This is a genomic window from Vibrio sp. S11_S32, assembly GCF_014694465.1.
Classification (GTDB): Bacteria; Pseudomonadota; Gammaproteobacteria; order Enterobacterales; family Vibrionaceae; genus Vibrio; species Vibrio algicola.
The window spans coordinates 1-48,745 of sequence record NZ_JAAUWS010000019.1; the positions used below are offsets into that span (position 1 = coordinate 1).

37 protein-coding genes, 1 other RNA gene and 1 pseudogene are annotated in these 48,745 nt (G+C 43.0%); 10 read left to right on the forward strand and 29 right to left on the reverse strand.

Annotated elements, in window-relative coordinates; all coding sequences use genetic code 11:
* Window positions 1-121 precede the first annotated feature (121 nt).
* The 7 genes and pseudogenes from HC723_RS17705 to nudF form a co-directional block, all read right to left on the reverse strand.
* A pseudogene (locus HC723_RS17705) lies at window positions 122-463 on the reverse strand (Na+ dependent nucleoside transporter N-terminal domain-containing protein).
* 244 nt (window positions 464-707) lie between these two features.
* A complete protein-coding gene (gene parC, locus HC723_RS10495; RefSeq protein WP_153446108.1) occupies window positions 708-2,975 on the reverse strand; it encodes a DNA topoisomerase IV subunit A in 2,268 nt (755 codons plus the stop codon).
* Between the two features lie 93 nt (window positions 2,976-3,068).
* Window positions 3,069-4,955 carry a DNA topoisomerase IV subunit B gene (gene parE, locus HC723_RS10500; RefSeq protein ID WP_190339028.1) on the reverse strand — a complete coding sequence of 629 codons (1,887 nt, stop codon included), beginning with the start codon at window positions 4,953-4,955 and terminating at the stop codon, window positions 3,069-3,071.
* 121 nt (window positions 4,956-5,076) lie between these two features.
* Window positions 5,077-5,646: an esterase YqiA gene (gene yqiA / locus HC723_RS10505; RefSeq protein ID WP_153448107.1), complete on the reverse strand. Its 570-nt coding sequence runs from the start codon at window positions 5,644-5,646 to the stop codon at window positions 5,077-5,079.
* A gap of 90 nt (window positions 5,647-5,736) precedes the next feature.
* Window positions 5,737-6,552 carry a 3',5'-cyclic-AMP phosphodiesterase gene (gene cpdA, locus HC723_RS10510; protein WP_190339048.1) on the reverse strand — a complete coding sequence of 272 codons (816 nt, stop codon included), beginning with the start codon at window positions 6,550-6,552 and terminating at the stop codon, window positions 5,737-5,739.
* 77 nt (window positions 6,553-6,629) lie between these two features.
* Window positions 6,630-7,052 carry a DUF1249 family protein gene (locus HC723_RS10515; RefSeq protein WP_190339029.1) on the reverse strand — a complete coding sequence of 141 codons (423 nt, stop codon included), beginning with the start codon at window positions 7,050-7,052 and terminating at the stop codon, window positions 6,630-6,632.
* Between the two features lie 80 nt (window positions 7,053-7,132).
* Window positions 7,133-7,756, reverse strand: a complete 624-nt coding sequence (nudF, locus tag HC723_RS10520; RefSeq protein WP_190339030.1) for an ADP-ribose diphosphatase — start codon at window positions 7,754-7,756, stop codon at window positions 7,133-7,135.
* Window positions 7,757-8,018: 262 nt separating this feature from the next.
* On the opposite strand from nudF, the gene tolC reads away from it, so the two are divergent.
* Complete coding sequence (gene tolC, locus HC723_RS10525; RefSeq protein WP_190339031.1) at window positions 8,019-9,374, forward strand: outer membrane channel protein TolC; 1,356 nt, start codon at window positions 8,019-8,021, stop codon at window positions 9,372-9,374.
* A 278-nt stretch (window positions 9,375-9,652) separates the two neighbouring features.
* Here tolC and hldE read toward each other — a convergent pair whose 3' ends face one another.
* Together hldE and glnE are read right to left on the reverse strand one after the other, a co-directional pair.
* On the reverse strand, window positions 9,653-11,083 hold the full coding sequence (hldE, locus tag HC723_RS10530; RefSeq protein ID WP_190339032.1) for a bifunctional D-glycero-beta-D-manno-heptose-7-phosphate kinase/D-glycero-beta-D-manno-heptose 1-phosphate adenylyltransferase HldE: 1,431 nt from the start codon (window positions 11,081-11,083) through the stop codon (window positions 9,653-9,655).
* Between the two features lie 417 nt (window positions 11,084-11,500).
* Window positions 11,501-14,401 carry a bifunctional [glutamate--ammonia ligase]-adenylyl-L-tyrosine phosphorylase/[glutamate--ammonia-ligase] adenylyltransferase gene (gene glnE, locus HC723_RS10535; RefSeq protein ID WP_190339033.1) on the reverse strand — a complete coding sequence of 967 codons (2,901 nt, stop codon included), beginning with the start codon at window positions 14,399-14,401 and terminating at the stop codon, window positions 11,501-11,503.
* Between the two features lie 172 nt (window positions 14,402-14,573).
* Between glnE and HC723_RS10540 the strand changes: the two genes are divergently transcribed.
* A complete protein-coding gene (locus HC723_RS10540; RefSeq protein WP_190339034.1) occupies window positions 14,574-15,359 on the forward strand; it encodes a potassium channel family protein in 786 nt (261 codons plus the stop codon).
* 37 nt (window positions 15,360-15,396) lie between these two features.
* Here the strand turns inward: HC723_RS10540 and HC723_RS10545 are convergent, their stop codons facing one another.
* Complete coding sequence (locus tag HC723_RS10545) at window positions 15,397-16,914, reverse strand: CYTH and CHAD domain-containing protein (protein ID WP_190339035.1); 1,518 nt, start codon at window positions 16,912-16,914, stop codon at window positions 15,397-15,399.
* A gap of 241 nt (window positions 16,915-17,155) precedes the next feature.
* On the opposite strand from HC723_RS10545, the gene HC723_RS10550 reads away from it, so the two are divergent.
* From HC723_RS10550 to HC723_RS10560, 3 genes are all read left to right on the forward strand, one after another.
* Window positions 17,156-17,836, forward strand: a complete 681-nt coding sequence (locus tag HC723_RS10550; protein ID WP_153446094.1) for a TIGR00153 family protein — start codon at window positions 17,156-17,158, stop codon at window positions 17,834-17,836.
* Window positions 17,837-17,948: 112 nt separating this feature from the next.
* A complete protein-coding gene (locus HC723_RS10555; protein ID WP_153446093.1) occupies window positions 17,949-19,211 on the forward strand; it encodes an inorganic phosphate transporter in 1,263 nt (420 codons plus the stop codon).
* Window positions 19,212-19,416: 205 nt separating this feature from the next.
* Window positions 19,417-20,028, forward strand: a complete 612-nt coding sequence (locus HC723_RS10560) for a TIGR04211 family SH3 domain-containing protein (RefSeq protein WP_153446092.1) — start codon at window positions 19,417-19,419, stop codon at window positions 20,026-20,028.
* A gap of 127 nt (window positions 20,029-20,155) precedes the next feature.
* On the opposite strand, the gene mutT is transcribed toward HC723_RS10560, so the two are convergent.
* A complete protein-coding gene (gene mutT, locus HC723_RS10565; protein WP_190339036.1) occupies window positions 20,156-20,569 on the reverse strand; it encodes an 8-oxo-dGTP diphosphatase MutT in 414 nt (137 codons plus the stop codon).
* Window positions 20,570-20,715: 146 nt separating this feature from the next.
* Complete coding sequence (secA, locus tag HC723_RS10570; RefSeq protein WP_190339037.1) at window positions 20,716-23,448, reverse strand: preprotein translocase subunit SecA; 2,733 nt, start codon at window positions 23,446-23,448, stop codon at window positions 20,716-20,718.
* A gap of 368 nt (window positions 23,449-23,816) precedes the next feature.
* On the opposite strand from secA, the gene HC723_RS10575 reads away from it, so the two are divergent.
* The gene (locus HC723_RS10575; protein WP_238925455.1) at window positions 23,817-24,221 is read left to right on the forward strand and encodes a DUF721 domain-containing protein; all 405 of its coding nucleotides are present in this window, start codon (window positions 23,817-23,819) and stop codon (window positions 24,219-24,221) included.
* An 84-nt stretch (window positions 24,222-24,305) separates the two neighbouring features.
* Here HC723_RS10575 and lpxC read toward each other — a convergent pair whose 3' ends face one another.
* From lpxC to rsmI, 16 genes are all read right to left on the reverse strand, one after another.
* Window positions 24,306-25,226 carry a UDP-3-O-acyl-N-acetylglucosamine deacetylase gene (gene lpxC / locus HC723_RS10580; RefSeq protein WP_153446084.1) on the reverse strand — a complete coding sequence of 307 codons (921 nt, stop codon included), beginning with the start codon at window positions 25,224-25,226 and terminating at the stop codon, window positions 24,306-24,308.
* 100 nt (window positions 25,227-25,326) lie between these two features.
* Window positions 25,327-26,538 carry a cell division protein FtsZ gene (gene ftsZ, locus HC723_RS10585; protein ID WP_153448105.1) on the reverse strand — a complete coding sequence of 404 codons (1,212 nt, stop codon included), beginning with the start codon at window positions 26,536-26,538 and terminating at the stop codon, window positions 25,327-25,329.
* A gap of 39 nt (window positions 26,539-26,577) precedes the next feature.
* Window positions 26,578-27,852 (reverse strand): cell division protein FtsA, encoded by a 1,275-nt coding sequence (gene ftsA / locus HC723_RS10590; RefSeq protein WP_194704536.1) that lies wholly within the window; start codon window positions 27,850-27,852, stop codon window positions 26,578-26,580.
* Window positions 27,852-28,625 (reverse strand): cell division protein FtsQ/DivIB, encoded by a 774-nt coding sequence (locus HC723_RS10595; protein WP_153446080.1) that lies wholly within the window; start codon window positions 28,623-28,625, stop codon window positions 27,852-27,854. Before HC723_RS10595 ends, ftsA begins: the two co-directional genes overlap by 1 nt.
* 166 nt (window positions 28,626-28,791) lie before the next feature.
* Entirely contained in the window at window positions 28,792-30,258 is a 1,467-nt protein-coding gene (murC, locus tag HC723_RS10600; protein WP_153446078.1) for a UDP-N-acetylmuramate--L-alanine ligase, read from the reverse strand.
* A 10-nt stretch (window positions 30,259-30,268) separates the two neighbouring features.
* Window positions 30,269-31,333: an undecaprenyldiphospho-muramoylpentapeptide beta-N-acetylglucosaminyltransferase gene (murG, locus tag HC723_RS10605; protein ID WP_190339039.1), complete on the reverse strand. Its 1,065-nt coding sequence runs from the start codon at window positions 31,331-31,333 to the stop codon at window positions 30,269-30,271.
* Entirely contained in the window at window positions 31,320-32,567 is a 1,248-nt protein-coding gene (gene ftsW / locus HC723_RS10610; RefSeq protein ID WP_153446074.1) for a cell division protein FtsW, read from the reverse strand. The genes murG and ftsW overlap by 14 nt, the downstream gene beginning before the upstream one ends.
* Window positions 32,568-32,626: 59 nt before the next feature.
* The gene (gene murD, locus HC723_RS10615) at window positions 32,627-33,994 is read right to left on the reverse strand and encodes a UDP-N-acetylmuramoyl-L-alanine--D-glutamate ligase (protein ID WP_190339040.1); all 1,368 of its coding nucleotides are present in this window, start codon (window positions 33,992-33,994) and stop codon (window positions 32,627-32,629) included.
* 40 nt (window positions 33,995-34,034) lie between these two features.
* Entirely contained in the window at window positions 34,035-35,117 is a 1,083-nt protein-coding gene (gene mraY / locus HC723_RS10620) for a phospho-N-acetylmuramoyl-pentapeptide-transferase (protein WP_153446071.1), read from the reverse strand.
* On the reverse strand, window positions 35,114-36,577 hold the full coding sequence (locus HC723_RS10625; protein ID WP_190339041.1) for a UDP-N-acetylmuramoyl-tripeptide--D-alanyl-D-alanine ligase: 1,464 nt from the start codon (window positions 36,575-36,577) through the stop codon (window positions 35,114-35,116). The genes mraY and HC723_RS10625 overlap by 4 nt, the downstream gene beginning before the upstream one ends.
* Window positions 36,574-38,100, reverse strand: a complete 1,527-nt coding sequence (murE, locus tag HC723_RS10630; RefSeq protein WP_190339042.1) for a UDP-N-acetylmuramoyl-L-alanyl-D-glutamate--2,6-diaminopimelate ligase — start codon at window positions 38,098-38,100, stop codon at window positions 36,574-36,576. Before murE ends, HC723_RS10625 begins: the two co-directional genes overlap by 4 nt.
* A 2-nt stretch (window positions 38,101-38,102) precedes the next feature.
* Window positions 38,103-39,854, reverse strand: coding sequence for a penicillin-binding transpeptidase domain-containing protein (locus HC723_RS10635; protein ID WP_190339043.1), 1,752 nt, complete (start codon window positions 39,852-39,854; stop codon window positions 38,103-38,105).
* Window positions 39,851-40,171, reverse strand: a complete 321-nt coding sequence (ftsL, locus tag HC723_RS10640) for a cell division protein FtsL (protein WP_153446064.1) — start codon at window positions 40,169-40,171, stop codon at window positions 39,851-39,853. The genes HC723_RS10635 and ftsL overlap by 4 nt, the downstream gene beginning before the upstream one ends.
* Window positions 40,172-40,173: 2 nt before the next feature.
* Window positions 40,174-41,163 carry a 16S rRNA (cytosine(1402)-N(4))-methyltransferase RsmH gene (gene rsmH / locus HC723_RS10645; protein WP_153446062.1) on the reverse strand — a complete coding sequence of 330 codons (990 nt, stop codon included), beginning with the start codon at window positions 41,161-41,163 and terminating at the stop codon, window positions 40,174-40,176.
* A gap of 437 nt (window positions 41,164-41,600) precedes the next feature.
* Window positions 41,601-42,037, reverse strand: an RNA gene (gene rnpB / locus HC723_RS10650) — RNase P RNA component class A.
* A 65-nt stretch (window positions 42,038-42,102) separates the two neighbouring features.
* Window positions 42,103-42,969 (reverse strand): 16S rRNA (cytidine(1402)-2'-O)-methyltransferase, encoded by an 867-nt coding sequence (gene rsmI / locus HC723_RS10655; protein WP_153446060.1) that lies wholly within the window; start codon window positions 42,967-42,969, stop codon window positions 42,103-42,105.
* Window positions 42,970-43,046: 77 nt separating this feature from the next.
* Here rsmI and HC723_RS10660 point away from each other — a divergent pair, with 77 nt between their 5' ends.
* The 4 genes from HC723_RS10660 to HC723_RS10675 all read left to right on the forward strand — a co-directional run bounded on the left by HC723_RS10660 (window position 43,047) and on the right by HC723_RS10675 (window position 46,935).
* Complete coding sequence (locus HC723_RS10660) at window positions 43,047-44,894, forward strand: penicillin-binding protein activator (protein ID WP_190339044.1); 1,848 nt, start codon at window positions 43,047-43,049, stop codon at window positions 44,892-44,894.
* A complete protein-coding gene (locus tag HC723_RS10665; protein WP_190339045.1) occupies window positions 44,851-45,246 on the forward strand; it encodes a YraN family protein in 396 nt (131 codons plus the stop codon). Before HC723_RS10660 ends, HC723_RS10665 begins: the two co-directional genes overlap by 44 nt.
* Before the next feature lie 3 nt (window positions 45,247-45,249).
* Window positions 45,250-45,840, forward strand: a complete 591-nt coding sequence (locus HC723_RS10670) for a phosphoheptose isomerase (protein ID WP_153448104.1) — start codon at window positions 45,250-45,252, stop codon at window positions 45,838-45,840.
* 144 nt (window positions 45,841-45,984) lie between these two features.
* The gene (locus HC723_RS10675; RefSeq protein WP_190339046.1) at window positions 45,985-46,935 is read left to right on the forward strand and encodes a GGDEF domain-containing protein; all 951 of its coding nucleotides are present in this window, start codon (window positions 45,985-45,987) and stop codon (window positions 46,933-46,935) included.
* A 58-nt stretch (window positions 46,936-46,993) separates the two neighbouring features.
* On the opposite strand, the gene HC723_RS10680 is transcribed toward HC723_RS10675, so the two are convergent.
* On the reverse strand, window positions 46,994-48,499 hold the full coding sequence (locus HC723_RS10680; protein WP_190339047.1) for an EAL domain-containing protein: 1,506 nt from the start codon (window positions 48,497-48,499) through the stop codon (window positions 46,994-46,996).
* Between the last annotated feature and the right edge of the window lie 246 nt (window positions 48,500-48,745).

Genomic DNA, 48,745 nt, shown 5'->3' on the forward strand with positions numbered 1-48,745 from the left:
TTTAGGTTCTTTTTTTCTGCTCATGTGAAGATAATGAAGCATAAAAAGGATCGTTCAATAGGCAATTGTAGATCAAGTGATGATCGTCACATTCGCCTGTCAATAGGGTGCTGGTGAACGCTTACAATACTTTGATGTGTTGTAAAATACCAATTAAGGCTGAAATCAACACAATCGGCATTAATACCGCGAGGAAGAAATCAAACTCCCCTTTATTGACTAAACCACCGAAAACAAAATTGGTCCCTTCTGCCGCAAAGCCCATCAAAGCTTCAAAGGCTGCCGAGATTTCACGAATGATGGTAGTACCTATAGTTTAATTAAGAAGAAATGCGCCCAGCGCCAATTCAACAATTAATAGTTGGATAATGTAGCGAATTTTAACACCCGACTTATTACGACTAGCAAAAAATGCCATGCCGCATACCACAATTAAACCAAACAAAAAGTGTAAATAAGCCATGAGTTCAACCTTAATGAGAGAATACTCTCTCTGTTAGCAATGAATTTGGCTGCATATTGTCCTATTGGGCAATATAGTTTCGTCATCAAGATCTCCTATTGCTCTAGTTACAAACATTACTTACATTGAAAAACGCTAACTTGAGAACGCAAACGAATACATCTTTATGCAACTCAGTTAACAAGCATAAAAAAACCAGCAACAAATGCTGGTTTTTAAAATGCTCGATAATGAAAGTGAAATATTACTCTTCACTGCCTTTATCATTATTCTCGACTTCAATCCGAGTAACACGTTGTAATCCACGTGGCAGTTTCGCCCCACGACGACCCCGTTCTCCGCGGAAATTATCCAAATCAATCGGTTTCAAACCTAGTTTACGTTTACCCGCATACAAGGTTACCGTCACGCCATAAGGGATCGAGATAAGCTGAGTGACAAACTCTTCACGCGCCTTGGCTTTGGCCGAAGGAATATTGATGATCTTATTGCCTTTACCTTTACCCAATTGCGGTAAATCTTTAATTGGGAATAATAACATTCGACCTTCATTGGTGATCACTAAGATCTCATCTTGCTCAAGGTTGGAAACCTGACTCGGTGGTAATACTTCAGCCGCTTGAGGTAGATTAATCAAGGCTTTACCGCTACGGTTTTTCGACAGTAAATCCCCGCCTTTACACACAAAACCATAACCGGCATCCGAGGCAACTAACCACAGTTGCTCTTCTTCACCCATGATCACTTGGCTAACACTGGTGCCCGCATTTATATTTAAACGCCCAGTAATAGGTTCACCTTGGCTGCGCGCCGAAGGCAATGAATGCGATTCGAGCGAATAACTGCGCCCATCGGTTCCTAGGAATACCGCCGGTTGATTACTCTTACCATGCGCTTGGGCTAAATAGCCATCGCCAGATTTGTAGTTTAACGTTGAAGCATCAACATCGTGCCCTTTGGCATGACGGATCCAACCTTTCTCCGACAACACTACCGTGATCGGCTCACTTGGGATCAAATCACGCTCGGTTAATGCTTTAGCTTCGGCGCGTTCAATCAATGGAGAGCGACGATCATCTCCGTATTTTTCAGCATCGGCTTGAATCTCTTTTTTGATCAAGGTATTTAAACGACGATCAGAGCCCAGCAATAACTCAAGTTTTTGACGTTCTTTTTCAAGCTCATCTTGCTCGCCGCGTAATTTCATTTCTTCTAACTTAGCAAGATTACGTAAACGAGTATCTAAAATCGCATTAGCTTGAATTTCACTAATGCCAAAGCGCGCCATTAATACTTCTTTAGGCTCATCTTCACGACGAATGATTTCAATCACTTCATCGAGATTAAGATACGCAACCAACAAACCTTCTAAGATATGCAAGCGATCTAAGATTTTATCTAAACGGTATTGCAAACGACGGCGCACCGTCATACGACGAAAATCAATCCACTCTTGCAAGATCTTAATCAAGCCTTTGACTTCAGGGCGATTATCGGTACCAATCATATTAAGATTGACGCGGAAGTTCTTCTCAAGATCGGTCGAAGCAAACAAGTGGTTCATCAACTGATCGCAATCAACGCGATTAGAACGCGGCACGATCACAATACGAGTTGGGTTTTCGTGATCCGATTCATCGCGTAAATCGTCCACCATTGGCAGCTTTTTAGCGCGCATTTGGTTGGCAATTTGTTCTAGTAATTTCGCGCCTGAGACTTGATGAGGCAGTGAAGTAATCACAATATCACTGGCTTCTTTGTGCCACACCGCGCGCATTTTAATGCTGCCACGACCGGTGCGATACATTTTTTCGATATCACTTGGCGGCGAAATAATTTCCGCTTCAGTTGGGTAATCAGGACCTTTTACAAACTCCATGACTTCCGATAATTCGGCTTTAGGATTATCGAGTAAATGTACCGTTGCGCCAGCTATTTCACGTACGTTATGCGGCGGAATATCGGTTGCCATCCCCACCGCAATACCGGTAATACCATTAAGCAAAATATGAGGAAGGCGCGCCGGTAACATTTTTGGCTCTTTCATAGTGCCATCAAAGTTTGGCGACCATTCCACCGTGCCTTGGCCTAATTCACCTAATAATACTTCGGCAAATTTAGACAGTTTTGCTTCGGTATAACGCATCGCTGCAAATGATTTAGGATCATCTGGCGCACCCCAGTTTCCTTGACCATCCACTAATGGGTAACGGTAAGAGAAAGGTTGCGCCATTAACACCATCGCTTCGTAACAAGCGGAGTCACCATGTGGATGGTATTTACCTAATACATCACCGACAGTACGAGCCGATTTTTTGTATTTTGAGGCAGCCGATAAACCTAACTCAGACATCGCATAAATAATACGACGTTGCACCGGTTTTAAACCATCCCCGACATACGGCAGGGCACGATCCATGATCACGTACATTGAATAGTTTAAGTACGCATCTTCGGTGAATTTACGTAACGTTAACTGTTCAACGCCGTCAAATGTGATTTCAGAACTCATTAATTAACCTTGTTTATTCTAACCGCTTATTTATTCTAGCGACTTATCTGTTTTAGCGAGTTATCTATTCTAAAAGCTGTTTTTTTGAAAAGCTTAAAGCTCAACGTCAGCTTTATCGCCATACGCTTGCAACCAAGCACGGCGGTCTTCAGCGCGTTTTTTACCTAATAACATGTCCATCATTTCCATCGTTTGTTGATCATCATCGATGGTCAGTTGCACTAAGCGACGAGTATTAGGATCCATAGTGGTTTCACGCAATTGAAGTGGGTTCATTTCGCCCAGTCCTTTAAATCGTTGCACGTTAATTTTTGCTTTTTTGCTGCTTAAGCGATCTAAGATGCCATCTTTTTCACTTTCATCCAGTGCGTAAAAGACTTCTTTACCGCAATCAATACGAAACAGTGGCGGCATCGCTACATAGACATGGCCTGCGCGGACTAAAGATTCAAAATGACGCATAAACAATGCACACAATAAGGTGGCAATATGCAGACCATCAGAGTCGGCATCGGCAAGGATACAAATTTTACCGTAGCGTAAACCATCAAGATTATCGGTATCCGGATCAATGCCAAGAGCTATCGAAATATTATGCACTTCATCGGAAGCCAACACTTGATCGGAAGAGACTTCCCAAGTGTTTAGAATCTTACCACGCAAAGGCATGATAGCTTGGAACTCTCGATCACGCGCTTGCTTAGCAGAGCCGCCTGCCGAGTCCCCTTCCACTAAGAAAAGTTCGGTGCGGCTAAGATCTTGCACCGTACAATCGGTTAATTTCCCTGGTAGCGCGGGGCCGGATGCTATTTTCTTACGCACTACTTTTTTGCTGGCTCGCATGCGGCGGTGAGCACTGGCAATACAAGCTTCAGCTAATAATTCAGCAATTTGTGGTTTTTCATTGAGCCACAAACTAAAGGCATCTTTAACCACGCCAGACACAAAAGCGGCGCATTGACGAGACGATAAACGTTCTTTGGTTTGCCCTGCAAATTGTGGGTCTTGCATCTTAACCGACAGTACATAAGCACAACGGTCAAACACATCATCACCGGTTAGCTTAACGCCACGCGGCAATAAATTACGGAATTCACAAAACTCACGCATCGCATCCAGCAAACCTTGGCGTAAACCATTAACGTGCGTTCCGCCTTGCGCGGTTGGGATCAAGTTAACGTAACTTTCAGTGATCAGTTCGCCACCTTCTGGCAGCCAAATGATCGCCCAATCCGCCGCTTCCGTTTGGGCGCTAAATACACCAGTAAATGGTTGTTCAGGCAGTAGGGTATACCCCTTAACCCCTTCCATAAGATAATCTTTTAGACCATCTTCATAATGCCATTGATGCGTTTTATCATTCACTTTATCGATAAATTCGACATCAAGTCCTGGACATAATACCGCTTTGGCGCGCAGATTATTGATTAAGCGACTGACCGAAAATTTGCCCGAATCAAAGTAAGAGGCGTCTGGCCAAAAATGAACGCTGGTGCCGGTATTACGACGACCACAAGTTCCGGTGACTTCAAGCTCTGACACTTTATTGCCATGCTCGAACGCAATCTCATACACTTGACCATCGCGCTTAATCGTGACTTCAACGCGTTTTGATAAGGCGTTAACCACCGAAATACCCACCCCGTGCAAACCGCCAGAGAATTGATAGTTCTTATTAGAAAATTTACCACCCGCATGCAGCTTACAAAAAATCAGCTCAACACCCGAGATTTTCTCTTCTGGGTGAATATCCACTGGCATGCCGCGACCATCATCCATCACTTCAATAGATTGATCGGGGTGTAAAATCACTTGAACTTTAGAAGCATGACCCGCTAAGGCTTCATCGACACTGTTATCGATCACTTCTTGCGCTAAATGGTTTGGGCGTACGGTATCAGTGTACATTCCAGGGCGGCGGCGTACCGGCTCAAGCCCATTAAGTACTTCTATCGCACCTGCATTATATTGTTCAGTCATAATAAAAAAGCATTACTCTAGATAAATAGTGGCAATTCAACATTGCGGAATGGTTAGCTTACAACGAGTTCAATCAGAAGACTACACTCGTCTTACTGGCGGAGGCTCTTACCAAGGTAACTTAAAGCTGTAAGAATTTGATTATTTGCTCAGGGTAGCGTTCAAAATCAACAAAACTGTGATCGCCTCCCTCTTCAACGGTAACTTTACTGCTAACGTATTTAGTAACTGCTTGCTGGTAATCTAACACTTCATCTTGGGTTTGCAGTAACACCCAAAAATCTTGCGCTGATGATAACACCTCAATCTCTAAGGCTTTCAATTCTTGAATATGCTTTGCTTCCAACACATAGTTTTGTTGGGTGTAAGGGTTCACTTGCGGCCCTAAAAATCCGCTCAACAATTCATAAGGACGCACTGCAGGGTTGACCACAACCGCGCGAAAACCGTAGTGATGGTTTAACCACGTCGATAAATATCCACCCAGTGAACTACCCACTAAACCTATTTGATATTCGCTTGAATATTGCTGTACCAAATTTGATAGGTATTCTGCCGCTTGGGCTGGAAAATTAGGTAACTGTGGGATCACAAGCTTGATATCAGGTCGATGCTGCTGACAGTAGCTTTGCATGATATTGGCTTTTAAGGACAGAGGGGAACTATTAAAACCATGGAGATACAAAAGCATGGAAGGTTTAGACACGGACAACTCCTCGAAATAGATACTAGTCAAACTTGAATATATAATCCGCGTTTATTCTAGCTGATAAATTCGAGCTCAATACCCTTCTGCATCAAAGTCTGGTAGGAAATCGGTTCCGGATAGACGGTAAACTTGAGTTTCAATATCACCATTAGGCAGTAATGAAAGCGACCGCCAACCTGGTGCGATTTTATCCACCGCAAACTCATTAGAATTGGGTTTAAATTGCACACAACTAGAAGGACTGGTGATCACTTCCATTCCATTGTGCTGCTGATGAAAATCTTGATGGACATGGCCACACAACACTGCTTTAGCATTAGAATGTGGCGCGACGACTTGCCAAAACTGCTCGCTATTATGCAAACAATGTTTATCTAGCCATTCACTGCCCACCAATTTTGGGTGATGGTGCATTAAAATTAAGCTATAACGTTGTGGGTATTCGGCCAGTTTTTGCGCCAGATACTCTAATTGCTGCGCTGATAATTCGCCATAAGGACACCCTTCTACTTGGCTGTCGAGCAGAATGACTTGCCAATGCTCACCTGCAAGAAGATGGGTTGCTTGTTTAATTTGCGCCGAAGGATAGATGCTGCTCATGCTAGGCTTATAGTCATGATTACCAGGCAACCAATAGCAATCTTTATTCAGCGGTTGGATGCCTTGCTCAAAACGTTGATAGGATCCATCACTATGATCTTGCGACACATCCCCTGTCATTAACAAAGCTTGACAAGCAATGTCTTGAGTTTGAATGTCTTCCACGATTGCAGTAAAGCTATCGAATGTATTCACCCCTAACAACGCGCCTTTTTCATCAGAAAAAAGATGGGTGTCAGTGATTTGTACAAAGGTCACTACATCTTGCGTAGTGCTGATAGTTTCAATGTTATTCAATGCGTTAAACTCTTATATAGTCTGTCTTAACTTGCTAAGCATACCTTAGTTAATAAATCAGCACTTGGTTAGTAGATTGGGGCTCGGGTAATCCCATGTCTCAAGCAAAAAGTGAGCCATTCACCCAAAAATTGATTGAGTTGGAATTTTTCATCTTTTTGCATCATGTTTTTATTCGGGTAATCATACCTTGCTTGCACTCGCGAAATCTGCTCACTAGCACACACTTCCGCAACACGAGCATCATGGTAAAGGCGTACCTGCATACGTGGAAGAGGAAATACTGGGCGGACATCACATTGGAATACATCAACCAAGGTGGTGTAGCGCGTTACTTCTTTTACTTCAAGTTGATAAGCAATTTGAGAAACTTGATACGAACGGGTTTCGCCCACATCGGGATCGTGTGGGATCAAGGCGTTCATTTTGGCATAATTGGTTTCATAAACCCGCATTAAGCCAGCTAGATCAACATGATAAGGTTTTTGCATTTTGTCTCTTTAAAACACTCAAATTCATTAAAGGAAACGAACGTAGCCAACAAAGCTGAATTTTCAACCACAAGGTAAATTTACCAGCGTTGTTGTAATTCTTTATAGTTTAGCTCAAGCCACTGCAGAGCGATGATGGATGCGCCATTTTCAATCGTGCCATCACGCACCATTTGATACGCTTGCTCACGGGTCACCACATGCACCAAAATATCTTCATTTTCGTCTTCAAGCCCGTGCACACCGGATGCTTGACTGGCATCCACTTGCCCTACGAATACATCTAAGGTTTCTGAACATCCGCCTGAAGAGGGGTAGTAATGACTGATCGCTTCAATATTATTCACCGTTAAACCGGCTTCTTCTTGTGCTTCACGGCGAACCACTTCGGCTGGGCTTTCACCTTCATCATTCATACCCGCGATGATCTCAAATTGCCATGGCGAAGTATGTTCGAGCGCACCAACTCGAATTTGTTCAATTAATACAACTAAATCGTGAGTTGGATCATAGGGTAACAAAGCACTGGCATGGCCTCGTTCAAACATTTCACGCTCAACAGGTTGACTCCAACCACCCGCAAACAAACGATGTCGAAAAGTATATTTCACCATTTTAAAAAAGCCGCGAAAGAGCGTTTCTTTGCTCTCGACTTTAATATCATCACGATGAAATGTACTCGAAACCGGTTTAGATTTGCTCATAATAGTAAAACTCATGTTAAGAGAATAAAATCAATAATGGTGCTTGATTTGACCGACCGATAATCTAATCACGAGTCGGCAAATTCGACAAGCTTTGCTGTCATTTTTTTTGAAAAACAGTGAGATTAGTTTAGTTTCTTCTTTTTTATTGTCCATTCGGATAGTAAATGGTAAATTAATGTAAAAGATTGCATAACATTTTAGTTACTTAGGTTACAATCAAAAGATTATTGTTTATTAATTTTATAAGCGGGAAAGAATAATGAAAAAGCTGCTTCCACTTATCATCAGTCTCGCTTTTGGTGGCATGACTACTGCGCACGCTGATGATTTGGCTCAGATTTATAATCAAGCAAAAGAAAATGATCCTCAACTACTGCGCTCAAAAGCGGATCGTGATTCTGCCTTTGCCGCGATAGAAGCGAGCCGTGGTGACCTTTTGCCTCAGATCAATTTAACCGCGGGTTACAATATTAATCGAAATATTAACGCTCATAACAGCGACCCTTTAAATATTTCGAGTTTAGCCAATGAAGATAATGCTTTCACTGCAGGTGTGAACTTCTCTCAAGAACTTTATCGTCGTGATAGCTGGGTGAACTTAGACATCGCAGAGCAAAATGCTCGCCAACAAGATTCTGCTTACGCGGCTGAACAACAAAATCTGATTTTGCGTACTTCGCAAGCCTATTTCGGCGTATTACAAGCACAAGATAGCCTAACCTTTATCCGCGCTGAGAAAAAAGCAGTTGCTCGTCAATTAGAACAAACGAAACAACGTTTTGATGTCGGTTTGTCTGCTATTACTGATGTACATGATGCACAAGCACAATACGATAGCGTATTAGCCGATGAAATCATTGGCGAAAACAATGTCACCAACAGCTATGAAGAATTACGTGAAATCACCGGCCAAATGAATAAAGATTTAGCCTTGCTAGACACCAAACGTTTTTCAGCCAATTCGCCACAAACTAATTCAAGTGCCTTAGTTGATGAAGCGCAACAAAAGAACTTGTCATTATTGACGGCCCGTATCGGTCAAGATATTGCTAAAAGTAATATCTCATTGGCAAATTCAGGTTACTCACCTTCTTTGACTTTAGATGGTGGTTACCAATATTCAGATATTGATTCCCATGATGACCATTCGGCAACGGGCAACTACACCAGTAACGATTACAACATTGGCGTTAACTTAATTGTTCCTTTGTATCAAGGTGGTACAACCAGCGCTAACGTCAAAACAGCTGAATACCAATACGTATCTGCTAGTGAGCAACTCGAATCAACCTACCGTGGCGTAGTGAAAAACGTTCGTGCTTACTACAACAATATTAATGCTTCGATCGGAACCATCCGCGCGTACGAGCAATCGGTTATTTCTGCTAAGTCTGCATTAGAAGCAACCGAAGCCGGTTATGATGTTGGTACTCGTACTATCGTTGATGTATTGGATGCAACGCGTCGTTTATACGATGCCAACAGCCAATTATCCGATGCACGTTACAACTACATTTTAAGTGTTCTTCAATTGAAAGGCGCGGTTGGTACACTGAGTGAGCAAGACGTATTAGATATTAATGCCGGCTTGATCAAGACAGCAGCGACTAAGTAATACCAGTTTTATTTAATATTGGCTCAATTTGAATACGCCGAAAAGACGCAGCCTCGCTTGAGAAAAGGCCATCCATGCCCTTTTACACTTTTCTCTGCATTCAACGTTGAAAACGATTAAATAACTAAAACTGATCAAACATAAAAAATGCCACTTCAAATGAAGTGGCATTTTTATTATTCGTATCAATGTGTTTTAGTGAAAAATTGATATCAAAATCGTCATCCCATACACGAGTAGAACGAGCAGATAGGGGATCTCGCTTTTTCTTTTATTGGTTACCCCTTCCCACCTTTAATCGCATTAATGATCTCAGAGGTCGAGCAACCATCTTCAAAGTTCAACACTTTGACTTCACCGCCTGCCGCAATCACCTCTTCACCACCAGCGATTTCTTCGGGTTTATAATCGCCGCCTTTCACCAAAATACTCGGCAATACAGTGGAAATTAAACGCTGTGGGGTTTCTTCGCTAAACGGCACCACCCAATCAACGGAACCTAAACCGGCCAGCACCGCCATACGGCGATCGGTTGGATTCACTGGGCGGCCAGGACCTTTTAGCATTTTAACCGATTCATCGGTATTCACAGCAACAATTAGGCGGTCACCTAATTCAGCGGCATTATTTAAATAAGACACATGACCGGCATGCAAAATATCAAAACAGCCATTGGTCATCACCACTTTTTCGCCACGCCCACGGGCTCGTTTTACCGCATCGATTAAAGCCGATTCACTGATCACACCATAATCGGTATCTTTGCTGCCATGGATTGCTTCTGCCAGCTCGATAGTCGATAAAGTGGAAGTCCCCAACTTACCCACCACCACGCCAGCCGCGGCATTGGCTAATGCACATGATTCTTTTAAGTCTTTACCAGCAGCCACTGAAGCGGCTAAAACTGAAATAACAGTATCGCCAGCGCCGGTCACATCAAACACTTCTTGCGCTTGAGTTGGCAAATGGAACGGTTGTTGTCCACGTTGCAATAAAGTCATACCGTGTTCACTACGAGTGACCAACAGAGCTTCAAAATCAAATTTCTCGATTAAAGCGAGCCCTTTTTCAACCAAGTCTTGTTCATCTTTGGTTTTACCCGCCACCAATTCAAATTCAGACAAATTTGGGGTTAATAATGTCGCGCCACGGTAGCGCTCAAAATCAGCGCCTTTAGGATCGATAAATACCGGCACTTTCGCCGCGCGCGCTTTTTGGATCATCGCTTGCACACCCTCTAACGCACCTTTGCCATAGTCCGATAAAATCAACGATTGTACTTGCGGTAAGTGTTGCTCTAAGCGCTGTATCAAAAGGTTAGAATCAATGCCCGCGAAATCATCTTCAAAATCCAAACGGATCAACTGCTGACCGCGACTCATTACGCGTAATTTAGTGATGGTTGGCAGTTCAGGGATCACCACAAAATCACACAACACTTTTAATGATGAAAGCTTTTGATTTAAGACTTGCGCCGGTTCGTCATCACCGGTCAAACCGACTAACTTAGGGTTACCACCCAGCGCAGCGATATTCATTGCCACGTTTGCCGCGCCGCCTGGACGTTCTTCATTATTTTCAATCTTAACCACTGGCACTGGCGCTTCTGGAGAAATACGCGCAGTTGGGCCATACCAATAACGGTCCAGCATCACATCGCCAATAATTAACACGCCAGATTCAGCATAGTTAGGCAAAATAGGTTTCATAACGTTCTCCGCAAATTGAGTCTATTGGTGCTCAATCTAAAATATAATTATTGAATCATTTGAATACATTGGTGCGGATCATATCACATTCACCAATAACGAAAAATCAAATCAAGCTCGTCCCTGTACTCTTAACTCTAGGGGCTGTTGATCTTTCGTGGTTGTTTTTGCTGCGAATTGTTGGGTTTTTATACAAGAAAGAGGCTTTGTGGTGTAGCTGGCTACACGAAAAGCCGATGACGAAGTAGAAAAGACCAACAAACGCAGCCCGAAGGGTTCGGCTAAAAGCCTTTTACTCTTCGTTAAGTCTCATTTACTTAGAATAGGCTTCAATCGACTTTCCTCGATTAAAAGGCTTTTATCTCGAACAAAATTTAATCACGAAAGATCAACAGCCCCTAGAGTCTTAGCTTTAAATTAGGGTTTAGCTTTCGGGCTTTGTGGTAACCACGCTTGCCATTGCTGCTCAATGCAGGTTCGGTGCTCAATAAAGCGCGACTCATCAACATCGGCATCTTGCTTGAGTAAATTCCTATGATGGATCTCATCTCGCATGCAAGTATAGGCTTCGATTAATTGCTCAGCTTGTTGAGTATTCAATAAGTGCTCTTGCGCTGCTACGCCGATAATACGCACATTATCCGACCATTGAGTTAATGATGGGTATTGATGGCTGTATTGCAGCACCCAGTACTGCACCAAAAATTCGATATCCGTAATGCCGCCTTTGTCTTGCTTTAACATAAAGCGGCCGGCTTTTTTCGCCCCAAGGTGCTCGCGCATTTTCACTCGCATATCGGCCACGTCTTGGCTCAACTTTTCTTTTTCGCGCTCCAGCGTCAAGATAGTAAAACGGGTCTGACTAAAAGCTTGTTCCAGCGGGTCGTCACCGTAAATCATGCGCGCTCGCACTAAGGATTGATGCTCCCATGTCCAAGCCTCTTGATGCTGATACTCATCAAAGGTTTGTGCGCTGCAAACTTGTAACCCAGAGGCACCGGATGGACGTAACCGAGTGTCAATATCGTATAAAATACCCGATGGGGTACGCACTGAAAATATATGAATAATGCGTTGCGCCAAGCGTAAATAAAACTGCCTACCATCAATTTCTTTTTTGCCATCGGTGGTGATATTTTCCGGACAATCGTGCAAGAAAACCACATCTAAATCGGAATCATAACCAAGCTCCCAGCCGCCAACTTTGCCATAACCTATCACCGCAAAGCCTTTCCCTTCTCGACCTTCGAGATGACGAGGCTGACCGAACTTTTCACTCACTTGCAACCAAGCTTGCTGCACGACTGCGTCCATAATAGCTTCGGCTAAGTAAGTTAAATGATCGCTGACCTTCATCACCGGCAAAACCCCTGCAATATCCCCAGCAGCCACTTTTAAAATACAAATTTGCTTAAATTGGCGCAGCGCTTCCATTTGCTGCTCCATATCATCCTCGGGAATACGAGCTAAAAAGTCGCGTAATTCAGAGCGATAATCCGATAACGCGATCGGGTTATAAAGCTGTTGTGGATCGATCAATTCATCTAATAAGATCGGATAACGCCCCAATTTTTCCGAAATCATCGGGCTCGCAGTACACAGACGAACCAATTGTTTTAATGCGCCAGGGTGGGCTTCAAGTAATTCGAGATAAGTGGTTCGGGTAACAATCTTGGTTAACAGGCTCAACACTCTGGCTAAACCAAACTCAGCGTCTGGGTTAGCAAACACCGCCTCAAATACTTTTGGCATTAGTTGTACCAGCACTTCACGCCCACGTTGGCCTAAGGTTTTCTTAGCCAAATCTTGCTTAAATTGAGTAATTATTGCAGCCAGATCTTCCGCTGGCTCTATCTTGACGTCAGTGGTCAGGATGTTGGCGAGGACATCCGCTTGCGCCGCCATATTCCACATTTCAATAAAATGCGCGGCGATTGTTTGCTCTTGGTTTTCATCTTCACCAATAAGCTCAACAAACACTGAATGCACTTGTTGCATATGCTGATTAATTTGAGTGGTTAACTGCCCCCAATCAGTTGCGCCCATCGCACAGACTAAGCGCGCTTGATCGAGCATATCATCTGGCAAGGTTTGGGTTTGCTTGTCATGCAATGCTTGGATCAGGTTTTCTAAGCGACGTAAGAATAAATAGCTGTCACGTAAGGCCTTCACATCGCCAGCTTCAAGCAGATCCATCTCATCAATCGCGGTTAAGGTTTCCAATAATCCTCGACCACGCAGGCTGGGTTCACGACCACCTCGGATCAATTGAAATACTTGAGCAATAAACTCTACTTCTCGGATCCCACCCGCGCCTAATTTAATATTATTAGTGAGACCACGACGACGCACTTCCGAGCGGATCATCGACTTCATCCGGCGTAAAGATTGAATCGCACTAAAATCAATATAACGGCGAAACACAAACGGGCGCAGCATTTGGCGGAGCTCTTGATATTGCGGATACATTTCACTGCCCATCACCCGCGCCTTGACCATAGCGTAACGTTCCCAATCTCGCCCTTGTTCTTGATAGTAATCTTCTAACGCCGCATAACTCATCACCAATGGGCCGCTTTCACCAAAGGGACGCAAACGCATATCGACCCGATAGCAAAAACCATCATAGGTGGGTTGATCGAGTGACTTGATGATCCGCTGCCCTAAACGAGTAAAAAATTGTGAGTTATCAATACTGCGACGTTGGCCTTGAGTCTGACCATTTTCTGGATAAGTAAAAATCAAATCAATGTCAGAGGAAAAGTTCAACTCTCCACCGCCGAGTTTCCCCATACCAATAATCAGCATAGGTTGAGGTATGCCTTCACTATTGCACGGTGTTCCCCACTCTTTACAGCACGCTTGATACTGCCATTGATAGGTTTCAAAAATCATCGCTTCGGCCAATAGCGACAAGTGAGATAAGCTTTTTTCTAAATTCCAGTCACTCTTGGATATATTCGCCTTAGGATTTTGTTTGAGTAGACAATCTCTCCACGCGATAATCACCATTTCTTGACGACGAAACAGGCGCAGTTGATGCATCAATGACGCTTCATCAACACAGGCCGCTAATTTCGATGCCAATTCAGTTCGATAATGATGAGATCGATTGGTGCTCGATAATAATTGCGGTAACGCGGCAACTAATGCAGCATCTGCCAATAAAGATTCAACAATAAAATCACTGATCGCTAAAACTTGTGTTAGCTGCTGCATTACAGTCGATGGCCAATCGGTTAATATAGCCGAATGAATTTGCTGTAAAGCATCCAGAGATTTTTGTTGCTGCAGTTGCAGCTGCGCACAAATAACCATAACGTTTCCTTGTTTAATGCCTAAATATTATTAATCGATTGAGCAATATTTATGTTGAACTAACACTCTACCGTTTTTCTTACTACGACGTTAGTACCGCGTTCCATGTTAATTAAAATAGTTGTAAGGTTCCTGACTATGATTTCAAATTTAAGTTCTAAAGGAAATTCACATGTCTAATTTTTACAGTGATGCAGACTTTAAGCCATTGAGTTTAATGTCATTGTTACTTTCAATTGTATCCGTCATATTAGTTTCCTTCTTGTTGTTTGTGCCGTTACCACAAGATACTCGTCATACTATGGTGGGAATTGACACTGCAATTTGTGCTCTATTTTTATTTCAATTAAGCTTAGATTGTTATCGATCTAAGCTGCGCCTACGCTATTTAAAAGTGCATGCATTAGATTTTCTCGCCAGCTTGCCTGGCATTGAGTTTTTTCGTTATATTAGACTGCTACATATTATTCGTATTTTCTTAATGCTGAGATCTCGAAAAAAAATCGGACAACAAATCTTAGAAAACCGTAAAGAAGCCACCGTTGCCACTATATTCACCTTGTTAATTATTTTGCTCTGTTTAGGCTCAAGCTTAATGCTATTGTTTGAGGAGAACGCCCCCAACACAAACATACACACAGCTGCCGATGCACTTTGGTGGAGTATTGTCACTATTTCGACCGTAGGTTACGGTGACCATTTCCCAGTCACGTTTGCAGGCAAGGTTTTGGCTTCGGTACTAATCGTTTGCGGGGTCGGTATTTTTGGTATGATTTCAGGGCTGCTAGCATCCATTATCGCCACACCACACGATAAACAAAATGCGCAATATAAAAGTAACCTTGAACAGATTCTAAACCAGCAACAACAATTGCTTGATAAGGTTGATCGTCTAGAGCAAAAGATCCAGCGACAGGGCAATAATGAAACACCAGATAATAAAAAAGGGATCGAGTGATCCCTTTTTACTACGACTTAAAAGCCAGCGTTAATACTTAATCATGCCAATAAGGGGTGATCTCAAGACAATGCGCTCGAGTCTGCTCCATAGCATGTAAAATAGAATGCTCTTGGCGCTTAAGCCAGCGGTCGAGTTGATCTTGTTGATCCTCGTCTAATTGATCTTGTAATTGCTCTAGCGGGGTTAACGTCAATAAATCATCAATCCCTTGCATCAAATCAACCCAAGGCAAACGAAATTGGGTTCTTAATTCCAACTCAAATAACGAAGCAAACGCTAAGCCAGTATACAAATTTCGACTTAAACACAACTGCTGATCAATATAATCTTGGCAGCTGAAGCTACGTTCTGGTGGAAAAACTTCAACCAACTCCTGCCAACTGCGATTCAGTTGTTTTTTCGCAAAAGAAGCGACGTTTTTACCCATCTTTTGTTTGGCTTTATCATCTAAGAATGGTTGCCATCCACGCGATAATATCCAACGACTAAGATCAAGCAACACCGCGGTATAGCGAGCCGATTGCAACAACCCCAGCATCTCAGCACGATCAGGTAAAGCTTGTTGTAAGCTATTTAATTCATTAACCAGATATTTTTGGCTATCCAGCTTTCGTAATAAATAGCCTTTATCTTCGGTCAACTCATCTAGGTACTGATAATTTTTCAACCACAACAATTCATTTTTTAACCATTTTAATTCTTGGCGTAAAATGGCACTGGTACGACGCGGAATGATCCCACCATATACATGAAATAATTGACGAATAAAACTGATTGATTCATTAATTTCTTCAAGTGCGGCTATCGAATCTTGCTCAGCATAAATTTGCTCATGGTAAAGCCAATGCGATAGTGCATGTTCAAGCGAAGCGATAAAGCAGCCCTCAACCGTTTCATCGGCTTGAGTCTCAACTAAGGTTAAGTTCACTACCGGATCGCTTTGGTAATCTTGTGCTAAACGGTAACCTCGCGCCGCTTTACTTAAATTACCTAAGCGCATACCGCCTTTGTCTGATAATAAACGAGCTAAGGTAAATAATGATTCGGTCTGACCGGATTTTAATTCTAATTCCACTTCACAAATTGGCGTTTGTTGCTCTCCAACACTCACTACACCTTGATCAAAAGCCACTTCTATTTGGCTGCCATCCGGCATACTCAGCAACCATTGCTCACGTTCAAAGTTAGTTTCAAACAATTGCACCAGCTCATTTTGCAGATCTTGCCAATCACGGCCTTCTGGCCAAATATCGATTGGATGAAGCGATAAATCAGGTTCATTACTATTATGTTCAGCGTTAAACTCTGGGCGTTGATGTAAGCCAGCTACCACTCTGCCAGAAGTTTTAACTGTTTGAACATAGACATCATCGGTGCGACGAATCCGCATGCCAATATCATATTGTCGCAACCATTGATCCGGAGTATCAAAATAGAGGTTCATTAGTGTTCGACAACTGTGTTGAAGCACTTTCATTCCTTCTATTTTAGATTTTAAAATAGAGGAAAAATCGGGTGATACAAAAAATTTCAGTTCTATCTCAGTTTCCATGGTCAGGTCCGTTGTTGATAACCTAGAAAGGATATGGCGTAATGATGAAAGGAGCAAGCAACAAATAACCAAGAATTGATCGAGCCAATGCTCTAGAATTGATCCACCGGATGCTCTAAAAGGGTATGAATGCCGAAGATATTAAGTTAACATGCGCGACTTTATACCGCTGTCTAGCATTTGACCGTAATCTAACGGTAAGATGCCCTATAATTTATATTTTTTTGTAGGTTGAATAACCATGCCAGTAAATACAATAATGGGCTTGTTTGCAAAGTCCCCAATTAAACCTTTGCAAGAACACGTTGTTAGTGTGAATGAATGTTGCTCACACCTTATTCCTTTCTTTGAAGCATGTGCTCAAGGTGATTGGGAAGAAGCGAAAAAACGTCGTGAAACCATTTCTCGCCTAGAACGAGAAGCGGATACACTTAAACGCGAAATCCGTCTTAAATTGCCGCGTGGTTTATTTATGCCGGTCGACCGTACTGACATGCTTGAGCTATTGACGCAACAAGACAAACTTGCCAACCTTGCTAAAGACATTGCAGGTCGAGTTATTGGACGTCAACTGCAAATACCATCTAAGCTAAATGAAGAGTTTATTGCTTATGTTGCTCGCTGTCTCGATGCAGCAGGTCAAGCGCAAAAAGTAATCCATGAACTAGATGAATTACTTGAAACTGGTTTTAAAGGTCGTGAAGTAACACTGGTTGCCGAAATGATCAATCAACTAGATGAAATTGAAGATGATACTGACATGATGCAAATTGCATTGCGCCAACAACTGATGGCAATTGAATCTAAATACAATCCTATTGATGTCATGTTTTTATACAAGATTTTAGAATGGGTTGGCGGTATTGCTGATCAAGCACAACGAGTTGGTGCTCGATTAGAAGTCATGTTGTCTCGTTCATAAGTTCGATTCAACAAAATAATCAAAATAGCAAAAATAACTGATGTGGTAAGTTCAGGGTGTGATTCCCTGTGTCTGCTTGCCCGAACTGTTGTCTAAAAAACTAGGTATTACGATGGATATCCTCGCAAACTACGGCACAACTATTATTTTAGTAGCCGCGTTATTTGGCTTCCTAATGGCAATTGGTATTGGTGCAAATGATGTTGCCAATGCCATGGGCACCTCTGTTGGCTCTAAAGCGCTAACAGTGAAACAAGCAATTTTTATTGCGATGATTTTTGAATTTGCAGGGGCTTATCTTGCTGGTGGCGAAGTGACTGACACCATTCGAAATGGCGTTATTGAAACTTCCTTTTATACCTCTCATCCCGAAATTTTAATTTACGGTATGATGTCAGCACTGTTAGCTGCAGGTACTTGGCTATTACTGGCCTCTTATATGGGCTGGCCAGTATCGACAACCCACTCAATCATTGGTGCGATTATCGGCTTTGCTTGTGTCTCAACCGGAACTGAAGCGGTTGATTGGCATTCGGTACAAGGCATTGTGGGTAGTTGGATAATTACACCATTTATCGCGGGTCTGTTTGCCTATGGTATTTTTGTCAGTGCACAACGACTGATATTTGATACCGAAACACCAATGGCAAATGCCAAACGTTTTGTACCGGTTTATATGTTCTTGACCACTATGGTGATTGCACTTGTGACCATCAAAAAAGGTCTTAAGCACGTTGGTCTACATTTAACCCATGGCGAAGCTTGGTTATATTCTGTCATTTTCTCGACTATTGTCATGGTCGGTGGTTATATTTATATCCAGAAAAAATTTGCTAACCAGAAAGAAGAGCATGGCTTTGCTGGTGTTGAAAGTATCTTTAGTATCTTAATGGTGGTAACGGCTTGTGCGATGGCATTTGCTCATGGTTCGAATGATGTTGCCAATGCAATTGGTCCATTATCTGCCGTGGTTTCAACCGTACACAGCATGGGTGAATTAACCGCCAAAAGTGAAATAGCTTGGTGGATCTTACCTCTTGGCGGTCTTGGTATCGTGGTGGGTCTTGCAACCATGGGGCATAAAGTAATGGCTACTGTTGGTACGGGTATTACTGAACTAACCCCAAGTCGTGGTTTTGCTGCTCAACTTGCAACCGCTTCTACCGTTGTTCTTGCATCGGGTACAGGTCTTCCTATCTCAACCACGCAAACACTGGTGGGTGCGGTATTAGGGGTTGGCTTTGCTCGCGGTATTGCAGCTCTTAACCTTGGCGTAGTACGTAACATTGTTGCATCTTGGATTGTTACCTTGCCCGCGGGCGCGGTATTATCGATTGTATTCTTCTATGCAATCAAAGCAGCATTCGGCGCATAAGCTTGCAATTACCGACACTCTGTCAAAGCCGTGTCATAATTGATGCTTAGATGCACAAAGAGGGAGCTTTTGCTCCCTCTTTTGTTGCACGTTAAGTCGAAACTTCTTACTATTTCCTTAACAAATTTTATTTAATGCTTTTGCCGATGGGAATTTTTCCAAATCGTAAACACAGGCAAGCGCATATCACTAAAAAGGACAAAATGTGAAAAAGCTTTTTTGCTTAGTATTGCTAGCAACTTTTTTTGCTCCAATGACATACGCACGTGACTTCTATATCTCAGATAATCTTTTCACTTATCTGCATTCTGGCCCAGGTAATCAATACCGTATTATCGGTAGTGTTGATGCAGGTGAAGTGATCAAGATTTTAACCTCAAACAAATCAGCCGGATTCTCTCAGGTCGTCGATAGCAAAGGCCGTAAAGGTTGGGTTGAAAGTAAATACGTGACGGCGAATGTCAGTATGTCGATTCGCTTGCCACAACTTGAGAAAGAGCTTTCTAGCGTAAAAGATGCATTAGCTAATGCACGTAAAACATCGGATACAGAAAAAGCAGGTTTAGTCAGTTCACTAAAAGTGAGTAACAAACAGATTTCCGATCTTGAGACTAACTACCGTAACCTTAATCAACAGTTATCAGACTCTCAAGCTGAAGCTCGTGAACTGCGTGCAAAATTAGACACCCAAAAAGACGACTTATTGCTCCGTTACTTCATGTATGGCGGCGGTGTAGCTGGTTTAGGTTTACTATTTGGTTTATTGCTTCCTCATCTTATCCCACGTCGTAAAAAGAAAAACGGCGGCTGGGCATAAGTATACTTAGGTTAGAAGGTTTTGATTTAAGTTAAAATGCGTTATAAATAATAAAAGCCAGATTAAGGGAAACCTCGATCTGGCTTTTTTATCGCGTTGATAAAACTTAAATCAACTCATATATACCCTAGCCGAGAGTTGCTAATAGCTTTTCGACAATAGGTTGATTGGCTTCAGGAAATTGATAGTCCACTAGATCTTCAATCTTAACCCACTTACCCTCTTGCCCCTCCTTGCCATAAGGTTTGCCACTAAAAGCGGTGACACTAAAGAAATCAAATGTTAGTTTCTTTTCTGGGTAATCGTGATCCAAGTGCTCAAACAAAGACAATGCTGTGACTTCAATGTCAATCTCTTCATACAGCTCTCGTATCAGCCCTTGTCCAGCCGTTTCACCAGATTCCACTTTACCACCTGGAAACTCCCAATAACCGCCTTTATGTAGCTTAGCAGGACGCTTAGTGATAAAAATCTGATCTTGTTGCTGGTTAAAAATAATCGCAGCCACAATATGTAACCGAGATGTTTGCGTTAAAGTCATGAGGCTCTCCTGTTGTGCTATTTTTGTATTCTTACGCTTTTAGGCTTTTAGGCTTTTAGGCTTTTAGGCTTTTAGGGATATTAAAAAAGGCCGCCGAAGCGACCTTTTGTTTTTATCTATAGCTCAAAAACACCTTACAATATCAATTAGGCAATTTTACCATGACATTGTTTATATTTTTTACCTGAACCACATGGGCAAGGTTCATTTCGACCCACTTTACGTTCTTCACGAACCATTGGTTGAGGTGCACCTTCTTGCTCATCATCGCTAATACCGTCAGCCGCTTGGTGTTGGTATTGTTGACGACGGGCAGCTTCTTCTGCTTGAATGCGGCGTTGCTCTTCCATACGGTCGACTTCTTCGCGCTCTTGCACGCGAACTCGACTTAAAGTTGAAATAACGTCAAATTTTAGGCTATCTAATAATTCACCAAACAATTCAAACGACTCACGTTTAAATTCTTGTTTTGGATCTTTTTGTGCATAGCCACGCAAGTGAATACCTTGACGAAGGTGATCCATTGCCGCTAAATGCTCTTTCCAAAGCGTATCCAACGTTTGCAGCATCACTTGACGTTCAAAGTTACGTAGAACCTCGGCGCCTACTACCTCTTCTTTTTCTTTATAGATAGTCGCCGCTTGTTCGATGATACGTTCGCATAACACTTCTTCGTACAATTTATCATCTTCATCTAACCAAGCTTGAATTGGGAATTCGAGATCAAAATCAGCCTGCAAGCGCGCTTCTAAGCCTGCCACATCCCACATATCATCAAGAGATTGCGGCGGAATATATTGGGCAAACATAGAGGTCAATACATCAACACGGTTTTGACCTAGCATTTCGCTAATATCACCCGCGCCCATCAACTCATCACGTAATTCGTAAATCACTTTACGTTGGTCATTGGCGACATCATCGTAATCCAATAATTGTTTACGTACGTCAAAGTTACGACCTTCTACTTTACGCTGTGCTTTTTCAATTGAGCGAGACAAGACACGGCTTTCTATCGCTTCACCTTCATCCATACCACTTTGGATTAAACCAGCCATACGGTCGGAGGTGAAAATACGCAGCAATGAATCTTCCATTGATAGATAGAAACGAGAAGAACCCGCATCTCCTTGACGACCAGAACGACCACGTAACTGGTTATCGATACGGCGAGATTCGTGACGCTCAGTACCAATAATATGCAGACCACCAGAGGCGAGTACCGCATCATGTACTTGTTGCCATTTTGCTTTTATCTCAGCAACTTGCTCTTCAGTCGCAGCAGAGCCTTGTTTCGCAACCAGTTTTTCAACTTCGGCTTCCCAGCTACCGCCTAACTTAATATCAGTACCACGACCAGCCATGTTGGTTGCGATGGTCACCGCGCCAGGTGTACCGGCAAGTTCAACAATTTCAGCTTCTTTTTCGTGGAACTTCGCATTTAAGACGCTGTGCTTAATTTTAGCCGCTTTTAACGCATTCGATAACAATTCAGATTTTTCGATCGAAACCGTACCTACCAAGATAGGCTGGCCATTGCTGACACGTTCTTGGATATCATCTTTGATCGCGGCAAACTTGTCTTCTTCAGTGCGATAAACCACATCTGGCATATCATTACGGATCATTGGACGGTTAGTTGGAATAACCACGGTATCCAAACCGTAGATAGATTGGAATTCAAATGCCTCTGTATCAGCAGTACCTGTCATACCCGACAGTTTTTCATATAGACGGAAGTAGTTCTGGAAGGTGATTGATGCCAAGGTTTGGTTTTCGTTTTGGATCTTAACGCCTTCTTTGGCTTCTACTGCTTGATGCAAGCCTTCAGACCAACGACGACCAGGCATCGTACGGCCAGTATGCTCATCAACAATAATCACTTCATCATCTTTTACGATGTAATCGACGTCTTTTTCAAACAATACATGCGCGCGCAATGCCGCTGTCACATGGTGTAATAAGCTGATATTAGCGGGTGAATACAACGTATCCCCTTCTTCCATCATGCCCTTTTGGATCAGTAGCTCTTCCACAAACTCTTGACCGGTTTCCGTCATATGAACTTGTTTGGCTTTTTCATCAATAGTGTAGTGTTTGTCACCACGGTATTCTTCGGTATCTTCTTCGTCTTGACGCTCAAGAGAAGGGATAAGAAGGTTAATTTTGGTGTAAAGATCTGAGCTATCTTCAGCAGGGCCTGAGATGATAAGCGGTGTACGCGCTTCATCGATCAAGATTGAATCGACTTCATCGATCACGGCAAAGAAGCGTTCACGTTGCACACGGTCTTCCGGACGGAAAGCCATGTTGTCACGCAGATAATCAAAACCAAATTCGTTATTGGTTCCGTATAAAATATCGCATTGGTACGCCGCTTGTTTTTGTTGCGGCACCATATTAGGTACGTTGATACCAACGGTCATACCTAAAAATTCAAATAACGCACGGTTGGTTTCAGCATCACGCGCTGCTAAGTAATCATTGACGGTAACGATGTGAACACCTTTACCAGCTAAAGCATTAAGGTAGGCTGATAAGGTTGCGGTTAGGGTTTTACCTTCACCAGTACGCATCTCGGCAATTTTTCCGCCGTTTAATACCATGCCGCCAATAAGCTGCACGTCGAAGTGACGCATACCATAAATACGCTTTGAAGCTTCGCGCACAGTAGCAAACGCTTCCGGTAATAGCTGATCGATGGTCTCGCCATTTTGGTAGCGCTCACGGAATTCAACGGTTTTGTTTTGCAACTGCTCATCCGTCAAGGCATCAAAGTCAGGTTCAAAACTATTAATTTTATTTACGATTTTGTTTAGCTGTCGTAGAGTTCGATCATTACGACTACCAATGACACTGGTCAGTAACTTAGTTAACATTATTTATGAATCTCTCTTTCCGATCCTTGGGATCTCTGATTTCAGTCTCTTGCAGCCAATACTTCAACACTAAGAATACTGGTAAGGTTGTCTTATTATCATATGGTGCTGAAGTGCTGTATTTTCAAGGATAAATTTTAGTGGCTATATAGTATGGGATTCTGCCGCTATCTTCTATCTACAAACGCCTTTGTTTTAAGGGATTATCACTTTTTTTGATCACACATCGTTTTTTTTGAAATTCCTGACTTAAATTTATGCTCAATACGTTAAAATAAAGACTGTACCTGAGTCACATCAAGAGTTAACCCAGTATTATGCGTGACCATCGCCCAACATTGACCAAAGATTTATTCACTGATCCTCGTATGAATCAGTTTAATCAGCATGTCAGTGACATACTCGCCATCAATAAAACCTTGCAATCGATTTTAGCGCCCGCTTTTCGGCCTCATTGCCGTGCCGCCAATATCAAAAATAGTCAGTTATTAATCGAAGTGGCCAATGCCTCGCTGCAAATGAAATTAAATTATGACCGTATCCATATTCTGTCTCAATTGCGCGCCAATGGATTTTCTAAGTTAAGTGGGATTGAGTTTAAAGTGAATCCCGATCTGTATCGAGCCGAACCTATCAACGAAAAATCGGCACCTCCATACCAGCCAACAGGATTAAGTGAAAGTGCAGCGCAATCTATATTAATGATTGCCGATCTGGCATCCCCAAAATTAAAGCGCCAAATTGAACGATTAGCTAAGCTTGGTAAAAAATAGCCGAGAAGCTTGATGTTAAATAACAGGCGAAAAAAAACCAGACTTGAGGTCTGGTTTTTTAAATTCTTAAATTAACTTAATTGATTAAGCTAACGCGGCATTGGTGATGTCACCAAATGCAACGGGAGATCCAGCAGCTTCTTCAAATGTTGCCCATTCCCAAGCTTCTTGGTTTGCAAGTAATGCGCGTAACAACTGATTATTCAGTGCGTGGCCGGTTTTATAAGCGCGGAGCTCACCGACAATGCTGTGGCCTGACATGTATAAGTCGCCAATCGCATCCAATACTTTATGGGTCACAAACTCATTACTAAAACGTAAACCATCTTCATTCAAGATGCGGTATTCATCTAAAACAATAGCGCAATCAAAACTGCCGCCTAAGCATAAGTTTTGTGATTGAAGATATTCAATATCACGCATAAAACCAAAGGTTCGTGCGCGAGAAATATCTCGAATAAACGCTTGCGAAGAAAAATCAAACAACATGTGCTGCTCATCTGATTCAATCGCTGGGTGGTTAAATTCGATCTCAAAATCCATGCGGAAACCGTCATAAGGAACTAATTCTGCCCACTTATCACCGTCTTCTACGCGTACTGGTTTTTTAATACGAATAAAACGTTTGGCTGCATTTAGTGTTTCAATACCTGCTGATTGCAGCAAGTAAACAAACGGACTGGCACTACCATCCATAATTGGAATTTCAGGTGCGTCAACTTCAATAATGATGTTGTCGATACCCATACCAGACAATGCTGCATTTAAATGCTCAACCGTTGAGATGCGTATACCATCGTCATTAACTAAAGCGGTACATAACACAGTGTCACGTACTGAGTTAGGATCAGATGGAAAATCCACTGGTGGATTCATATCTGTACGACGATAGATAATACCGGTATTTGCTGGCGCTGGACGTAGATTAAGCGTAACTTTACGCCCAGAGTGGAGACCCACACCAGTCGTTTTAACTTCTTGTTTTAAAGTACGTTGTCTAATCATCTAATCTGCCTTTTTCATGCTACACAAATACCAGCCATAAGAATGACTGGTCAGATATGTTACCATATTTTCGATACGCATCAAGTTAATTGTTTGAATATCAATCAGCTTGATTGCGTAAAAATGCAGGAATATCTAGATAGCCACTGTCATTTTCATCTGGTTTTTTCGCTGTGTTTGTCTCTACACTCGACGAACTCGCTGGGCGACTTACTGGCGCTGAAGCCGTACGAACCATAGGTTCTGGTTTCTTTTCTTCTGGCGCTGGCGTTGTTGCTGCTGCTTGTGCCGGTTGCACATTCATGGCAGGTTGCTGTTGTACGCTACCGCCTTTGACTAAAGTGATCTCGGGTGGTTGAGATTTTCCAATGCCTGTCGCAACAACAGTAACACGGATTTCGTCAGTCATATCGGGATCAAGTGAAGTACCAATCACCACGGTTGCGTTATCAGATGCGAAAGCTTTTACTGTGTTACCCACAATTTCAAACTCTTCTAAACGCATATCGAAACCTGCGGTAATATTAACCAATACACCACGAGCACCCGCTAAGTCGATATCTTCTAATAATGGGCTAGAGATCGCCATTTCAGATGCTTCTTCAGCGCGGTCTTCGCCTTTCGCGTAACCACTACCCATCATCGCATGTCCCATTTCAGACATAACAGTACGAACATCGGCGAAATCGACGTTGATCATACCAGGGCGAGTAATCAGCTCGGCAATACCTTGAACCGCATTTTTCAATACATCGTTCGCTTTAGCAAAAGCTTCCAGCAAAGTGATACCACGACCGAGTACTTTCAGTAACTTTTCGTTTGGAATGGTAATTAATGAGTCAACGTGTTTAGACAGCTCTTCAATACCTTGATCAGCAAAAGCCATACGCTTCTTACCTTCAAAGCTAAATGGCTTAGTCACAACCGCAACCGTTAATATACCTAGTTCTTTCGCGATCTCAGCAATAACAGGAGCAGCACCAGTTCCTGTACCACCACCCATACCGGCAGCAATAAAGACCATATCCGCACCGGTTAATGAAGCTTTAATCGCTTCACGATCTTCTAATGCAGAATCACGCCCAACTTGTGGGTTAGCACCAGCCCCCAAACCTTTAGTGATATCACCACCGATTTGAATAACATTGCTAACACTGACTTTTCGTAGTGCTTGAGCATCGGTATTTACCGTAATGAATTCCACGCCTTCGATGGATTCACGGACCATATGCTCGACAGCGTTACCGCCGCCGCCACCTACTCCAACGACCTTAATTACTGCGTCATCAGACATTTCTACTGGTTCAAACATTGACATGTGTGCTCTCCGTCTCTCCCTGTTCGCCTCAGGTTAAAACTCTTTTTTTATCCAATTACGCAGCTTTTGAATGAGTTCAGCCAATGATGCACCGGAGCGTTGTTTCGGTGCAGACTGTTGATATTCATTCTCATCATAAAACTGGCTGTCTTTGGCGTAATGTAATAATCCAACCGCCGTTGAATGATGCGGCTCTTTAACATAGTCAGTTAACCCTCTGACCTCTAGGGGCTTACCAATTCTTACTTGGTTACGGAATACGCGCTCTGCGCACTCCACTAAACCTTCAATCTGTGAAGCGCCACCAGTTAATACTACACCAGCAGCTAAATGGTGCTTAAGACCATCTTCTCGTAATTTAGCTTGGGTCGAGTCAATGATTTGATTGGCCATACCCATTAATTCAGTATATCGGGGTTCTATCACTTCTGCCAAAGTTTGACGTTGCAAACTTCGCGAAGGACGACCACCAACGCTTGGAACGTTGACCGTATCGTCTTTGCTGACTAATTCACTCAATGCGCAACCGAATTTTATTTTGATTTCTTCCGCATCGCTGACCGGTGTACCAAAAGCAAAAGCAATATCACTGGTAACTGCATTACCTGCATAAGCAAAAACTTTAGTGTGACGCAGTGCACCACCGGTCCAGATAGAGACTTCCATAGTACCCGCACCGATATCGATCACGCAAACACCAAGTTCTCTTTCGTCATCGGTGATCACAGCATTACTGGATGCTAGGCCAGAATAAATCAATTGTTCGACTTTTAAATTGCAGCGTTCAACCGCTTTAACGATATTTCGAGCCATATCATTATGACATGATATCAAATGAACGCTGGCTTCCATACGAACACCAGACAAACCAAGTGGATTTTTAATGTCTTTTTGGTAATCAATGGTAAACTCTTGTGGGATCACATGCAAAATACGTTGTTCTTCACCGATTTTAATCGATTTAGCGGTATGAATAACGCGATCTATGTCTTCTTGTACCACTTCTTCATCAGAAATTGCGCCCATGCCTTTTTCTATTCGGCTGGCAATGTGTCGCCCAGACAATGAAAGATAAACATTGCTAATTTGGCATTCCGCCATTAATTCGGCTTGATTGATCGCGCGTTCAATCGATTTAACCACAGATTCAAGGTCATTAACGCCCCCTTTATCCATGCCGCTCGACAGACCTTCACCCGAGCCAATAATATTAATTTGCCCGTCTGGTAGAACTTCGCCTACCAATGCCACGATATTTGAAGTGCCTACATCAAGACCAACGACAATATTTCCTTCTGACGCCTTCATTATTTATTACTCTCTTGTGCTGAATCATCATCTGAAATCCACCCAACGGCGGCACCAGTGTCGTATCGGAGATCGATGTAACTGACTTGATCAGCTTTGTCGCCTAAACGGCGGTATAATTGCACAAAGCGATGTAAGCGGTTATCACGAGCATCTTTGCCTAACTCTAATCGAATTCCATTATCTAAAATCATTTGCCATGCACGTCGGTCATTTAATACTACCGAAGTAATATTAAGCCCTAACGGTTTTAGCAATTTATTACTTTGTTTCCAAACCGATAATACTTTTTCGCTTTCTTCATCAGGACCATACAGATTAACGATATTTCCTTCAATATCTGCCGGTGTACCATTAAATACATGGCCTTCATCATTGAGTAATGAATTCCCATTCCATATGGCTTGAGCCTGGTATTCCACAATATAAACTTTAACCAAATCGGGCCATTGTTTACGAATCGAAACTTGTTTAACCCAAGGAATGGTTTTGACAGCAGCTTGTAGGGTATCAACATCTTGCGTCATAAATGTTCCCATATGAGGGATTTGAGATAACGCTTGTTGCACTTCACTGGGTTTAACGTGAGTTAATTTCCCTTCGACCATCACTTGAGATAATGGTAATCGCTCAGCATCAGTCATCCAACTGACAGTGGAATAGAGAACCGCAATAATAGACACCACCACCAACAATAAAAACACACCACCAAAGAAATGATCTTTAGTGGAAGTTGATGGGGTTGGTGGATTATCAAAATCCTCGACAGTCATGTTCACCATGCGCCGTAAAGCTTTATATTATTAATGCAAAACCTATCAATATTAATGCAACATTTATCAATTGAATGCTTATTGGTCATCATTGCCATTTAAAAAGCCTACTAGTCAGCGATTATACTGACCAATAGCTATTCGTCCACTACAACAATACAGTATTTTACGCACTCTTTACTTTCATTTTAGCAATATTCAACTTCAAGTCGGCTAATTTCTTGGCAACTTTACCCACATCACCGGCCCCTTGCGTAAGCACTAAGTCATTATCTTCAATTAAATTAGCTAATACTGACGGTAGAGTATCCACTTCAGATACAAAGATAGGATCAATTTTACCACGACTGCGAATGGTGCGACATAATGCACGACCATCTGCGCCTGCAATTGGTTTTTCACCAGCAGAATAAACGTCGAGCATAATGAGCACATCGACTTTTTCCAATACATTAGCAAAATCATCGTATAAATCACGGGTACGGCTATAACGATGCGGTTGGAAAATCATAACTAAACGTTTATCTTCCCAACCAGAGCGAGCCGCTTGAATGGTCACATCTACTTCACTTGGGTGATGACCATAATCATCAACTAACATAGCCTGACCATTACCGGTATCAAATTCGCCTAAATGATCAAAACGACGACCAGTCCCTTCTGTACTCACCAATGCGCGAACAATCGCTTCGTCACTGATTTCATCTTCAGTAGCAACCGCAATAGCCGCAGAAGCATTCAAGGCATTATGTTTACCTGGAATATTTAACGTAATATCTAGATCTTTACGACCTTGACGCAACACGGTAAATGTACCTTGTTGACCATTTTGACGATAATTGGTTAAGCGAACATCCGCATCTTCAGAGAAACCATAAGTGATCACTTGACGGCTAATACGCGGAATAAGTTCACGTACCACAGGATCGTCAATACACACTATCGCTTGGCCATAAAATGGCAGATTATGTAGAAAATCGATAAAGGTTTGCTTGAGCGTTTCAAAGTCACCGCCATAGGTTTCCATATGATCGGCTTCAATATTAGTAACGATACTCACCATCGGCTGCAAGTGTAGGAATGATGCATCACTTTCATCGGCTTCGGCAATCAAGTAACGGCTTGAACCTAAACGCGCATTAGTACCCGCGCTTTTCACCAAACCACCATTAACAAAAGTTGGATCGAGACCTGCTTCAAAATAAATCTGCGTTACTAAAGCGGTAGTGGTGGTTTTGCCATGGGTGCCAGACACCGCAATACCATGACGAAAACGCATCAGCTCCGCCAGCATTTCGGCGCGGCGCACCACTGGAATTCGCATTTCTTTAGCAGCAACTAATTCTGGATTCTCGGTTGAAATCGCAGTTGAGACCACTACCACACTGGCATGCTCAATATTACTGGCTTGATGACCAAAATAAATGGTGGCACCTTTTTCAGTTAAGCGCTGCGTGACTGGATTTTCGCCCAGATCTGAACCACTAATGTCGTAACCTTCGTTAAGTAATACTTCGGCAATACCACTCATACCAGCACCACCGATACCAACAAAGTGAATGCATTTTACTCGGCGCATTTCTGGCACCATGGCACGTAGTTCAGATAAATTTGTATTTTGTTTGGTTAACATGGCTTTAATCTCAATCTTTGCATACCGCGATAATGGCGGCAGCAACACGGGTATCGGCATCAAGGATCGCCGCTTGGCGGGCTTTTTGTGCCATGGTAAGTAACTGAGTCCGATCCAGTTGTTTTAATTGTTGTGCTAAGCCTTGTTCCGTAAGCTCAGGTTGTTCAATCATTAATGCTGCGCCACATTGTACTAGGTGATCAGCATTGAGTGCTTGTTGGCGGTCTTTATGCATAAAGGGAATAAAAATAGCCCCAACACCAGCAGCGGAAACCTCTGAAACGGTGAGAGCACCAGAGCGACACACTAACACATCCGCCCAACCATAAGCTTGCGCCACATCATCGATAAACTCGCTGACTTGATAGTCTTGTACTTGATTATCTTGATACAGAACTTCGACCATCTGTTGTTGGCCTTTGCCCGCTTGATGGCGAATAGTATAACCTTCACCAAGTGCTTTCATCACTGGTGGCAAGGTGGTATTTAAAATACGCGCCCCTTGGCTCCCTCCCATCACTAGAATGCGAATAGGACCCGTTCGTTCAGAAAAGCGGTCTTCAGGCGCAGATAAAGCAACCACATCTTGGCGTACCGGATTACCGACTACTTCGGCCTCAGGAAAGGCTCCAGGAAATGCTTGCATCACACGTTTGGCCAGTTTCGATAACCACTGGTTCGTCAGCCCTGCCACCGCGTTTTGTTCATGCAGCACCACAGGAATACCTGACATCCAAGCCGCAACACCGCCAGGACCACTCACATAGCCACCCATGCCAAGAACCACATCAGGTTGCCATGCTTTAATATGTTTACGCGCTTGGAAAATAGCATTGACAATTTGAAAAGGCGCTTTAATCAATTTAGCGACGCCTTGTCCACGTAAGCCTTTGACTTTTATAAAATCAATTTCAATACCATGTTGCGGAACTAAATCGGCTTCCATACGATCGGGAGTGCCTAACCAGCGAATTTCCCAACCTTGGCTTTGTAATTGTTTCGCCACTGCCAGCCCTGGGAATACATGCCCTCCAGTGCCACCAGCCATGACTAATAAGCGTTTATTCTTCTTCATGGTTATCAGATTCTTGTTGGTTATTCTTCGAAGATGGCATTTTTTTTGCCGGTTTATCACCACGTTGCAACGCCGCCACACGGCATTCGTAATCAATTCGCAGTAATAATGCTACCGCAACCGACATAATAATTAAACTGGAGCCACCATAACTGATCAAAGGTAAGGTTAAGCCTTTGGTTGGAACAATACCTGCCGCAGCACCAACATTAACCAAAGTTTGAAAGGCGAACCAAATACTAATACTCACCGCTAGGAATCCGCCAAAAATTTCGCCCGATTCTAATGCTTTACGTCCAATGTTTAACGCTTTATAGACTAGAGCAAAAATCATCAGCAACACACACACCACGCCAATAAAACCAAGCTCTTCACCAATAACGGCAAACACAAAATCGGTATGCGCTTCAGGTAGGTACTCTAACTTTTGAATTGAGTTACCCAAACCTTGACCAAACCAATCACCACGACCAAACGCCATTAATGATTGAGTGAGCTGATAACCATTACCAAACGGATCGGCAAATGGATGCCAAAACGAAGTCATGCGTCGCATACGGTAAGGCTCACTGATGATCAAACCAGCGACTGCAATAATGCCAGCCACCAATAGTGACAAAAATTGAGTTAACTTGGCGCCAGCTATAAATAACATCGCGAACAAGGTGACCAGCATGACCACCACCGTTCCTAAATCCGGTTGCAGCAATAATAAAAAGGCCAAACAGACAAACACGATCAGTGGCTTAATAAAACCACCAAAGAAGGAATCGCGTACTTCATCATTTTTACGTACTAAATAACCTGACATGAAAATAAACAACGACAGTTTGGCCACTTCGGCCGGCTGTAGATTAAATAGTCCTAATGGGATCCAGCGAGAGGCGCCGTTTACCGAGTGTCCAGCAACTAAAACAATTAATAATAAAAACATCGCTATTAGCAACAAATGCACACTGTGTCTCATCCAGCGAGCCAGAGGGATCTGTATCACCACAAAAGCAGCAATCAAAGATAAGCACAAAAAGATCGCGTGACGCACCATAAAATGAAATGGAGCACCTGTTAGACGAGTACTGATCGGAAACGATGCCGAAGTCACCATCACTAAGCCAGTTAGCATTAAACCAAATGCCAACCAAACAATTTGTCGATCGTAAAGAACAGGTTGAGAAGGCTTACTAACCCAGCCTTTAACACCTTTACTTAAATTATGTACTTTGGTTTTAACCACAATGAGCCTTTGGAAAAATCGCTATAGGTTAACGCCATCAGCATTAACCAGAATCAAAATCAAAGCTTCGCGTAGTGCAAAGCTAACTGAGTAAAGGCATCGCCACGCGCCATAAAATTACGGTATTGATCAAAACTGGCACAAGCCGGAGATAACATAACCGCATCACCCGACTTTAAACTTGGCGCTATCGCCGCGATGGCTTGATCAATATTATCCCAGCGCAGAGCTGAAGGGTGAAGGGGCATAAACTGATCGCCATCTTGTCCAAAACAATGCAATTGAACATTAAGAGTCGCTAATACTGGCGCAAGGTCGGAGAAATCCGCCCCTTTTCCCACACCACCCACTAATAGATGTAAACAGCCATCAAGCTGTAAGCCAGACAAAGCGGCAAGCGTACTGGCAACATTAGTGGCTTTAGAATCATTGATCCATTTCACTCCGCCATTATCGGCAACTAACTGGCATCGATGTGTTAGCCCTGCGTAAGCTTTTAACGCGGAAAATGTATCTTTTAATGTCACACCAACACAATCGAGCAACGCCAGTGCCACTAACGCATTACTGAGATTATGCCGACCGACTAAACTGAGTTCATCAACCGCCAATAATGCTTGGCCATTTTTAGCCAGAAATTCACAACTCTTTTCTTTTGATGAATCAATCATTTGGATTAAACCAAATTCAACATCATCAAAACCAAAGCTAATAGTGTCGATGTTTGGATTGACTGCGGATTCGGGATAAGTGGCTTTATCATCTCGATTCACAATCGCAGTTTGAGCATGCTTAAAAATACGTTGTTTGGCTAAGCCATAATCTGTCATGCCACCAGGATAGCGATCCATGTGATCTTCAGACAAGTTCAAATACGCTGCCGCTACTAACTCAAGGCTAGAGGTGGTTTCTAATTGAAAACTCGACAATTCGAGTACATACAGCTCGCAGTCTTGTTGCAACAGCTCTAATGCTGGCACGCCAATATTACCGCCCACACCGACATTGATACCGGCCGCTTTGGCTAATACACCGGTTAAATCGGTCACCGTGCTTTTACCATTGGAACCTGTGATCGCCACCACTGGCGCATTCACCGCCCAAGCAAATAGCTCAATATCACCTACCACCGGAATATCTTTGGCTAGCGCCGCTTGAATTTCAGCTGTGGCTAATGCGATACCAGGGTTAGTCACAATCAAATCAGCCTCAAGCAACCATTGTGGTTGCCAACTGCCAATATGAGTTGCAATCGAATCATCAAGCTCGTCTAAACCAGGAGGCGTAGTACGGGTATCAATCACTTTTATGGTGAGATTGTAAGGGAGTGCTTGTAGATGCTTAACCACCGATAAACCAGTGATACCAAGGCCAACCACAACCACTTGTTGTATACCTTGCCAGTGTGATGCTTGAGCATTCGACATCGCGCTTAATCCCTTAACTTAAAGTAATATAAAAATGATATTAACGAATTTTTAATGTCGCTAAACCAATCAATACCAAGATCATTGAGATGATCCAAAAACGCACGATAACACGCGGCTCTGGCCAACCTTTTAATTCGTAGTGGTGATGGATCGGAGCCATACGGAAAATGCGTTGACCACGTAATTTATACGAACCCACTTGCAAAATAACCGACAAGGTTTCCATTACAAATACCCCGCCCATGATCACCAAGACAAATTCTTGACGAACCAAAACCGCAATCGTACCTAATGCGCCGCCTAATGCTAACGAACCAACATCGCCCATAAAGACTTGCGCAGGGTAAGTGTTAAACCATAAGAAACCTAAGCCCGCACCAACAATCGCAGTACACACCACCACGAGTTCACTGGCATGAGGAATATAAGGAATATGTAAATATTCAGAAAAGTTTACATTACCGGTCGCCCATGCAATAACCGCAAAGCCAGCCGCAACAAATACGGTTGGCATGATCGCAAGGCCATCTAAACCATCGGTTAAGTTCACCGCATTACTGGTTCCAACAATAACAAAATAGGTTAATACGATATACATTAAGCCAAGTTGTGGCATAACATCTTTAAAGAAAGGCACAACCAACAATGTCGCAGAGGTATCTTTACCAATGGCGTATAAAGCAAAGGCAACCCCAAGCGCGATCACTGACTGCCAAAAATATTTCCAACGGGCAATCAAACCATCAGTATTTTTATGTACTACTTTGCGATAATCATCAACAAAACCCACAATGCCATAACCAATCAACACAGCTAAAACCGCCCACACATAAGGGTTAGACAAGTCTGCCCATAATAATACCGTGATTGAAATGGATGCTAAGATCATCACCCCGCCCATGGTTGGGGTGCCGCGCTTACTAAAGTGAGATTCTGGCCCGTCGTTACGCACCACTTGGCCAATCTGTAAAAGTTGTAAACGTCGGATAAGTTTAGGTCCCATCCATAGCGATAACACTAAGGCGGTAATAATGCTTAAAATTGCGCGAAATGAAAGATATTCAAATAAGCGAAAAAAAGAATAATATGGCTGCAATAACTCTGATAGCCAAATGATCATGCGTAGTTCTCCTTTAAAGCAGCGACAACCAAACTCATTTGAGAGCTATGTGCTCCCTTGATCAGTAAAGTATGTTTAGATTCTGCTTGTTCCTCTATTGATAGAGGGTTAGTTAATGGTTGTGTTGCTGCTGTTTGAATATCGCGTTTTTGAATATCCGTGTTTAAATGCTTAATAATAAACTCAATCATAGCGGTATGTGAGGTAAAATGCCGACTACAAGTGTGCTCATTATGACAAACTTGGCTAATTATCGCGGTATCCTCTCCAAAAGTAAGGACATAGTCAAAATTAAATTGCGCCGCATGCTCGCCGACTTGACGATGCAGTGCAACACTTTCTTGCCCTAATTCCGCCATAAAACCCAAGATCAACCAGCGCTTACCAGAATAATTAGCCAGTAAGTCCACCGCCGCATTCATGGCTGGAACGCTGGCATTGTAGCTATCATCGATTAAGCGGATGTTATCAGTCAGTTCAATCGCTTCCACTCGTCCTGATACATTGGTTGAAGTTTGCAGACCCTGAACAATCTCATCTAAGCTCGCGCCAACTTGGGTCGCCATCGCTGCTGCGGCTAAGCCATTGGCAACATTATGCTGACCAATCATAGGTAATAAAACCTTGGCACGACCTTGTGGAGACACTAAAGTAAAGCTTGCTTGACCATTGTCTTGCATCTGAATATCTTGGGCAAAAAAGTCAGCTTGTGGTTTTTTTTCAGAAAAAGTCACTACGTTTTTATCGCTCAGCGTGGCTTGCCAATGTTCTAAACCATTGCTGTCGAGATTAATAATCGCAGTACCACCAGATGGCAAACCTTGGAAAATTTCACCTTTGGCTTTTGCAACCCCATCTATCGAGCCAAAGCCCTCCAAATGCGCCGCCGCAACATTATTGACTAACGCCACACTCGGTTTCACTAATTGGGTGGTGTAAGCAATTTCACCTAAATGATTCGCACCGAGCTCAATCACGGCATAATCGTCATTGGTTTGACTGCGTAATAAGGTTAATGGCACCCCAATTTCATTATTAAAATTACCATTGGTGGCCAGTACTTGCCCTTTTTGCTTTAAAATCGCCGCTAACATTTCTTTAACCGTGGTTTTACCGCAACTGCCAGTTAATGCCAGTGTTTGAGCGTGAGATTGCTGCTGCATCCAAGCGCCCAGTAAGCCCAGTGCGATTTGAGTATCTTCTACCACCACTTGTGCAATTGGCAGATCTAATGACTTTGAAGCCAATAGTCCAGCGGCTTGATTATCCAACGCTTGCTGACAGAAATCGTGTGCATCAAAACGCTCACCAATTAATGCCACAAATAAAGCACCAGCTTCCACCTGACGAGTATCGGTGGTGACAGAGGTAATTTGAATGCTCGCACTCGTTTGAGCATCATGCCCGACTAAGCGACCGCCAGTAATGTCTGCTAATTGTTGCAGAGAAAATGAAATCATAATGTCAGTCCTAATAACGCGCAGGCGGTTTCTCGGTCAGAATAATGAATGGTGTTATCACCAATGATTTGATAATCCTCATGCCCCTTGCCCGCCACTAAAATAATATCGCTATCACTTGCGTGTTGCAGCGCATATTCACACGCCTCAAAACGAGAATGGATAATGTTAATTACTTTAGGGTTAAGCGCACCTTGTAGCATATCAGCCACAATAAGGCTTGGGGCTTCGCTGCGAGGGTTATCATCGGTAATAATCGAATGATCTGCTAAACGCTCAGCGATTTCAGTCATCATCGGGCGCTTGCCAGTATCACGATCGCCACCACAACCAAAAATACACCACAACTTACCAGTGCAATGTACTCGTAATGCCATTAAGGCTTTTTCAAGTGCATCCGGTGTATGAGCGTAATCAATCACGATTTTCGCTTTCGGTTTGCTCGGTGATACCGCTTGATCATGAGCGTCAGGCTGAGCTTGAAATAACTCCATTCGTCCCACTACAGGCACTAATCTTTCGGCAACTGAAACCAATTGATTAAGTTCAAAACCTAAGCTTAATAAAGTTGCCAATGCCACCATCACGTTGTTGGCATTAAAATCGCCAATCAAAGGGGTGTCGAGTTGCGCCTTACCCCAATGTCCATCGAGTTCGATATGAATACCGCGCTCAGAATAAGTTACACTATTGGCCCAAAGCGCACGATGAGATGTTTGTAGTTGCTCGATTGGTAATAAAGAAACCGCTACCGCATTGGGCAGTTGAGCCAACCATTGCTGGCCGACACTGTCATCGGCATTAATAATTTGATGTTGACAATCATGGCGGTCAAATAATTGAAATTTCGCACGCGCATATTCTTGCATGCTGCCATGGTAATCTAAGTGATCACGACTTAAATTGGTAAACACACCCGCCGCAAAGTTCAGTGCTTTGACTCGCCCTTGCACTAAGCCGTGCGATGACACTTCAAGTGCCGCGTAGTCTGCGCCTTGTTGTTGGAATTGTGCCAACATTTGTTGAATTTCAATCGCGTTGCCAGTGGTATTGATCGCCGGTTGTAAATCATTTAAAAAACCATTACCAGTAGTGCCCATCACCGCCGCTTTTTTCCCAATTAAATCAACCCACTGGGCAATCAATTGAGAAATGGTGGTTTTGCCATTAGTACCGGTAATGCCGATCAATTGCATTGGCGCGTATTGATAAATTTGCGCCGCCAGAGCCGATAAACACTGACCAATATTGTCGAGGTAAATAACCGGAACTGTTTGTCGAAACTCAACCGTCGCATCAGGATATTGCTCGCTCGCATCGGCAATCACCGCCGCGCAGCCTAGTTCGATCGCTTTATCAATAAATCGACGTCCATCAACCGCATGGCCTTTGATCGCCACAAACACATCGCCATTAGTTACTTTTCGACTGTCTAATTGCAGTTGAGTTACCGCGACATCTTGCTCTGCGCTAAGTTCTAATTGCGCCCACGGTGCTAATAATGAGGTTAAAGTATGCGGCATGGTTATTCTCCTACCTCAGATTCGGGTGTAGCATCGGGGGTAACATTTAAGATCTGCAATGCGCCTTTCATAATTTCAGAGAATACAGGGCCGGCTACCGAACCGCCGTAGAATTGATCGCCTTGCGGTTCATTCACCACCACCACTAACGCCAAGCGTGGATTACTGATTGGGGCAATACCGGCGGTAAGCGCAACATATTGATCGCTATAACCACCTGCTTTCGCTTTACGAGAAGTACCAGTTTTAGCGCCCACACGATAACCTGGCACTTTGGCTTCAACTGCCGTACCGCCTTTATGCGTTACTTGCTCAAGCATATTGATCACGCGACGAGCCGCATCAGCATCGGCAGCGCGGAAAGATTTACCCGAACGATGACCGTCTTTTAAAATGTGCAATGGCATGTTGATACCCATATTGCCTAATGTGGCATAAGCATGCGCCAATTGCAGTGGCGTTACCGAGATACCATAACCAAACGCCAATGTGGCTTCTTCAAATGGTGACCAACGACGACGATCAGGGAAGATACCGGTCACTTCACCCGGCAATTGGGTGCCCGAAATATTACCAAAACCAACACCGCTATACATGCTGAGGACATCCCGTACATCCATGCGCAGCGCGATGGTCGCGATCCCGACGTTACTGGATTTTTTCAAAATAGTGGTGAGTGAGGCTTTACCGGCTTTTTCAGAATCTCGGACTCGGCTGCCACCAACTCGCATAATGCCATTACCAGTATCGATAATAGTATTTTTGTCGATAATGCCTTTATCCAAACCGGCCAGCATCACAAAAGGTTTCATGGTTGAGCCCGGTTCAATTGAATCGGTAATGGCGCGGTTTCTCATCCGAAAGCTTTGCAGTTGTTCTTTATTATTAGGGTTATAAGACGGTGCATTGACCATAGCAAGAATGTCGCCATTTTTGACATCGACTAATACCGCAGTTCCCGAAGTAGCACGGAAATCGGCTACTGCTTGTTTAATGGCGCGGTAAGCGATCGCTTGAACACGCTGATCTATCGTCAGTTGCAGCGGTTTACCCGGCTTTTGAGTTTGCAGTGAGATGTTTTCGACGACCCGACCAAAGCGGTCTTTACGAATAGTTCTTTTACCCGCTTCTCCAGTTAACCAATTATCATAACTTTTCTCTAAGCCTTCAAGACCGTGACCATCAATGCCAGTGACACCGATTATGTGTGCACTTACTTCGCCTGATGGGTAGAAACGGCGAGACTCATCTTTAAGCCCAATCCCCGGCAATTTTAGTTCACGCACATATTTAGACATCGCAGGGCTAACTTGGCGCTGTAAATAAATAAAGCGGCGGCGTTTGTTTTTTTCAATTTTGGCCACTAAACCTTTTTGATCTAGCCCTAAAACATTGGCTAACGCATACCAACGTTGTATTTCATCCAATCCATGCTCTTTAAAGATAGTGTAAGGATCTGCCCATACCGCTTGCACCGGAACACTTACCGCCAGCTGCTCACCATTGCGATCGGACACAATACCACGCGCAGTCGGGATCGCCTTAACTCGCACTGAGCGCATATTGGCCTGTTCAATTAATTGATCGGGTTGAATAACTTGAATATAAGCGGTACGGCCAATTAAAGTCAGTAGCGCTAAAACCACAAAACCCAGCACTAGGTTATAGCGCCAGGTAATCAGGATTGGAGTGTTTTTCTTCACAACACGTTTAGGTTGTTTTTTTTTCACTTTTTTGTTGGTTGGCTTTTTCATTTCAGGTTCACAATCACTTCTTTATCTGAATCCGGTCGTTTCATATCAAGATCTTTGATTGCGATCCGTTGAACTCGAGTATGCTCGGCAAGGGCGTTTTCTTCTAAGATCAGATTTCGCCATTGGCTGTCTAGTTTTTCTCGACTTTCGAGTAGGTTATCCCGTTGCGTAATTTGGCCTCGGGTTTGATAAGTAGTCAACACCACCCCAATTGACGTGGCAAAAATCAGCACCAACAACAATAATGGCAACTTACCGATCGACGATAAGTCATTCCATATTGCTCGAGGTAAACTAGGCGGAGTCTGAATAGTCATGTTTAATCTGTGCTGTCAGTGGCGGGTTTATCGAGCTTTTCAGCAATACGAAGCACTGAGCTGCGCGAGCGAGTATTCACATCGACTTCTGATTGAGTCGGTTTAATCGCTTTGCCTACGGTTTTCATATTGGCTGAGCCCAACAATTTAATTTGGTCTTCGGTCAGTGGTAGGCCATGCGGCACTTGTGGACCACGACTCTCACGGCGCATAAAGTGTTTTACCATGCGATCTTCTAACGAGTGAAAGCTGATCACCGATAAACGACCTTCTGGCGCTAGGATGGCCATCGCGCCTTTTAAGGCAAAATCAATTTCATCTAACTCACTATTAATAAAAATACGAATGGCTTGGAAACTGCGAGTGGCAGGGTGTTTCTTCTCTTTAAAATTCTTAGGCGCAACATCTGATATCAACTTAGCCAGTTGCCCAGTACGAGTTAATGGCGCTTTATCGGTATTTTCACGACATTCTTGTTGATAGGCCACAATCCCTTTAGCAATGCGACGCGCGTGTTTTTCTTCACCAAATTCACGAAGTACCCAAGTAATATCATCCAGATCGGCATCCGCTAACCATTGCGCAGCCGATTGTCCAGAGGTTGGATCCATACGCATATCAAGTGGGCCGTCTTTCATAAAGCTGAAACCGCGATCGGCATCATCAAGTTGCGGTGAAGACACACCAAGATCAAATAGCACACCATCAACCTTGCCGACTAAGTCATATTGCTCGGCGTAGCTTTCAATACCAGAAAATGGCCCATGCACAATGGTAAAACGAGGATCATCAATTTTGGCGGCTTCTGCAATCGCTTGTGGGTCGCGATCGATACTGTATAAGCGGCCGTTTTCACCCAAACGAGCTAAAATATTGCGGGTATGACCACCACGACCAAACGTACCATCAATGTAAATCCCATCTGGTTTAATGTTTAACCCATCGATGGATTCATTTAAAAGTACAGAAACGTGTTGAAAGGTATCGGTCATAGCAGTAATTAACTCAATTAATGATTAGTTGACTAGGATATTCATGTCACGCACTCAACGCAAGAAAAGAGCGGAGATATGACATGATTTACGCTAAGTTTATGTCAAATTAAATCAATTTGGTTAAACACAGGTAAAAACTGCCATTATTTTGGATGCAATATTTCAATCAGGTAGAAAAGCCATTATATGACTTAGAAACTTAATTCAATTTAAGGTAAATGAACTTAATCAACAAAGCTGCGACTGCAATTTCGCAGGCTATATACCCAAAGTAATTGAAGTTGCAGTGAGGCGGCAAGCAAACGAAGCCCCATGAGCTTAGCTTGCCTAAGTGATTGGGGTGACTTTGCGCAGCCAACAAAGCTGCAGCTTCAAGTAAGACGGCTATAGATAAAGAAAAACCCACCGCAGAGAGACTGCGGTGGGTTATCAATGAGTGGAGTTGACATCATAAGCCGGGTTCTGTTCCGCTTCCCTTCCTAAAAAGAAAAACGGTGATAGCCATTCGTCTAGGCCAGCAATCGCTCACTGGCTCGAGCAACCTACCCGCCCCCTTACGCGAGCAGCGCAATGTGAGGGCCTATTTGGTCTTGCTTCAGGTGGAGTTTACCCTGCTACGAACTGTTGCCAGACGCACGGTGCGCTCTTACCGCACCCTTTCACCCTTACCTGTGCTTATCTTCTCCCCGAAAGGATCGGAATTAAGCCATCGGCGGTCTTCTCTCTGCTGCACTTGTCGTGAGCTCACGCTCCCCAGGCGTTACCTGGCACCTTGCTCTATGAAGCCCGGACTTTCCTCCCCTCCGACAGTCTCCCTTGGTATTGCTACCAAAAAGGACATCAACGAAGCAGCGACTATCCAGTCAACTCCGCGGCGAATTATACGCAAACCACCTTGGAAGACAAGGCATTCCAGTATATTCTCATTACTATAATTTATTCTAGGTTCTCAAGCCCCCATTTATATAGAGCATTCTTCTTGAGATTATGGATTTCGGCCACTAATGCTGCTGCTTTTTTAAGCGGCAACTCTTTAACTAAAATGGTTAAAGTTCTTAATGCATCATCGGGGATCGCATCTTCTTGCTTCTCTTCACGGTAACCGTGAATAAGCAATACCATTTCGCCGCGCTTACGATTTGAGTCTTGCTCTATCCAGTCAATTAGCTCACCTAATGGCGCGCCATGAATAGTTTCAAAAGTCTTTGTTAACTCACGCGCAAGCACAACTTCACGCTCTGGACCTAAAATTTCGAGCATATCGGCCAAAGAATCGGTAATGCGATGTGGCGATTCATAGAAAATACAGGTACGTTCTGCTTTAATGATTTCTAATAATTTATCTTTTCGCCCTTTGCTTTTCGCTGGGAAAAAGCCTTCAAAACTAAAGCGATCAGACGGTAAACCCGAAGCACTTAACGCCGTGATCACTGCGCATGCGCCCGGTAATGGCACAACTTTAACCCCAGCTTGACGACATTTTGTCACTAAGTGATACCCTGGATCGCTGATCAAAGGGGTTCCCGCATCGGACACTAATGCGATAGAATCACCGGCGAGGACTTTTTCAACTAAAACTTGCGCTTTTTGCTGTTCGTTATGATCATGTAAAGCATAAGTTTTGGTTGCTATGCCAAAATGCGATAACAATCGACCTGTATGTCTTGTATCTTCTGCTGCAATCAGGTCAACTTGGTGTAAAATCTCTAATGACCGTTGGGTAATATCGCCAAGATTACCAATTGGCGTTGGGACAATGTATAAGGCAGGATGCTCTAAAAGAGCGGTTTTGTTATCTATCATTTGTTTACCATCACTTGAGCGATTAATATAGAGACTATCTTTCACATGACTATCTTACAAACTAAGAATAAGAACGCATGAAAATTATGAATCACAAGAGCTTCAGTGTATCACGCTTATTTACTTCAATTGTATTGATGTTCATTCTAGCGGCATGTTCTTCCAACCCGAACGAGGGAAAGGTTGATATCACCACAGCCCCAAGTCAGAGTTCAAAAGCCTACTTAACTCAAGCTCAATCGCTTGAAGTGGCGCAGCAAACCGACTGGTTGATCATGGCCTTAAAAGCCGATGTGGTTGAACAAAACTACGACGCAGGTAAAGCCTTGGTAACTCGTTTAGGCAAACTGCCATTAAATGAAAGCCAACAAGCAGAATGGCAAATCGCCCGCGCACAAATGTTAGCGACCACCGATAGCTCTGATGCCGCATTGAAAATTTTAAATTTCAAACCACAGTGGAAACTGGCCGATAATCAATGGGCTCGCTACCATACTTTGCGTGCACAATGGCTTGAAGATGGCAAAGACTTCTTTAATGCCGATCGTGAATTAATTGCATTAAAAGCCTCTCAATCAATCGCCAGTCAAGCACCAGCTGATATCACTGCTATTAATCAACGTATTTGGGCCAACTTAAATCAATATTCTGCTGAAGAAATTGTGCAACTTAACGCGCAAGATAACGAAGTTGAATTGCAAGGTTGGTTGTATGTTGCGGTTGAAATGAAAACCAAAATACACGATCCAATGAAACTGCAGAGTGACCTACAACAGTGGTTTGATGCCAACCCAAGCCAGGCAATTGTGTTAGATACGCCAGCTGATGTTCAAGCGATCCTTGATCTGAGTATTGTCGCGCCTAAAAATGTAGCACTATTACTACCATTAGGCGGAAAATATGAAAAGTCCGCTAAGCTTATTCGTGACGGTTTTATTCATGCGATGACGGATGATAGCAGCCGTGATCCTGCGTTTACTATGACGGTATATGATACGTCAAACACCGATATGGCGGCAATTTATCAACAAATGCAAACCGATAAAATTGATTTCATTGTCGGCCCATTAATTAAAGATAATGTTGAAAAACTACAAGATATCGATGATGGTGCGATTCCAATGCTGGCGCTTAACTTCCCTGATCAAGCGGAAGAAGGTATGCAAGTTTGTTACCTAACCTTATCGCCTGAACAAGAAGCTGCACAGGCAGCAAAACACTTATTTGAAAATGGTTTTAAATACCCATTAGTCCTTGCTCCGAAAGGAACATTAGGAACTCGTATCACCGATGCCTTTAATACCGCATGGGCGAAATACAGCAATACTCCAACCGCCACTCAAGCTTTTGGTGACCGCGCTGAATTACAAGCCAATGTTAATAAAGCGTTTGGTTTAACTGAAAGCCAAGTGCGTATCAATCAAATCAAACAAATTGCTTATATGGACCTAGAGACGGAAGCTCGCAGCCGTCGTGATATCGACTCGGTTTACATTGCCGCGTCTCGTTCACAGTTAACGCTAATCAAACCATTTATTGAAGTGGCGATTAACCCCGATGCTAAACCGCCTAAATTGTTCTCCAATTCATTGAGCAACAACGGTAAAGTGCGTCAATATCAAGATGTTTCTGGTATTGTTTACAGTGATATTCCAATGTTAATTAACAAAGACGATGCGGCCGCCAAACAATATGACCAATTATGGCCAAACAGCAGTAACACTGAAAAACGTTTGCATGCATTAGGCATGGATTCTTATAGCTTAATCAACGCTCTACCTACCATGAAAGTGGTTCCAGGTTACCAAGCTAACGGTGAAACGGGCAAATTGAGCATTGATAGCAACTGTGTGGTGCAACGTGAATTAAGCTGGTCTGAGCATGAAGCTTTTCAGTCAAAGCAAGACAACGACGACCAACAATAAGCGAGCCATTGGCTCACAATACGAAACCTTGGCGAAACAATATTTAACTCGCCAAGGTTATCGATTTATTGCTGCCAACTTCAACACTCGATTGGGCGAAATTGATCTCATCATGCAAGATGGTGATACTTTCGTGTTTATTGAAGTCAAATATCGCAAACACAGTCATTATGGTCACGCCGCTGAAATGGTGACCTATGCCAAAAGCCAAAAGCTGATCAAGACCGCCATAATTTGGTTAAAGCAACAACGTCTGTCAGCCGAAACCACCTCATTTCGTTTTGATGTCATCGCCATTCAGCAACAAGGGCAAGACATTAACTGGATCAAAAATGCCATTACTCAAGGATAAATGATGCTCGACAGCATTAGTGACAGTTTTAAAGAAAGCATTCAAATTCAAATCGCCGCCGCAGAATCACTGCCAGATGTGATCACTCATGCCGCACAAGCCATGGTGAGCAGTTTACTTAATGGCAATAAAATTCTTTGCTGTGGTAATGGAGGCTCTGCTGCCAATGCACAGCAATTTGTTTCTTGTCTACTTAATCGCTTTGAAACTGAACGCCCAAGTCTTCCTGCTATGGCGCTCACTGCCGACAATATTTCGCAAACCGCGATCGCAAATGACTACCAATATGAAGAGGTATTCTCTAAGCAAGTGCGCGCTTTTGGCCAAGTTGGTGATGTGTTAATAGCGATTTCAACCAGTGGTAACAGTGGCAATGTGATCAAAGCCGTTGAGGCCGCCGTCACCCGTGATATGACCATTATTGCCTTTACCGGTAAAGACGGTGGCGAACTGGCCGGCTTACTCGGTGAATCGGATGTTGAGATCCGTATTCCATCCCATCGCACCGCTCGTATTCATGAAGTCCACATGCTCACTCTGCATTGCTTGTGCGATTTAATTGATCAAGTGATTTTTCCTTCGCACGAAGGGTAAGTTTGACAATCTTACTAAACGAATAAAAAGCGATTGGCGTTCGAATCTTGTAAGCTCATTAGATAATTTCAAAAGGATATTGATATGTCTCATTCAGAATAAGTTCAAATACTTACGGTGCTATCTCGCTTGCATAGGGAAGTATTGAAACTCACAGATTATGATGAGATTTTACGCCAATCCTTAACGATCATACTCGACGAATCTAAGTGGGATTTTGCTTGTGTGACCCCCCTTTCAGAAGGAAAGGAAGTTGCAACGCCTTTGTGTTTTATCGGACCTGACGGTGAAATCCCCGCAATTGAATTTGATGTATTTGGAACCCCTTGCCAGCGAGTCGTCAAGCAAGATGATGTGGTTTATTATTCCGATATGAGTGAGGTCTTTGTCGATGATAGCGCCATATTGTCACTCCAAGTGCAAAGCTATATTGGAATGGTTTATTACATCGGAGGTAAACCACTCGGTCATGTTTTTCTGATGTCAAAGAAGAATTATAACCGCCAAGCACAACAACAAATTGCGTGGATTTTACGTTTGCTAAGCCTGTTTATTGGCTCAAGAGTGGAACTCATCCAAAAAAGTTGTGAGTTAAGTGAAGAACGTCGAATGGCGACCACCGATCCCTTAACCTCATTGCTTAACCGTCGAGCATTCAACAATGATATTGATCGGGTGATAGCGCTCAACAAAAGAAAGTCATTAACAGATGGCCTGCTCGTCATGTTCGATATTGATGGCTTAAAAGCCGTTAACGATAACTTAGGGCATCAAGTCGGAGATGATTTGATTTGTTTTATCGCACAACTCATTCGTCACGGAGTTCGTATAGAAGATCAGGTTTATCGCTTAGGTGGCGATGAATTTGCAGTGCTATTTACCGGCAATGCCATAAAAGCAAAAGCCATGCTCACTACTCGTATTGATGAATGGCATCAACTCATCAAACAAAGTCAATTTAAATCCAGTGGGTTAAGTTTAGGCATGGCTTTGCTGTCAGAAGTCGAGGGTGAAAAGAAAGCCTGGATACATTTAGCGGATACTCGATTATACCAAAATAAATTAGCGAATAAGTCTATATCTGAAAAGGCTTGAACATCATGTGACGTTCTAGCTTTTATTGAGCACCACACTTCAAATAACAGCAAGAAAGCTAGATCGTTTGCAAAAATTGCTTTAACGGTTCGGGTTTATGATAGTAATAGCCCTGAATTAATTGAACCCCTCTTTTGCTCAAATATTGAGATTGCTCTAGCGTTTCAACTCCCTCGGCTACCACTGAGACCTCAAGTTTTTGAGACAAATCCAAGATATTATCAATCAGCGCGAGACTCATAGAGTTGTCGGGATAGCCATCAACAAAACACTTATCAATTTTCAGTGTGTCAAATTTTAAGTCTCGAAGAATTTCTAGTCCTGAGTATCCGGTACCAAAATCATCAATGGCTAATTTAATGCCATGCGAATGCAACTCTTTGATGATAGCTTTGGTATTAGCATCATTGGTAATAATCTCACGTTCGGTGAGCTCAAGTACCAAAATAATATTTTTCAAACTTGGGTGTTCAGTAATACGTAAACAAGATTCGACAAGATCTTGGGAGTACTTAGCGGTTAAGTGCAGAGATGTGATATTGACACTTAAATGAAAGTCATTTGGTAACTTTTTATGATGGATTAAGCAGGTATCATACACATCCGATAATAAATCTAAGGTCATAGGAACAATCAAACCTGAACGTTCGGCAGTAGGGATAAATTGATCGGGACTAATAAGTCTTTGCTTATATTGCCAGCGCATCAGTATTTCGCAGCCAACCACACGACCTTCTGGATCAACAAAGGCTTGAGCGAATGGTGTAAATTGTTTGCTATAAATGCCTTTGCGGATAGCGCATCGTAATACCAGATTGTCGCCATATCGAAAATAACTCAATGCCGTCAATAATGAGAAAAGAAAGATTGACCACACAATGATCGCATTATATTTAACTAGCATTATGCCATACTCAATCGCATTAATATTGGCACTGACCGAATAGCCAAAACGTTTGGAATGAACGATGAAATTATCATGATTTGGTTCACTGGTTAATTGTCCCTCATCGCTTAACCAGCGGTCTTTCACATTGATATGAAATGCATGTTTCATATCAAGCAATTGAATAACGTCAAGTAATGCGCTGCCTTGCATAGTAGCAGTCACTCGAAAGTGATCTTTACTTTTCGAGACCAAAACAATGGCCTGACCTGGCACGGTAAATCGTGAAGTAATAAGCGCTAGCGGTTTATCGTTTAACTTGTATTTTGTCACTCCTATATTACGCTCAATGGAAGAGCAGATGATGCTTTGTCCCTGCATAATATTAATCGATTGGATACTGTGGAACTGCAGTAATACATTATCAATGATATCGCTGTCTTTTTTACAGTCGGCTGTCACTTGGTGAAGGATGCGATCAACCACCATATTTGCGTTAGTAATTTGCCTGTCTAATACATTGGTAGCAATGATAAGTTCATTGAAAATCTCATCGCGGCGGTTTTGCCACGATTGGAAGAAAAAAATCGCGAATATAGTACATAAAAAGAACATGAATAAAACGGTACACTGAGTCAATTTAAGTCGTAAAAACGGGTTTGAACGCGATCGAAACATAATCATGCCTATTATTATTGGTTGCACACTCAACAAAACATAGCTTTATTGAGTGATTATATCATACTTCCTTGATTTGGTGGGAGTTTAATCTAAATTAAATGGTATATGGTGGAAATGTTGTAAGCGTTCACCAGCACCCTATTGACAGGCGAATGTGACGATCATCACTTGATCTACAATTGCCTATTGAACGATCCTTTTTATGCTTCATTATCTTCACATGAGCAGAAAAAAAGAACCTAA

What these genes read in the sequence shown, in the direction of transcription:
- HC723_RS10575 (WP_238925455.1), top strand. Translation starts at nt 23,817, where the DNA reads ATGAATCAGTTTAATCAGCATGTCAGTGACATACTCGCCATCAATAAA.
- HC723_RS10625 (WP_190339041.1), bottom strand. Translation starts at nt 36,577, where the DNA reads ATGATTTCATTTTCTCTGCAACAATTAGCAGACATTACTGGCGGTCGC.
- rsmH (WP_153446062.1), bottom strand. Translation starts at nt 41,163, where the DNA reads ATGACCGATACCTTTCAACACGTTTCTGTACTTTTAAATGAATCCATC.
- murG (WP_190339039.1), bottom strand. Translation starts at nt 31,333, where the DNA reads ATGAAGAAGAATAAACGCTTATTAGTCATGGCTGGTGGCACTGGAGGG.
- murE (WP_190339042.1), bottom strand. Translation starts at nt 38,100, where the DNA reads ATGCCGCATACTTTAACCTCATTATTAGCACCGTGGGCGCAATTAGAA.
- HC723_RS10555 (WP_153446093.1), top strand. Translation starts at nt 17,949, where the DNA reads ATGGATATCCTCGCAAACTACGGCACAACTATTATTTTAGTAGCCGCG.
- murD (WP_190339040.1), bottom strand. Translation starts at nt 33,994, where the DNA reads ATGTCGAATGCTCAAGCATCACACTGGCAAGGTATACAACAAGTGGTT.
- nudF (WP_190339030.1), bottom strand. Translation starts at nt 7,756, where the DNA reads ATGAGCAAATCTAAACCGGTTTCGAGTACATTTCATCGTGATGATATT.
- glnE (WP_190339033.1), bottom strand. Translation starts at nt 14,401, where the DNA reads ATGGTTATTTGTGCGCAGCTGCAACTGCAGCAACAAAAATCTCTGGAT.
- HC723_RS10680 (WP_190339047.1), bottom strand. Translation starts at nt 48,499, where the DNA reads ATGTTTCGATCGCGTTCAAACCCGTTTTTACGACTTAAATTGACTCAG.
- rsmI (WP_153446060.1), bottom strand. Translation starts at nt 42,969, where the DNA reads ATGATAGATAACAAAACCGCTCTTTTAGAGCATCCTGCCTTATACATT.
- HC723_RS10515 (WP_190339029.1), bottom strand. Translation starts at nt 7,052, where the DNA reads ATGCAAAAACCTTATCATGTTGATCTAGCTGGCTTAATGCGGGTTTAT.
- HC723_RS10670 (WP_153448104.1), top strand. Translation starts at nt 45,250, where the DNA reads ATGCTCGACAGCATTAGTGACAGTTTTAAAGAAAGCATTCAAATTCAA.
- mraY (WP_153446071.1), bottom strand. Translation starts at nt 35,117, where the DNA reads ATGATCATTTGGCTATCAGAGTTATTGCAGCCATATTATTCTTTTTTT.
- tolC (WP_190339031.1), top strand. Translation starts at nt 8,019, where the DNA reads ATGAAAAAGCTGCTTCCACTTATCATCAGTCTCGCTTTTGGTGGCATG.
- parE (WP_190339028.1), bottom strand. Translation starts at nt 4,955, where the DNA reads ATGACTGAACAATATAATGCAGGTGCGATAGAAGTACTTAATGGGCTT.
- HC723_RS10550 (WP_153446094.1), top strand. Translation starts at nt 17,156, where the DNA reads ATGCCAGTAAATACAATAATGGGCTTGTTTGCAAAGTCCCCAATTAAA.
- parC (WP_153446108.1), bottom strand. Translation starts at nt 2,975, where the DNA reads ATGAGTTCTGAAATCACATTTGACGGCGTTGAACAGTTAACGTTACGT.
- HC723_RS10660 (WP_190339044.1), top strand. Translation starts at nt 43,047, where the DNA reads ATGAAAATTATGAATCACAAGAGCTTCAGTGTATCACGCTTATTTACT.
- secA (WP_190339037.1), bottom strand. Translation starts at nt 23,448, where the DNA reads ATGTTAACTAAGTTACTGACCAGTGTCATTGGTAGTCGTAATGATCGA.
- hldE (WP_190339032.1), bottom strand. Translation starts at nt 11,083, where the DNA reads ATGAAACCTATTTTGCCTAACTATGCTGAATCTGGCGTGTTAATTATT.
- HC723_RS10595 (WP_153446080.1), bottom strand. Translation starts at nt 28,625, where the DNA reads ATGACTGTCGAGGATTTTGATAATCCACCAACCCCATCAACTTCCACT.
- mutT (WP_190339036.1), bottom strand. Translation starts at nt 20,569, where the DNA reads ATGACTTTAACGCAAACATCTCGGTTACATATTGTGGCTGCGATTATT.
- HC723_RS10545 (WP_190339035.1), bottom strand. Translation starts at nt 16,914, where the DNA reads ATGGAAACTGAGATAGAACTGAAATTTTTTGTATCACCCGATTTTTCC.
- yqiA (WP_153448107.1), bottom strand. Translation starts at nt 5,646, where the DNA reads ATGCTTTTGTATCTCCATGGTTTTAATAGTTCCCCTCTGTCCTTAAAA.
- ftsL (WP_153446064.1), bottom strand. Translation starts at nt 40,171, where the DNA reads ATGACTATTCAGACTCCGCCTAGTTTACCTCGAGCAATATGGAATGAC.
- HC723_RS10540 (WP_190339034.1), top strand. Translation starts at nt 14,574, where the DNA reads ATGTCTAATTTTTACAGTGATGCAGACTTTAAGCCATTGAGTTTAATG.
- ftsA (WP_194704536.1), bottom strand. Translation starts at nt 27,852, where the DNA reads ATGAAGGCGTCAGAAGGAAATATTGTCGTTGGTCTTGATGTAGGCACT.
- ftsZ (WP_153448105.1), bottom strand. Translation starts at nt 26,538, where the DNA reads ATGTTTGAACCAGTAGAAATGTCTGATGACGCAGTAATTAAGGTCGTT.
- murC (WP_153446078.1), bottom strand. Translation starts at nt 30,258, where the DNA reads ATGTTAACCAAACAAAATACAAATTTATCTGAACTACGTGCCATGGTG.
- lpxC (WP_153446084.1), bottom strand. Translation starts at nt 25,226, where the DNA reads ATGATTAGACAACGTACTTTAAAACAAGAAGTTAAAACGACTGGTGTG.
- HC723_RS10635 (WP_190339043.1), bottom strand. Translation starts at nt 39,854, where the DNA reads ATGAAAAAGCCAACCAACAAAAAAGTGAAAAAAAAACAACCTAAACGT.
- HC723_RS10665 (WP_190339045.1), top strand. Translation starts at nt 44,851, where the DNA reads ATGAAGCTTTTCAGTCAAAGCAAGACAACGACGACCAACAATAAGCGA.